This is a genomic window from Pseudoalteromonas sp. SR44-5, assembly GCF_014163675.1.
Taxonomy (GTDB): domain Bacteria; phylum Pseudomonadota; class Gammaproteobacteria; order Enterobacterales; family Alteromonadaceae; genus Pseudoalteromonas; species Pseudoalteromonas rhizosphaerae.
This window is the reverse complement of the sequence record NZ_JACJDT010000001.1, coordinates 67,345-125,015: the sequence shown is the minus strand read 5'-3', so window position 1 is coordinate 125,015 and position 57,671 is coordinate 67,345. Positions and strand designations below refer to the sequence as shown.

General features: G+C 40.4%; 40 protein-coding genes, 2 tRNA genes and 1 pseudogene (1 of these 43 running past the window's edge). 22 read left to right on the top strand and 21 right to left on the bottom strand.

Annotation, left to right across the window (positions count from 1 at the left end; genetic code table 11):
- The 4 genes from H5154_RS00545 to yghU all read left to right on the top strand — a co-directional run.
- Positions 1 to 256, top strand: partial view of a type 1 glutamine amidotransferase domain-containing protein gene (locus H5154_RS00545; protein WP_182717047.1) — the final stretch only. It extends 428 nt beyond the left edge of the window; only the last 256 of its 684 coding nucleotides appear in the window; the start codon falls outside the window, past its left edge; the stop codon is at positions 254 to 256.
- A 104-nt stretch (positions 257 to 360) separates the two neighbouring features.
- Complete coding sequence (locus H5154_RS00540; RefSeq protein WP_145237407.1) at positions 361 to 957, top strand: rhomboid family intramembrane serine protease; 597 nt, start codon at positions 361 to 363, stop codon at positions 955 to 957.
- A gap of 757 nt (positions 958 to 1,714) precedes the next feature.
- A complete protein-coding gene (locus H5154_RS00535) occupies positions 1,715 to 5,041 on the top strand; it encodes a ligand-binding sensor domain-containing diguanylate cyclase (RefSeq protein ID WP_182717046.1) in 3,327 nt (1,108 codons plus the stop codon).
- A 512-nt stretch (positions 5,042 to 5,553) separates the two neighbouring features.
- Positions 5,554 to 6,393: a glutathione-dependent disulfide-bond oxidoreductase gene (gene yghU, locus H5154_RS00530; protein WP_182717045.1), complete on the top strand. Its 840-nt coding sequence runs from the start codon at positions 5,554 to 5,556 to the stop codon at positions 6,391 to 6,393.
- A 44-nt stretch (positions 6,394 to 6,437) separates the two neighbouring features.
- Here the strand turns inward: yghU and H5154_RS00525 are convergent, their stop codons facing one another.
- Positions 6,438 to 6,941 carry a DUF6622 family protein gene (locus tag H5154_RS00525; protein WP_182717044.1) on the bottom strand — a complete coding sequence of 168 codons (504 nt, stop codon included), beginning with the start codon at positions 6,939 to 6,941 and terminating at the stop codon, positions 6,438 to 6,440.
- A 360-nt stretch (positions 6,942 to 7,301) separates the two neighbouring features.
- On the opposite strand from H5154_RS00525, the gene H5154_RS00520 reads away from it, so the two are divergent.
- Together H5154_RS00520 and H5154_RS00515 are read left to right on the top strand one after the other, a co-directional pair.
- Positions 7,302 to 7,901: an FMN-dependent NADH-azoreductase gene (locus H5154_RS00520; RefSeq protein WP_182717043.1), complete on the top strand. Its 600-nt coding sequence runs from the start codon at positions 7,302 to 7,304 to the stop codon at positions 7,899 to 7,901.
- A 219-nt stretch (positions 7,902 to 8,120) separates the two neighbouring features.
- Positions 8,121 to 8,549, top strand: a complete 429-nt coding sequence (locus H5154_RS00515; RefSeq protein WP_182717042.1) for an OsmC family protein — start codon at positions 8,121 to 8,123, stop codon at positions 8,547 to 8,549.
- 103 nt (positions 8,550 to 8,652) lie between these two features.
- On the opposite strand, the gene H5154_RS00510 is transcribed toward H5154_RS00515, so the two are convergent.
- On the bottom strand, positions 8,653 to 9,267 hold the full coding sequence (locus H5154_RS00510) for a flavin reductase family protein (protein WP_182717132.1): 615 nt from the start codon (positions 9,265 to 9,267) through the stop codon (positions 8,653 to 8,655).
- A 72-nt stretch (positions 9,268 to 9,339) separates the two neighbouring features.
- Between H5154_RS00510 and H5154_RS00505 the strand changes: the two genes are divergently transcribed.
- On the top strand, positions 9,340 to 10,674 hold the full coding sequence (locus tag H5154_RS00505; protein WP_220493340.1) for a DASH family cryptochrome: 1,335 nt from the start codon (positions 9,340 to 9,342) through the stop codon (positions 10,672 to 10,674).
- A gap of 80 nt (positions 10,675 to 10,754) precedes the next feature.
- On the opposite strand, the gene fucP is transcribed toward H5154_RS00505, so the two are convergent.
- The gene (gene fucP / locus H5154_RS00500; RefSeq protein WP_145237450.1) at positions 10,755 to 12,062 is read right to left on the bottom strand and encodes an L-fucose:H+ symporter permease; all 1,308 of its coding nucleotides are present in this window, start codon (positions 12,060 to 12,062) and stop codon (positions 10,755 to 10,757) included.
- 288 nt (positions 12,063 to 12,350) lie between these two features.
- On the opposite strand from fucP, the gene H5154_RS00495 reads away from it, so the two are divergent.
- From H5154_RS00495 to H5154_RS00470, 6 genes are all read left to right on the top strand, one after another.
- Positions 12,351 to 13,508, top strand: a complete 1,158-nt coding sequence (locus tag H5154_RS00495; protein ID WP_220491209.1) for an ROK family transcriptional regulator — start codon at positions 12,351 to 12,353, stop codon at positions 13,506 to 13,508.
- Positions 13,509 to 13,970: 462 nt separating this feature from the next.
- A complete protein-coding gene (locus H5154_RS00490) occupies positions 13,971 to 14,936 on the top strand; it encodes a carbohydrate kinase (protein WP_182717041.1) in 966 nt (321 codons plus the stop codon).
- Between the two features lie 169 nt (positions 14,937 to 15,105).
- The gene (locus H5154_RS00485; protein WP_182717040.1) at positions 15,106 to 16,620 is read left to right on the top strand and encodes a cryptochrome/deoxyribodipyrimidine photo-lyase family protein; all 1,515 of its coding nucleotides are present in this window, start codon (positions 15,106 to 15,108) and stop codon (positions 16,618 to 16,620) included.
- Entirely contained in the window at positions 16,610 to 16,762 is a 153-nt protein-coding gene (locus H5154_RS00480; protein ID WP_145237463.1) for a DUF2256 domain-containing protein, read from the top strand. Before H5154_RS00485 ends, H5154_RS00480 begins: the two co-directional genes overlap by 11 nt.
- A gap of 103 nt (positions 16,763 to 16,865) precedes the next feature.
- Complete coding sequence (locus tag H5154_RS00475; protein WP_182717039.1) at positions 16,866 to 17,420, top strand: zf-TFIIB domain-containing protein; 555 nt, start codon at positions 16,866 to 16,868, stop codon at positions 17,418 to 17,420.
- 376 nt (positions 17,421 to 17,796) lie between these two features.
- The gene (locus H5154_RS00470; protein WP_182717038.1) at positions 17,797 to 18,939 is read left to right on the top strand and encodes a N(5)-(carboxyethyl)ornithine synthase; all 1,143 of its coding nucleotides are present in this window, start codon (positions 17,797 to 17,799) and stop codon (positions 18,937 to 18,939) included.
- An 80-nt stretch (positions 18,940 to 19,019) separates the two neighbouring features.
- Here H5154_RS00470 and H5154_RS00465 read toward each other — a convergent pair whose 3' ends face one another.
- The 6 genes and pseudogenes from H5154_RS00465 to H5154_RS24010 all read right to left on the bottom strand — a co-directional run.
- A complete protein-coding gene (locus tag H5154_RS00465) occupies positions 19,020 to 19,283 on the bottom strand; it encodes a biotin/lipoyl-containing protein (RefSeq protein WP_149980857.1) in 264 nt (87 codons plus the stop codon).
- Positions 19,284 to 19,311: 28 nt separating this feature from the next.
- Positions 19,312 to 24,633: a DNA repair ATPase gene (locus tag H5154_RS00460; protein WP_182717037.1), complete on the bottom strand. Its 5,322-nt coding sequence runs from the start codon at positions 24,631 to 24,633 to the stop codon at positions 19,312 to 19,314.
- 81 nt (positions 24,634 to 24,714) lie between these two features.
- A complete protein-coding gene (locus tag H5154_RS00455) occupies positions 24,715 to 26,817 on the bottom strand; it encodes a flotillin family protein (RefSeq protein WP_145237480.1) in 2,103 nt (700 codons plus the stop codon).
- Between the two features lie 62 nt (positions 26,818 to 26,879).
- Complete coding sequence (locus H5154_RS00450) at positions 26,880 to 27,503, bottom strand: YqiJ family protein (protein ID WP_257325469.1); 624 nt, start codon at positions 27,501 to 27,503, stop codon at positions 26,880 to 26,882.
- A gap of 217 nt (positions 27,504 to 27,720) precedes the next feature.
- Positions 27,721 to 29,211 carry a dipeptidase gene (locus tag H5154_RS00445; protein ID WP_182717036.1) on the bottom strand — a complete coding sequence of 497 codons (1,491 nt, stop codon included), beginning with the start codon at positions 29,209 to 29,211 and terminating at the stop codon, positions 27,721 to 27,723.
- Between the two features lie 144 nt (positions 29,212 to 29,355).
- A pseudogene (locus tag H5154_RS24010) lies at positions 29,356 to 30,585 on the bottom strand (methyl-accepting chemotaxis protein); the annotation flags it as partial.
- A gap of 471 nt (positions 30,586 to 31,056) precedes the next feature.
- Here H5154_RS24010 and H5154_RS00435 point away from each other — a divergent pair.
- From H5154_RS00435 to H5154_RS00425, 3 genes are all read left to right on the top strand, one after another.
- Positions 31,057 to 31,227, top strand: coding sequence for a DUF2986 domain-containing protein (locus H5154_RS00435; protein ID WP_169020566.1), 171 nt, complete (start codon positions 31,057 to 31,059; stop codon positions 31,225 to 31,227).
- Positions 31,228 to 31,523: 296 nt separating this feature from the next.
- The gene (locus tag H5154_RS00430) at positions 31,524 to 32,924 is read left to right on the top strand and encodes a pre-peptidase C-terminal domain-containing protein (protein ID WP_182717034.1); all 1,401 of its coding nucleotides are present in this window, start codon (positions 31,524 to 31,526) and stop codon (positions 32,922 to 32,924) included.
- A gap of 128 nt (positions 32,925 to 33,052) precedes the next feature.
- Entirely contained in the window at positions 33,053 to 33,910 is an 858-nt protein-coding gene (locus tag H5154_RS00425; protein WP_182717033.1) for a GyrI-like domain-containing protein, read from the top strand.
- A gap of 64 nt (positions 33,911 to 33,974) precedes the next feature.
- On the opposite strand, the gene H5154_RS00420 is transcribed toward H5154_RS00425, so the two are convergent.
- The gene (locus H5154_RS00420) at positions 33,975 to 34,943 is read right to left on the bottom strand and encodes a TDT family transporter (protein ID WP_182717032.1); all 969 of its coding nucleotides are present in this window, start codon (positions 34,941 to 34,943) and stop codon (positions 33,975 to 33,977) included.
- 111 nt (positions 34,944 to 35,054) lie between these two features.
- Here H5154_RS00420 and H5154_RS00415 point away from each other — a divergent pair, with 111 nt between their 5' ends.
- Positions 35,055 to 35,933 carry a LysR family transcriptional regulator gene (locus H5154_RS00415; RefSeq protein WP_182717031.1) on the top strand — a complete coding sequence of 293 codons (879 nt, stop codon included), beginning with the start codon at positions 35,055 to 35,057 and terminating at the stop codon, positions 35,931 to 35,933.
- A gap of 42 nt (positions 35,934 to 35,975) precedes the next feature.
- Here the strand turns inward: H5154_RS00415 and H5154_RS00410 are convergent, their stop codons facing one another.
- Complete coding sequence (locus tag H5154_RS00410) at positions 35,976 to 38,126, bottom strand: TonB-dependent receptor (RefSeq protein WP_182717030.1); 2,151 nt, start codon at positions 38,124 to 38,126, stop codon at positions 35,976 to 35,978.
- A gap of 447 nt (positions 38,127 to 38,573) precedes the next feature.
- On the opposite strand from H5154_RS00410, the gene H5154_RS00405 reads away from it, so the two are divergent.
- Complete coding sequence (locus H5154_RS00405) at positions 38,574 to 39,776, top strand: MFS transporter (RefSeq protein ID WP_182717029.1); 1,203 nt, start codon at positions 38,574 to 38,576, stop codon at positions 39,774 to 39,776.
- A gap of 44 nt (positions 39,777 to 39,820) precedes the next feature.
- Here H5154_RS00405 and H5154_RS00400 read toward each other — a convergent pair whose 3' ends face one another.
- Positions 39,821 to 40,018 carry a helix-turn-helix transcriptional regulator gene (locus H5154_RS00400; RefSeq protein WP_145237509.1) on the bottom strand — a complete coding sequence of 66 codons (198 nt, stop codon included), beginning with the start codon at positions 40,016 to 40,018 and terminating at the stop codon, positions 39,821 to 39,823.
- Positions 40,015 to 40,449: a hypothetical protein gene (locus tag H5154_RS00395; RefSeq protein ID WP_182717028.1), complete on the bottom strand. Its 435-nt coding sequence runs from the start codon at positions 40,447 to 40,449 to the stop codon at positions 40,015 to 40,017. Before H5154_RS00395 ends, H5154_RS00400 begins: the two co-directional genes overlap by 4 nt.
- 232 nt (positions 40,450 to 40,681) lie before the next feature.
- Between H5154_RS00395 and H5154_RS00390 the strand changes: the two genes are divergently transcribed.
- From H5154_RS00390 to H5154_RS00375, 4 genes are all read left to right on the top strand, one after another.
- Positions 40,682 to 43,900 carry a winged helix-turn-helix domain-containing protein gene (locus tag H5154_RS00390; RefSeq protein WP_182717027.1) on the top strand — a complete coding sequence of 1,073 codons (3,219 nt, stop codon included), beginning with the start codon at positions 40,682 to 40,684 and terminating at the stop codon, positions 43,898 to 43,900.
- 23 nt (positions 43,901 to 43,923) lie between these two features.
- A complete protein-coding gene (locus H5154_RS00385) occupies positions 43,924 to 44,301 on the top strand; it encodes a DP-EP family protein (RefSeq protein WP_182717026.1) in 378 nt (125 codons plus the stop codon).
- A 182-nt stretch (positions 44,302 to 44,483) separates the two neighbouring features.
- On the top strand, positions 44,484 to 45,479 hold the full coding sequence (locus tag H5154_RS00380; RefSeq protein WP_182717025.1) for a sensor domain-containing diguanylate cyclase: 996 nt from the start codon (positions 44,484 to 44,486) through the stop codon (positions 45,477 to 45,479).
- Between the two features lie 225 nt (positions 45,480 to 45,704).
- A complete protein-coding gene (locus tag H5154_RS00375) occupies positions 45,705 to 48,227 on the top strand; it encodes a TonB-dependent siderophore receptor (RefSeq protein ID WP_182717024.1) in 2,523 nt (840 codons plus the stop codon).
- 65 nt (positions 48,228 to 48,292) lie between these two features.
- Here the strand turns inward: H5154_RS00375 and H5154_RS00370 are convergent, their stop codons facing one another.
- The 8 genes from H5154_RS00370 to H5154_RS00335 form a co-directional block, all read right to left on the bottom strand.
- A complete protein-coding gene (locus tag H5154_RS00370; protein WP_182717023.1) occupies positions 48,293 to 49,210 on the bottom strand; it encodes a tetratricopeptide repeat protein in 918 nt (305 codons plus the stop codon).
- Between the two features lie 239 nt (positions 49,211 to 49,449).
- Complete coding sequence (locus H5154_RS00365) at positions 49,450 to 49,587, bottom strand: hypothetical protein (RefSeq protein WP_169020715.1); 138 nt, start codon at positions 49,585 to 49,587, stop codon at positions 49,450 to 49,452.
- Positions 49,588 to 49,760: 173 nt separating this feature from the next.
- Positions 49,761 to 51,113 carry a magnesium transporter gene (locus tag H5154_RS00360; protein ID WP_182717022.1) on the bottom strand — a complete coding sequence of 451 codons (1,353 nt, stop codon included), beginning with the start codon at positions 51,111 to 51,113 and terminating at the stop codon, positions 49,761 to 49,763.
- A gap of 114 nt (positions 51,114 to 51,227) precedes the next feature.
- Positions 51,228 to 54,311, bottom strand: a complete 3,084-nt coding sequence (locus H5154_RS00355) for an efflux RND transporter permease subunit (protein WP_182717021.1) — start codon at positions 54,309 to 54,311, stop codon at positions 51,228 to 51,230.
- Positions 54,308 to 55,609 (bottom strand): efflux RND transporter periplasmic adaptor subunit, encoded by a 1,302-nt coding sequence (locus H5154_RS00350; protein WP_182717020.1) that lies wholly within the window; start codon positions 55,607 to 55,609, stop codon positions 54,308 to 54,310. The genes H5154_RS00355 and H5154_RS00350 overlap by 4 nt, the downstream gene beginning before the upstream one ends.
- A gap of 2 nt (positions 55,610 to 55,611) precedes the next feature.
- Positions 55,612 to 57,012, bottom strand: coding sequence for a TolC family protein (locus H5154_RS00345; protein ID WP_182717019.1), 1,401 nt, complete (start codon positions 57,010 to 57,012; stop codon positions 55,612 to 55,614).
- 434 nt (positions 57,013 to 57,446) lie between these two features.
- A tRNA-Phe gene (locus H5154_RS00340) sits at positions 57,447 to 57,522 on the bottom strand.
- Between the two features lie 48 nt (positions 57,523 to 57,570).
- Positions 57,571 to 57,646, bottom strand: a tRNA-Thr gene (locus H5154_RS00335).
- Positions 57,647 to 57,671: the final 25 nt, after the last annotated feature.

Genomic DNA, 57,671 nt, shown 5'->3' with positions numbered 1-57,671 from the left:
TGCTAAAAATTCAGATGGCAGTGCATTGGTTGCAGGTAAGAAAGTAACTGGCCTTAGCAACAGTGAAGAAGCCGCAGTGCAACTTACTGACATTGTTCCATTGTTGGTAGAAGATGAGCTAATCAAAAAAGGCGGTGATTACCAAAAAACGGATGATTGGGGTGTGCTCGCATTAGTCGATGGCTTATTGATCACCGGTCAAAATCCTGCCAGCTCTGAGCTTGCAGCGCAAAAACTGCTGACCCAATTAGGCTAATTCTTTAATATTGTAACTAAAGCCTTGCTTAACCCAGCAAGGCTTTTCAATTAAGCATCAGGATAGGTATACTCAGTCAAACATATTTAAAAATTAAGTGATGTATGGCAAACCCAAAAAGCTCTTTGAGCATTCCCCCTCTAGTCAGTAAACGCTTTACGCTTATTGGTATTATTTTATTGTGTGTTTTACTGCAAATTATTAATAGCTTACCAGGCGTTAACTTAAATGGATTAGGTATTTACCCTCGCAGTCTAAGTGGCTTAACGGGTATTTTTTTCGCGCCTTTTTTACATGGCGGCTGGGCACATTTGCTTAGTAACTTAATCCCATTTGCAGTGCTTGGCTGGCTAGTCTGCCAATATAGCGTCAAACGGTTTTGGGCTGTATTTATCTTTACTGCTGTGGTTGGAGGATTACTGGTTTGGCTATTTGGTCGCGCTAATATTCACGTTGGCCTGAGCGGTGTACTTTATGGCTTGTGGGGCTTTTTAATTTGCTACGGCATTATGCATCGGTCATTTAAGGCCATTGCTATTAGTGTCGCGGTGGTATTTTTATATAGTGGTTTAATTTGGGGTGTTTTGCCACAGCGTCCCCATGTGTCATTTGAAAGCCACCTGTTTGGCGCACTCGCTGGTATTCTTATTGGCTATTATTTAGCAAAACAAGATAAGAAAAGCGCAAGTTACAAGCTTTAAAGTTAGCAAGGTTAAAGATAAAATATTAACCGTCATTATCTCGGATTAATTCAATTTGCGCTTTCTCAATTTCGGTTAGCGCTTTATATCCAAAAGGATAAGGCCAACCATAACCCCATCTAAATGTTGTTGGAGAATATGGACTACCGCCAACACGCACACCGCGAGCATGAGTTGTGCTATTTACGCCTCGCTTACTTCAGCTACACATTCACGAAGTCCATTATCAACAATATGCCTTTGCTCATACGTACCATCTTGGCAATAACTATAATCGTGGGCGGTACAGCAAAATAACCATAATTATTGCTGAGCAGGTAACAAACTTCGAGTAAATTAGGGGCGATCAATCGATATGGAACCAACTTTAGCTGCAGGTTTGTTTTATCCAGAGTCTGAAACCGCAATCTTGTATTAGTGATTTCAGCATTTTGCTAGCTATTAATCAGATATTGATACTGCTAAATTATTATACTTTGCCAATAATGTTGAGCCTTTTTAATGATTAAGCTACTTAAATTTACTTAATAACTAACTACACTCGGTTATAGAACCTATAATTAAAGCAATACCTTAACAAGAAACTATTTCTTCGTGTATAACTCTCAAAGTATGATTATGAATCGAAGCTGCTATTTTCCTAGCGTAAACGATGGCTCAACAGGTAAATAACTACAATCAAGAGTAGCTATTAGCTGATTATTACTCTTTTTAAGAATTATTTAGCCATAAAACATAGTAGATCGGAGTCCTATTTTTGACAAAGATAATTAAACACCTGAGCATAGTTTTGTTAGCACTCATATTTGCAATGTCATTTGCTTTTGCTAACTCGCCATCAGTTCATTTTGAACGTCTATCTATCAAAGATGGCTTACCTCAAAGCAGCGCGAAAGCGGTGTTACAAGATCGTAAAGGGTTTTTATGGGTTGGTACTGAAGAAGGTTTGGCCCGTTATGATGGTTATGAGTTTAAAGTTTTCAAAAATAGTTTAGATAATCTCCACTCACTCTCAAATAATTATGTAACTGTTCTTTTTGAAGATCAACAGAGCGATCTTTGGATCGGCACCAGAGGTGGTGGCCTAAATCGCTTTAGCTCTACAACTGAACAATTTACGCATTATCGCCATCAAGCAACAAATCTAAACAGTTTAAGTAATGATACCGTGCATGCTGTTACGCAAGATAAACAGGGAAATATTTGGGTGGGGACAGACGGTGGAGGCCTTAACCGTTTTAATCCTGTCACCGAACAATTTACTCATTATCGTCATCAGCAAGCAAACTCTGCAAGCTTAAGTGATGATGCTGTTAGTGTTATTACTGAAGATCAACAAGGAAACCTATGGGTAGGCACGTGGAGTGGCGGCTTAAATCGTTTTAATCCTATCACTGAACAATTTACTCATTACAAACACCAAGCAACAAACCCTAATAGTATAAGTAATAATGCTGTCAGTGCCATTCTTGAAGATAAACAAGGTAACCTATGGGTAGGAACAAAGGGTGGCGGCCTTAATTATTTTAATATCACTTACGATAAATTTACTCGCTATATCCATAATGCAACTGTGCCCAAGAGTCTGAGCCATAATGAAATAGCAGCCATTACCGCAGATCAAGAAGGTAACCTTTGGTTAGGAACTTTAGGTGGTGGACTCAATTATCTCAACTTAAAAACCCAAAAATTTACCCACTATCGCAATCAGACAACAAACCTAAATAGTTTAAGTAATGACAATATTCGAGCCATCACTTATGACCAACAGGGTAATCTTTGGATAGGAACCGATGGCGGCGGACTTAATCGCTTAAACTCACTTACTAAACAATTTGCTCACTACCATCATCAAGCTAATAAACCCAACAGTTTAAGTAATAATATAATACGCGCTATTACCGAAGACAGTCGAGGCATACTGTGGGTAGGAACTTGGGGAGGCGGTTTGAATCGCTTTGATTCCGTCACCGAGCAGTTCTCTCATTACCGTTATAATGAAGATGATCCCAACAGTTTGAGCGACGATAAAGTCTATGCCATCACTGAAGATCGCCAAAATAATCTTTGGATAGGCACTGATGGTAATGCCCTTAATCGTTTTAATCCAATGACAGGGGAATTTACTCACTATCGTCATGATCCTAGCAATGCTAACAGCCTAAGTGATAATGCGGTTAGTGCCATTACTGAAGACCAGCATGGCGATCTTTGGTTTGCCACGTGGAAAGGTCTTAATCGCTTTAATCCAATTACGGAGCAATTTACTCATTATCGCTATCAAGCAGATAACCCTAATAGCATAAGTAATGACAGTATTCGGGTGATCACTGAAGATCAACAAGGTGATCTTTTGCTAGGGACTTGGAAGGGCCTTAATGTTTTTAATCCAAACACCGAAAAATTTATTAATTACAAACATCAGCCAACAGATCCTAGCAGCTTAAGTAATGACACTGTCTACGCGATTACCGAAGATCGAAAGGGAAATATTTGGATAGGTACCGCCAGTGGCCTTAACTTATTCAACAAAACTACCGGTAAATTCACTCGTTTTCTGAAAAAAGATGGCCTACCTAATAACGTTATTTATAGGATTGAAGAAGACAATAAAGGCAGTCTTTGGCTGAGCACAAATCTTGGTTTATCTAACTTTGATTTTAATACAAAAACATTTAAAAATTACAATATGGATGATGGATTACAAAGTAACGAGTTTAATGCTGATGCATCATTTAAAAATAAACGCGGTGAATTATTTTTTGGCGGGATCAATGGTTTTAATCGTTTTTTCCCCGATAAAATAATCAGTGATACCCAACAACCAAAGGTTGTTATTACTGATATGTTACTATCTAACCAATCCGTACCTATCAGCAATGTAGTGCCATTAGATAAAAAATCAGACATAATTAAAAACACGCCTAATAGTAGCTATTCTTTAGAAAAACCAATTCACTCCACTTCTGCAATCACCTTAACTCATCAACAAAACCTTGTAACATTTGAATTTAGTACACTGCATTTTTCCAATCCCAAAAAGAATCAATATGCCTATAAAATGGAAGGTTTTAATGAAAAGTGGATCACAACTACTTATAAAAACCGCCGCGCAACATATACCAATTTACCAACCGGCAATTATATTTTACGCGTTAAAGCCAGCAATCCATATGGCATTTGGAACGAAAAAGGAGTAGCCCTTAAAGTCACTGTATTACCACCGCCATGGCTATCATGGTGGGCATACTCATTTTATTGCACGTTACTCCTGTTCATTATTTGGTTATTTGTGCGCGCACAACGCAAAAAAGTCATATTTATAAAGAAGCTAAATGAGCAATTAGAAATTAAAGTGGCTGAACGGACACTAGGTTTACAAAAAGCGAATGACGAATTAGCTAAAATTACTGTAACCGACGAACTCACAGGATTAAATAACAGACGATTCGTCGCTAATAATTTGCAAACAGACATTGACTTAGTGCTACGAAAATATCGCACTCATGATCAAAATAATGATATTGAAAATCATAGTGAATCAGACTTAATCTTTTTTATAATCGACCTAGATCACTTTAAACAAATAAATGATCTTTATGGTCATGCCGCAGGTGATAGCGTATTAATGCAAATTAAACCTATTTTAAAACACGTTTTTAGAAATACCGACTATCTTGTGAGGTGGGGAGGTGAAGAGTTTTTAGTAGTTGCCCGCTTTACCGACCGAAAAAATGCACCGCTACTTGCGGAAAGATTAAGAGCATCGTTTGAAATGCATAATTTTGTCATAGATGACGGAACTATTATCAAAAAAACATGCTCAATTGGCTATGCTAGTTTTCCTTTTTCAATAAATAATCCCGAAAGTTTAAATTGGGAACGAGTTGTAGATATTGCCGATCACTGTTTGTATGCAGCGAAAGAATCAACAAGAAATGCTTGGGTAGGACTAAGCGACATTGATTGTTACGATGATAATTTATTTGTAGCCATCACTGAAAAAACGCAGCAATTGATCAACCTCGAGCAAATAAAAGTAGAGTCTTCAATTCTTAAACCGGATAAAATAAAGTGGCATTAATACACTTTTGTTTACTCCATTAAATAGAGTTAAGTAGTTGCAGGTTTATCTTCTAATTATACAAAAAACACTTAAAAAATAGCCGCGATGTAAACCAATAAACACACGATATGCTTATTACGTGGCGTGGCAGTTTATATTATACCTTATGATCTCAGCGTCATTGTCACTAATACAACGGCGTGATCAGTGCTTTGGTGGTCATGCTCAATCAAGGGATGGTCGTAGTTGTACGAATGAGCTCTGCAGCTCTGCTTAGCTCATATTTAATAACATTACTCATTGATATGTGGTAACGCAATTGTCGTTCAAATTCATAGAAAGTATTCAGTGGCTCAAAGATTAAATGTCGTAATTTAAAGCTGAGTAACGGAGACAACATAAACATTGCATCATCTAAATGATCTTCATATTACTCATGAAAGTTATCTTTGCTTCCCTTGCTCTAAATGATCAACTAGGATGGGTTGTTCGTAACCTTAATTAAAGTAACCAACGTTTAAGGAGTTTTGATGAGTAACAGCGAAAACTATATCCCGCCTAAAGTATGGCAGTGGGACGCGGAAAGTGGCGGTGACTGGGCAAAAATAAATCGACCAATTGCAGGCGCTACGCACCAGCAAGATTTACCCGTTGGTGAGCACCCTCTTCAGCTTTACTCACTGGCAACCCCTAATGGCCAAAAAGTCACCATCATGCTTGAAGAACTGTTAGAGCTTGGTATCACTGAAGCCGAATATGATGCGTTTTTAATTAAAATCGGCGATGGCGATCAATTTGGCTCAGGCTTTGTGGGTGTTAACCCTAATTCAAAAATTCCAGCGCTGATGGATCACAGTACGACCCCTATAACGCGAGTGTTTGAGTCAGGTGCTATTTTACAATACTTAGCAGAGAAGTTTGATGCGCTAGTGCCAAGCGACCACACCAGTAAAACCGAATGCCGTAACTGGTTATTTTGGCAAATGGGATCAGCACCTTATTTAGGCGGTGGTTTTGGTCATTTCTATGCCTATGCACCACACAAAATGCAATATCCTATTGACCGATTTACGATGGAAGTTAAACGCCAGCTAGATGTATTAAACCGCCATTTAAGTGATCATGATTACATGGCTGGTAGTGACTATTCAATCGCAGATATTGCTATTTGGCCATGGTATGGCTCGCTGGTATTGGGATATTTATACGACGCCGCCGAGTTTTTAGATGTTGAATCATATACCCACGTGATGCGCTGGGCAAAACAGATTGAACGCCGCCCTGCAGTAAAGCGTGGTCGCAGAGTTAACCGGACTTGGGGCCCAGAAGATGAGCAACTAGCCGAGCGCCACAGTAAAAGCGACTTTTAACGAAAACCTAACAGCGCGATTAGTATGACTAACCGCGCTGTTACTTATGCTGGCTGTAAATCTATTTGGTTATTTCGCGCCTGCAGGATCTGTAAGCCGCGAGCTAAGAATATGCCACTTAAAATACCGTAAATCGCGCTGACAATAACCATAAATTCTGTACTTTGCGTAACTGCTAGTTGTATTGCCAACATCACTCCAACACAATATTTAGTAAAGAAAATGGCCATTATTAGTATAAATGGTACTTTGCTACCAGGTATATGAAACACATGCTGCTCACTTATGTAGCGCACTCCCTTTGGCAAACCGAATTGACGAGCGACTGCCCAACCAAGTACTAAACACACAAACCAAACTGCTAATGCAATTACACCAGAAAATGCGGAGTACACCCCAAAAACTGACAGGCCAGCCATTGCGACAGGTAACACACAAACACTGCGTAACGTGACCTCTCTTGTTCGGGTTTGTTTGACACCAAGCACAATCAGGCCGGCAAATAACGCGAACACCCACAGCGGTGTATGTTTAATTATATCAATCACTAAACTTCCTTTTTATTGTTGTTATTGCTTATTGTATTAGTGCCTTGAGCTTAATCTTATTTAAATAATTAATAAAGTTACAATTACATTTTTTAACCTTTATATACGTAGCAAGCTTAATGCGCCATCTCGATGCTAACTTAGAGAATAGTAAAAGGCGACGACAAACAAATATCGCAGAGTGTAATCGCCATCATTTCAGTCGTAGCAAAACAACAGCGCAATTTGATAACCAAAAACCACTCAGCAGCAAACTAAAACATTCTCTTAAATCGAATGGTTAAGCCATTAAATTGCATTGTTAATTTGTAATATAAAAGGATATGCTCTTATTAGTAATTTACAATTAAAGGAACGGCTATGAAGAACGTATTATTAATCAACTCATCACTCAACGGTGAAAACGGTAATTCACATCAGCTTAGTGAACAGTTCATTGCTGAGCTTACACAAAAAACTGACATTGCAGTGACTCGTCGTGATGTTGCCGAAAACCCATTACCACACCTAACTCAAGCTGAAATGGGCGCATGGATGACAGAGCCTTCAGAGCGTAGCGATGAGCAAAACAAACTGGCTGCTATTTCTGATGAGTTGGTCACTGAGCTGCAAAATAATAAACTCATCGTGATGGGCATCCCTATGTATAACTTTGGTATTCCATCTACATTAAAAGCGTGGATCGATCGTGTTGCTCGCGCTGGCATTACGTTTAAATACACTGAAACAGGCCCAGTTGGGTTAGTTGAAAATACTAAAGTAGTTATTCTTGCTGCTCGTGGCGGTATGTACTTAGGTACTGATATGGACACGCAAACTAAGTATCTAAAAGACTTTTTTGCATTTTTAGGCATCAAAGATGTGGACTTTATTTATGCTGAAGGCCTAAATATGCCAGGTGGTGATGACAGCAAAAACGCCGCTAGTAAAGAAATTTCAGATTACGTATCGGCACTTTAATTTTTTGATAAACAAGCGGTCAGTAAGGACCGCTTTTTAGTTAGCCATGCTGATTTCATTTATTACACATTCTTATCGTCAGTGGATCCGTGTAACTCAACATTCAATACTTTTGTAAACTTGGTGCTTATGTTGCAACACTCTCTATAAACCGCCCATTTCGCTATGCAAAGGTGAAATCTTTTCACAGTTAGCGAAATTATTACAAAGGAGATGAGTATGACGATTAAGAAATCTGCACAATCACATTGGTCTGGCGATATTAAATCTGGTAAAGGTCAAATTAGCACCGAAAGCGGCGCTTTAAATAATCAGCCCTATGGTTTTAATACGCGCTTTGAAGATAAAGCGGGCACTAACCCAGAAGAACTAATAGCTGCGGCGCACAGTGCTTGCTTTAGTATGGCGCTATCACTTGCGTTAACTGAAGCAAATTACGTTGCTGATGATATCACCACCAGTGCAGTGGTTAGTTTAGATGAAGTGGAGGATGGCTTTGAGGTTAGTCATATAGCCTTAAGTGTAGAGGCAAAAATTGCCGGTATTGCTGAATCAGAATTTAAAAAACTGTGCGAGCAAACCAAACAAGGCTGCCCTATCTCAAAATTAATGAATGCTGAGATATCTCTCACTATGGCACTCAACTAAGCTAAAAAATTAACCGTATATAAGCCAAGTAATTATTACTTGGCTTTTTACTACACGTTTTTTACTATACGTAAAAGGTATAAACATAAAATAACGTAAAATTTCAGTTAATCTCTGGCCTAGCCAAGCTAAATAAATCATGCGTTGTCGTAAAGTAATCTCCGCCCATTTTACCAACGGTATTTAAAGCTCTTGGGTCAATATAGCCGTTAACAAGTACACTTTCATCAATATAAATACCAACTACATTTAATAACATCATTTGCCCGCCACCTGCTTGTTCAGAAATAGTGACCACGTCACGTAAGCTACATTCATAACGAACCTTAGCTGCCGCCGCCCCCAATGGAGTTACTGATTGACTTGCACATGATGCGATCCCCACAGCCGTAAATTCACTAGTTTGCGAAGAAAAATTACCGCAGCTTTGATTCATTTGCTCCACCAGATTATGACTGACCACATTGATAACGCACTCTTTTGTGGCCAGTAAATTGTTTAAGGTATCCTTGTTTTGATTCTCAGCTGGATTTACCTGAGTCACACTCAACACCGGTGGATTAACACTTGCCACGGTAAAAAATGAATACGGCGCAATATTCGCCACGCCATCACTACTTAACGTACTTATCCACGCGATAGGCCTTGGCGTGATCCCACCAACCAATTTACTGTATGCCCCTTTTTGCTCGTCAGGATCAGTTAAATCAAAATACATCATCACCTCATTAAATTTAAACTCATTAAACTAAACGCCTTTTCACTTTGTTACGTATTAAAGACAAAGTAAATGAAAAAACGCTTTATTACTATGACACACTCTTTGTACTGGTTTACTAACGATTTACGACTAAGCGATAACGCATTAATCTCTCTTGCTGCAAAGCAAGATACAGCACTTAGCTTTGTATATTGTATTGACCCTCAATGGTTTAAAAGCAATCACCATGATTGCCAATCAATGGGACAACATCGCTGGCAGTTTTTAGCGCAATCTTTACAACAGTTAAACAATACTCTGAAAGACTATGGGCAACATTTAGTGATCTACCATCAAGCTGCTCATGAGATGATTGAACATTATTATCACCATCACAACGTGCGTACTCTATATTGCAGTGAACAAATTGGTTACGATGAGCAGCAAACGCTACTCAATGTAGCGAAAAATCATGCTGATCTTGTTATTAAACAAGCTAATACATTTACCTTATATGGCAACCAGCAACTTCCTTTTAGTGTTAATGAACTGCCAGCAACATTTAGTCAATTCAGAAAGCTAATTGAGCAAACAACGCCCACTATAAATACACTTTTAGATCCTCCAGAGTACATAGCCAGACCTTTAATTGCTCCAATGCCTTGGCCAACTACATTGCCTAATGTCAGTAAAGAACGAGCGTTATTCGCAGGTGGTGAACAAAGTGCGACTGATCATCTAGCTGATTACTTTTCAAGTGCTAATCCATCTACCTACAAAGAAACTCGCAACGCTTTAGCTGGTATTGAAAACTCAACCAAGTTTTCTCCTTGGCTTGCTAATGGCTGCATTAGTGCTCGGCAAATAGTCAACGCTTTGCGTAATTATGAGCACATTCATGGCGCAAACGACTCAACTTACTGGATTTATTTTGAATTACTGTGGCGTGAATACTTTCAACTATACAGCCTGCGTTATGGCAATAAGTTATTTTCTTTTGCCGGAATTACAAAGCGTAAGCCACTAACCAGTTTTTACCCACAGCGATTTAAGCAATGGTGCACAGGCACAACACCGTATCCCATTGTCAATGCATGTATGAAACAGCTGAATAAAACCGGCTATATGTCAAATCGTGGCCGGCAATTAGTTGCAAGCTGCTTGGTAAACGAGCTCAAGCTAGATTGGCGCTTTGGCGCTGCTTATTTTGAACAACAACTGATTGATTACGACGTGGCATCTAATTGGGGAAATTGGCAATACCTTGCAGGTGTTGGCGCGGATCCTCGCTCGGGTAGGCATTTCAATTTAGTAAAGCAAACCCAAACCTACGATGCTAATAATCAATTTATTAATCACTGGCAAGGTGATGAGGTACACGCCATAGACTCGTTAGATGCCGCAGATTGGCCGTTAAGCAGTTAATAATGCTTAAAGAATAGCGGTGGTGAGAATAAAAGTTGTAGCACACAAAACCGAGCCTTTAAGACTCGGTTTTGTGCATTTTAGCAAGGTGCAACATTATTAAATGTTCTAATTTTTGTTTTTAAATCAAATGCTGCATAACCAGCCACAATAATAAAACAGCCTGCTGGCACAATATAAGAAAAAGCGACACTGAAGGTATCAATAAATACAGCCTGTACCACGGGTACTATTGCTCCACCTAAAATAGCCATTACTAATCCGGCAGCACCTAACTTTGCATCATCGCCTAAACCATGTAATGAAATTGCGTAAATAGTGGGAAACATTAACGATAAACAAGCCGATATACAAACTAAAGCCCAAACGCCACTTATAGTTGGCATTTGCACCATATATAAACATAGTAGCGTCGCAATTACAGAGGTTGCCATTAATAGTTTTGCTGGTCTAATAAATCCCATAAGCCATGTCATCACAAACCGAGAGAACAGAAAAGTGATCATACTGTATTGCAAAAACGTTCCACCGGTCACTTCGTTTGTATCAAGTGCTTCCATAACGTATTGAATGGTAAAGGTCCATACACAGGTTTGCGCTGCAACATTAAAAAACTGCGCAATAACGCCAAAGCGATAATGTGTATTTTTAAATAATCGTTTAAAGGTTGCACGAAAATCGACATGCTTAGATACCTTTTTTTGCTTGCAAAAGTTAGGTGTTTTAGTAAATGCAATTGCCAGCCAAATAAGCACAAGTACGCAAGCCATACCCACATAAGGCACCATAACCGCATCTAGTTCTGCTTTTATTACCTGAGTTAGTTGCTCAGCGCTCATAGCTGCACGCTCATCTGAGGAAGCTATATTTAGGCTAGGTAAAATAAGGGTTGCGGCTAAAAACACACCGATATTAGTACCAACAGGATTGAAAGATTGCGCTAAATTTAATCTACGGGTTGCACTTTGCTGATTTCCCATTCCCATCACATAGGGGTTTGCTGAAGTTTCTAAAATAGATAGACCACCAGCTAACACAAATAAAGCGGCTAAAAAAAAGCCGTAAGTCATTGCTTGGCTTGCGGGATAAAACATAAATGCCCCCATCGCAGCCATGCCTAAGCCTGTCAATACTCCCGTTTTGTAAGAAAAGCGTTTATTTATATAAGCGGCAGGAATGGCTAAGCAAAAGTAGGCGCCATAGTAGCTAAACTGTACAAGTGCCGATTGCACTGAAGACATAGTAAATATTTTACTAAATACTTTAACTAACGGATCAGTCATATTTGCTGCAGCACCCCATGCTGCAAAGCAAAGTACAAGCAAAATAAAGGGAACCACCATCTCCTTAGAGACAAGAGGTGTTTTTGTATGTGTGTGTGTGGTCATTGCCATGTCTCAGTTGTTAACTTTGAGTAAAGCATTTAAACAGGTAAATATCACCTCGTCAATAAATCAACTATAGTTATTTATTACATTTAACAATACTTAATTGTACTCTGTCGTTAATTTAATATTAAATGATCAGCACAGTAATAAAACCAATGCTGTCGCCAAGTATGTCCGCTCAGTGTACAATTAGTTAAGTTATTCAAGACAATAACAGATTAGACAGGAATCATTATCAAAGCTAAAAACCCTCGACTCGTCTCACAAGAAGGCCGAAGCCAATCTGGCTTGCGTGCTCACAATGAACGTCGAATTATGTCTTTAATTCGTCAACAAGGGAGTGCGCCAAAAGCCGAGATAGCACAAAAAACGGGTCTTTCTGCACAAGCCGTTACAGTTATTATCAATAGCTTGGAAGCCGAGTCGTTATTAATAAGAAAAGAGCCACAGCGTGGCCGTGTTGGCCAACCCACGATTCCGTTTGCCTTAAATCCTGATGGTGCTTTTGGCATCGGCTTAAAAGTTGGTCGCCGAAGTTATGATTTAACCTTAATTGACTTGGTCGGAAATATTCGCGCAACCTTAAATGAATACTGTGCCTACCCTACTGTAAATAGTCTGCTCACTTTTCTAGAAAAAGGTATCAGCGTACTTAAAATGAGCTTAAGTGACGAGTTAGCCGAGCGTATTCTAGGTATTGGTGTTGCAACTCCTTTTGAAATTTGGAATTGGACTGAAGAAGCTGGCGCACCAAAGAAAGTAATGAATGAGTGGAAGTCTTTCGATTTTAAACAAAGAATCAATCAGATCATCTCTCTTCCTGTCTATGTATGTAATGATGATACCGCAGCATGCTCAGCAGAGCTGAGCTTTGGCAACCCAGCTCGCTTTACCGATTTTTTATACATTTTTATTGGCACTTTTATTGGTGGTGGAGTCGTTATAAATGAAACCTTATTTACCGGTAAAAAAGGCAATGCGGGAGCTATTGGCTCATTACCAAGGCCTGTACTCAATAGTGAAGGCCAACTAACATCGCAACAGCTGATCATGCAGTCTTCGCTGTATATCCTTGAAAAAATGCTTAAAGATGATGGCTACAATACCGACATAGTGTGGAGTTCAAAAGAATATTGGGGAGATTTAGGCCCTGTTTTAGATAAATGGATAGATCAAGTTGCAGATGGCCTTGCCTATGCAGCACTGTGCTCACTGGCTATTTTTGATTTTGAAGCCATTGTGATTGATGGTGCAATCCCTATCAATGTAAGAGAGAAAATAGTATTAGCAACAAAGTCAAAATTAAGCCAAGCCGATCATCGTGGCATTTATCGCTGTGCCGTACAAAGCGGCTCTATTGGTGCTAAAGCTCAATCAATAGGTTGCGCTAACCTACCGTTAATTATAAACTTTTCTCAAGATAACGTCAGCCTTTCCCACAACTAGCTTCCAATAAATTTATCAAGCAGCCGGCGCTATTCGCCGGCGCTTTAATATCCTGGATTACCCGCAAATAAATTCAATTAAATAACTCCATAAACTTGTACAAAAAAATAAGTAATAATAGTTGATTTATTACTTTTAGTTCTCTACATTCTATTTACAAATTTGCCCAAACTGGTGAGGCGGGTTGATAAAACAGCAAGTTTTTAATCACACGCAACAAAAGCAAAAAATGGTTTAGGATTTGGGCACATAATCGTAACGGGTACATCTGGTCAAAAAAGAGTGAATCTATCAATGCCATTAACCCAGCTAAGTTAGCTGGCTTGATTCGAGAAGATACATAAAGCGACGTATTTTTTGACACCAAAATCAATAACTGTCTTGGTGGTCAAGGCTTAGATTTAACCAAAGGTATCGTTTAAAACGAGACGATACCCTGACAATTTTTATAGGAATAACGTAATGGAAGTAGTTGCAATTGGTGAAGCCTTAATTGATTTACTCTCAAATGATTGTATAGATAAAACAGTATTAAACAGCGAGCCAGGATTCACTCAATTTGCAGGAGGTGCGCCCGCAAATGTAGCTGTCGCCGTAGCAAAGTTAGGCGGTTTGAGCTCACTGCTTGGTAAGGTAGGCGATGATCCGTTTGGTCGTTTTTTAATAAAGGCACTCGATACACATAATGTTAAAACATCACATGTTAGCTTTTCTAAAAAGGGTAAAACTGCACTAGCCTTTGTCTCATTAGATGAAAGCGGTGAACGTACATTTGATTTTTACGATAAAGACGCCGCGCATTATGATTTGCAGATTTCCGATTTAACCCCCTCTTTATTTGCAGCCCCTAAAATAGTGAGCTTTTGCTCAGGCTCTTTAGCTAAGGCTCACATATTAAATACTACGTTAAATGCACTAAAACACTTTAAAGAAGCAGACTCGGTTACATGCTTTGATATTAATTTTCGACCTGCCTTTTGGGATGAACCACTTACAGCCCCATCCATTATTAATGATATAGCTAAAACGGTTGATGTTATTAAAGCAAGTAAAGATGAGCTGATAGCCCTGTATGGCATTGAGCATATTGAAACCACAATAAAAAGCTGGGTAGACAATGGCGTGTCATTGGTTTTAATGACTGATGGTGGCGAGCCAATTACATTTTCCTCATGCTCATTTAGTGGTACATATCCTTGTCCACTAGCGAATGTCGTAGATACCACAGCTGCCGGTGATGCTTTTGTAGGCGGTTTTTTATACCAAGTAGCTTCGCTAGTAAGTGATAAAAACGAATTTACTGATTGGGCCAATAATTTTGAAAACGTATTAAAAGCAATCAACTTTGCAACTAAGTGTGGCGCCTCAACTGTCGCAAAGTTTGGTGCATTCGACGCTTTACCAACGCAGCAAGACCTGTCTGCCTGAGCACTTACAATCAACCAGCCTATTTGTAACCTCTATACTAACGACTAAAACTCATATTTTTAGTTTTAGTCGTCTAACAAAATCGCTTTTAAACTACTTTTACATTTAATACGTATAAAACCATTTATGCCTAATTATTTATAAACGATACGGTTTTGATATCACCAGTATGAAAGAAAAAATAAACATAGTCTGGTTTAAACGTGACTTACGCCTAAGCGATCATCAGCCTTTAAAAAATGCGTTTAGTAATGGCCTGCCCACACTATTAATTTATAACTTTGAACCTTTACTGCTTGACGATGGGCATTACAACGAGCGGCATTGGCGCTTTGTCTATCAATCAATTGTTGATTTAAATACCCAACTAGCTCGCTTTAATAGCCGCGTGTATATATTTAATGAAGACATGCAAACCCTGCTTGAATCGCTTCACTCGCAGTTTGCAATCACAAACATGTTTAGCCATCAAGAAATAGGGCTAAACAACACTTTTGAACGTGATAAAACCATTAAAACATGGTGCCAACACCACCATATTAACTGGTTAGAGTCGCCAACCGGGGCTGTGATACGTGGCAAAAAAAATCGCCACAATTGGAACGAACGCTGGCAACAAACCATGCAAGCACCTATTGCTATACCTAATTGGAAGCAAATAAAGCCACTCACCCTTACTGACTATAAAACACCCAAGCTGCCTAGTGCCTATACGCAAGATAATGAATATTTTCAGCATGGGGGCCCACGACTTGCCCGTGAAGTAATGCAAAGTTTTTTTGCTGAACGCGGTAAGGGTTATCAAAAAGGAATATCTAGCCCTAGTTTAAGCCGTACTCATTGCTCTAGGCTATCGCCCTATTTAGCGTGGGGAAATATCAGCCTGAGGCAAGTGTATCAAATGGCGATTGACGCATACCATAGCACTCATGCTGATAAAAAAGGTTGGCAGCGCCCGCTTGCTGCATTTGTATCTCGCCTGCACTGGCATTGCCATTTTATGCAAAAGTTTGAAAGCGAATGCAGCATGGAATTTAAAGCATTAAATCCGGGGTACCATGCATTTCCATATCGTGATGACGCACAAGTTACTAGCGATATTGAACGCTGGGCACAGGGGCAAACCGGTATTCCTATTATTGATGCCTGTATGCGCTGTTTAAAAGCCACCGGTTATATTAATTTTAGAATGCGCGCTATGTTAGTTAGTTTTGTTACGCATCATTTAAACATCAGCTGGCAACATGCAAGCCTGCCGTTGGCTAACTATTTTTTAGACTTTGAACCGGGGATCCACTACCCGCAAATACAAATGCAAGCATCGGTTACGGGCATTAATACTATTAGACATTACAACCCGATTAAACAATCTGAGGATCAAGACCCGAGCGGTGAATTTATAAAAAAATGGTGCCCAGAGCTTGAAAAGCTGCCTGTAGAATACTTGCATGAACCTTGGGAGCAAACACCCATGGAAGCATTATTTAACGACTTTAAACTAGGTGACGATTACCCTGCACCGATGATTGATTTAACCAAAGCGTCTAAAGAAGCGAGAGAACGGCTTTGGCAATATCGCGAACGTATTGAGGTTAAGCGCGCTATTCCTGCGATTTTAAAAAAGCATGTAAGCATCGTCCCTAGAACAAAAAGTACCAAGACAAACCATCACAATGGCTCATAAAAAACTAACTTTACCGCAAAAAACCTGCCCCACTTGCAAACGTGATTTTGCTTGGCGTAAAAAATGGCAGCGCGACTGGGATAACGTTATTTACTGCTCGCAGCGTTGCAAACGCAATAAAAACGAAGAGTCAACGCGCTAGCTAAAATTTGCAGTTAAACAGAACAAAGCTTTGTTATTGATTCTAAAAATACGGTAACATCATTGTTATTATTAATAATAAATAGCAATAATTAAGGGATACTATGAATTGTACAAGTTGTGGTAAAGGGTTACTTAAACCGAGTTTTATTGAAGGTCAATTTCGTTCGCACACATGCACGCACTGTAATGGCCACTGGATACTAATCGAAGACTTTGCAGCTTGGAAAGAGCGTAACCCAAACTTTGCATTTGCTGACAATATCTCATTCGAAGCCGACGCTAAAGACACTAAAAAAGCGTTAATTTGCCCAGTATCGGGAGTCATTATGCGTAAGTTTCGTATTTCATCAGCAACTGACCACCGTATTGATTACAGCGCACCAGTAGGTGGGATCTGGTTAGATGCAGGTGAATGGGAATTACTAAAAGAAGAAGGCTTAGCTGGTACATTGAATGCAGTAGTAACACAGCAATGGCAAAACCAAATTAGAGAGCAAAGTACCAAGCAAAACTTTAGTGACATATATGCTGATAAATTCGGCGCAGACACTTATACAAAAGTGAAAGAACTCAGAACATGGCTTAATGCACAACCGCAAAAAGCAGATTTGAGAGCCTACCTAATGGCTGAAGACCCATATTCTGCAGAAAAGTAAGCTGCTAGAAAAAGTAGGACTCGCTGTATCGAGTCCTTTCATCACAAAATACACCACAGTCATTGTACTTGTTTAATTTTCTTATTGCTGTGTTAACCGCATGCGCCACTGTTTTACTGTTATACTCAAATGCTAATACGCAGAAGCCAATCGCGGCTATGTCATATTTACTTCCGACTTGTCATTCTATGCAAGTTAACCACCTGATTTAAAACCGCTTTATATTAAAAATACTAATTTAGTAAATAACAAAACCCTTTACTGAGACCATTGTTTACAGTCAAGTGTTTCGCTTGCCTGTAAAACAGCCCACAGTTTGTTGGCGAAGTAGCATCATTCGTTTATGAACTCAGCATACTTTAAACAAGGCGATAGCATGAGTGAATTAACTATTGGCGTAATTGGTACGTCACGCAAGACAGATGAACGACGTTACCCTATCCACCCAGACCACCTTAAGCGCATTCCAGAACAACTTAGAAAACAACTGATCTTTGAACAAGGCTACGGCGAAGCTTTTAATGTGAGCGATGCGCAAATAGCCGCATTAACCGGTGGTGTTGCAAGTCGCAGTGATATTTTAACCAAAATAGGCACCGTGATCATCGCCAAACCGGTGCTTGCTGATTTACAGGAGTTACGTGAAGGTGGAACCCTTTGGGGCTACGTACATTGCGTACAACAACGCGAAATAACCCAAGCTGCACTTGATAGAAAACTCACTCTCATTGCGTTTGAAGATATGTTTGTATGGTCGCCGCAAGGCAATGTTGGTCGTCATACTTTTTATAAAAATAACGAAATGGCCGGCTACTGTGCGGTGTTACACGCACTGCAGCTCAAAGGTATTGATGGACATTATGGTGATCAGCGTAAAACCATCATCTTTAGTTTTGGTGCTGTTAGTCGCGGTGCAATTTATGCACTCAAAGCCCATGGTTTTAGAGATATTACGATTTGCATCCAGCGCCCCGATCACGAAGTACGCGAAGAGATCCTCGACTGCCATTACGTTAAAGTTCGCCAAGGCCAACACGATGAAGCACGGATGATGGTGGTTGAACACGATGGTACGCAACGGCCACTAACGGAGCTCATTAGCGAAGCCGATATTATCGTCAATGGCACTTTTCAAGAAACTGCAAACCCAGTTAATTTTGTTATTGAATCTGAAGCGGACTGCCTAAAAGCAAATAGTTTAATTATAGATGTAAGCTGTGACGAAGGTATGGGGTTCTTTTTTGCTAAACCTACCACATTTGCAAATCCGATGTTTCGCTATAAAACCGTTGATTATTACGCGGTTGATCATACACCTAGTTATTTATGGGAAAGCGCAACACGTTCAATCTCAGCCGCCATGATTGTATACTTACCTACAGTATTAGCAGGCAAGGCACAATGGCAAAAAGATGAAACCATCCGTCGCGCGATTAATATTGAAGACGGTATAATCAAAAATACTGCGATTCTAGCGTTTCAAAAGCGCCAATTAAACCCGCCTTATAATGCACTTTAGTTAATAAACATAATTAGTTTTTCAAACATCAATAAACACGCCGAGCAGTTAATCCTGCTCGACGAGTTCAACTGTAAGAGTCATTGTTCTGATGTTGTTTGCTCACCAGCGACTTTTTCTCTCAGTTGCATCACCACTTGATCTGATATAGCTAAATCTCCTTGCTTGGCACTAAAGCTATGAACAACCCCGGCAGTGGTAGCAACCACTTCCAACACCACTTTATCAAAATCAACATCAAATAAAGTTTGGTCTCGTACTACGGCATCCCCCTCATTAACGTAAATTGCCGAAATCGTAGCCTTACCCATCATTCCTTGTAGTTCAGGTACTTTGATATCCATATTGCTTCCTTAGTAGTTAATTTAAATGCTATTTCGCGCCCCATGCAGCAATCAATTTTTCAAACTGAGCCTGCACATTGTTATTATTGATACCTTGAGTTTGTTGGTTAATTGCATTAACAAGCTCAGTAAATGACGTTTGGTTATTGTTACTGGTAACCGCTGCAGTTAGCGCATTCACAGCCTCTTTATTATCAAGGGCTGCAAGTTGCTCAATTAACGCCTGCAAGTGTGGCTGACAGTTATTACCAGCTATAGCACGGCTTAATTGCTCTAAACTTGCCATATAAGGCGTTTGCACAAAACCATTATCAAGCGATTGCGCTATGCTACTAATTGCTTGTTTATTATCTAAACCTTGAATATTCACACCAACACTTTGTAATAACTGGCTGTAATCGTGGCTTAGGTTGTTTTTACTGAGTTTACCGGCAATCTCTTCCAGTGATTGATGCAAATAGCCCATTTGCTCCACCGCCATCATCACCGGGCTGCCTGCGCCATCAAGTTTATTTAAACGTACAAAGTCACCTTTAATTTGACTAAAGCGCTGCTGCTGCTCTGCGCTTAAGGTGCCACGCAGTTCACCGAGTTTAAGTAAGTTCTCTTCAGAGCCTTTACTGAGTGTTTGCGCTTCACCACGATAATGGTCACAAATCAAGTTTTCTAGCTCTTCGTCATTCATGGCAGCAACGACTTTTTCTGCCATTTTATTCATATTACGGTAGCTGCCTTGCAATTTAAATGGCGGCTCTGTGCGATAATTATTATCTTGCGCGGCTGAGGCAATATACTGGGCGTTCACTTTTAGTACGGTATTACGAATAGTGATTAATCGGCTGAGTACCGCTTTAATTTCGTTAACTTCCGCTTGTGAATAGCCGTGTTCAAGCTCATTTAATGAAATATCTTCGCCTTGACACATCCGCACTAACTTATATAAATCTTCCATGTTACGGTTAGCCAATGGCGCTAATACTGCATTAGATGTTAGCGCATTTTCTATAAAGCTCATGGCAAACTCTTGCTCACACCCGGCTAAGGTATCGCCAAGATTATAAATATCGGCGCGATTTGCCAACATATCAGGAATTTTAAAGCTCTCACCAGATTCTGTATACGGGTTACCTGCCATCACTACGGCAAACTTTTTACCGCGTAAATCATAGGTTTTACTTTTACCGTTCCACACCCCGTCAATACGTCTTGAGCCATCACACAAAGAAATAAACTTTTGTAAAAACTCAGGGTTAGTATGCTGAATATCATCTAAATACAGCATCACGTTATTGCCCATTTCAAAGCTCTGATTGATTTTTGCAATCTCTTTTTCAGCAGTAGCATTAATGGCTTGAGCAGGATCGAGTGACACCTGATCGTGCCCTATCGACGGGCAATTTACTTTTACAAAAGTCAGCCCTAAACGGTTAGCAACGTATTCAACTAAGGTAGTTTTACCGTAACCTGGCGGCGAGATAAGTAATAGCATGCCCATTAAATCAGTGCGTTTGTTTTTACCTGCTGAGCCAATTTGTTTTGCTAAGTTATCACCAATAATTGGGAAGTACACTTTATTGATCAGCTGATTACGTACAAACGAGCTAAGTGGCCTGGCTTTAAATTCCTCAAGTTGCAGACGTTCTTTTTGCGCCGCTAAAATATCACTGCGCAGTGCATGATACTGCTCAAAAGCCGGTACTTGCTCAGTGATGTATTTACGAGTTCTGGCATAAAACTCTGCATAATCAACATGTAAAGTTTGCTCTTGCACTCGTTTATGCTGCCCCATTAAACGCTCAACTTGGGTGTTTGGGGTGACGTCCAACACAGTGTATTTTAATGTTGTGGTGGCACTGAGGTGCAAGTAGTTAGCCGCTTCCGCTTGCACCATTGCCGATACTTTAGGATTTTGCATGCAGTACGCATTAAGCCAACTTAAAAATAATAATGCCCGCTCATCAGTTTGCTTTACGTTTTCACAGGCCTGAGCAAGCTCGTTGCTATAACCTTTGGCTTTAGCGTCACTGCTAAACTGTTCAGCTAAATTTTTAGCTTGCTGAGAAACGATAAATAGCTGTTGCTCTGCCGTTTTTTGTTGCGCTAATTGTTGCACTAAATAAGCTGCGGCCAAGTCAGTGGATAAATCAGCAAAACGTGCAGATAATTTGCTAACTTGAGTTAAAAAGGCATTGATCTGTTCACTTAACTGCGCAGTTAACGTGCCGATAAAACTGGTCGCAGCAAAGTGTTTATCCATCAAAATAGCATTGCTCGCTTGATGGAAATATTCGTTCAGTTGTGCAGATGACAATTGCGCACTAAATAACTGCGCAATAATACGACAACTAGCCGGATAAATAAGTAAGTCCAGACTATTTTTTTGCGTCAATAAGGTGTCAATAATTGCCCATGCATCGTGGTCATGAATGCCTTTTTCATAGCCTTCTTGATAGCGCGGTTCAGCAAATTTTTGCACCAGCTGCAATAATTGTTTATCTCGCTGTGCCTGCTCTAATTGTGCAAAAGTCAGCGAATGCTCACTGTTTTCACAAGCGAGTAATATTTGCGCAGCTAAATACTCACCACGATAAACCACCTCACTTTCCGAAACTAATGTTTGTTGCCACAAATGACGGCTTTGCTGTAACGTTTGTAAGCTTTTCTCATCTGTTATTGGCTCAAAATAATCAGTACCCGTTAAGTGCAGCATCAGCTGCTCGTCACGCGGCAATAAGGTTAAATCGAGTAATTGCTTATTAACACTAAAAGCGTGCTTACCAATACTGACTGTATTGCCGCCGTCAGTGAAAATATCTTGTTTATCACGTAACGAACGTATGCCCTGATCTTTACTGGCTTTTAGCTTTGATTGGATATCATCGGCACGAATTTCATCGCCTAACTCTTTAAGCTCACTAGTCAATGCACGAAGCTTGCTGATCATAGGATCGGCGGCAAAATAAGTATTTAATGCATCAAGCTCAGTAAAGCTTTGCGCACGGCGGTTAACGCCTTGCAATATACGCTCGGCGGCATTGGCTAAATTCAATGCGCGGCGCTGACGGGTATCAATTAAGCTTTGTTTATGCGCTTCAAAGCTTTCGTATACGTCATCACGTTTGGCAATGATCTCTGTCAGATATTCGTCAAAATCACTAAATTGCGATTCCAGCTCCTCAAGCTGAATAAGCAAACGTGAAAGTTGCTCGTCACACGCCTCTGGGGTTTTAGCATTATTTAGTGCGTTGGTAATACTTTGCGAAAAAAGCTTAAAGCGTGCGGCAAATTCAGCTTTAGCTTCAACACTGCCAAGGCTCTTTTGACGGATTTCAATGCTCGCTTTAGCACGATTAACCAACGCATAAACAGCACTGATATCTTCGAGGATTTGCGTGCGCACACGGCTGTCGTCGATGTCTAAATCAAGCATAGTGTGGTTAAGTAAATCCAGCTCTACACTTTGCGCATCTAACTGTGCGATATAGGTCTTCAGCTCGCTAACGCTTTCGCTTTTACTGCTTAGCTCTTCAAGCTCTTTAAGTTTTTCGTGGTACGGCGCCAGCGCGCTGTCTTGTTGTAAAAACGCGGCAGTTGCTTGGCTTACTTCAACCAGCCGTGTATCAATTTCACTTTGTAAGTTATTCAGTGCAGCAATATCTATATATTTAATATCTTCAAGGCTTATTACTTGCCCTTTGAGCATTTTTAATGCATCAATACCTTGCACAAATTGCGGTGCTACTTTAAAGCTATCAGGACGTACTTCTCGGGTTACATCAGTGTATTGCTTATTAATATCCACCAAGGCTTGCTTGGCTTTGTTTTGAATCTCGGTGACTTTTTCAAACTCATCAAGCACTTGCTCAGCGGTTTCATTGATGCTGTGTAGGTTTTGTGCGATTTTCGCAAATTCGCTTTCGTTAAGCCAATGGTAACGGTCAAAGATATTCCGGCTAAGGGCAATTAAATCTTCGTAATGAAATAAAGTCGGGCTTTGCTCGCTAATGGCTTTACAGACACTGTATAAATCAGAAATACCGCGAACTAAATCGGGGTTACCTATTTTACCAAAAAAGCTAGTAAGTGGCGGCGCATTGGCTGCAAATTCAGCCGATACAAACGGGCTTTGCCAAATTTGAATCGGATGTACTCGCTCCGCTTGGTCTTTATCGGCTTTAAAAGTCAGCGTTATACCATCGTTGTAAATAGCATAACCGTGACAATAAATTGGATTTTGCAGGTTTTTATCAATAATATTATAGGCAAATAGCGCGTAACGGCCTTCACTTGGCTCGTAAAACACGTATAAAACATCTTCGCCGTTTGGTGACTTTATATGTCGGTGAAATTCTAAATCTTCTATTTGCTCTTCAAACGAGCGTGCTTGCCCTGATTGTAAGTAGTAACCGCCAGGGAAAATAATGCCGTGATCTTCAGGTAAAGTAACACATGCACTGCCGATTGCATCTTGGCGCATGACCTGCTGAGTGCGGGTGTTATAAATAAAGTAACGCCATGTTTTTTCACGGTATGGGAGAATTTTTAGCAGCACTAAGTCGCCTACCAGCGCGTACTCAACTTCGCTGTCAGCAAGGGATTGGTTTTTATCATCAACAGCTTCTTGATAAATCCCTTCACCGGTGTCAGTGCTGTTTTCTATTTTAATGGTCAGTGAACCGCCAATGGTTTCAACAAACACTTGGTCCGCGATGTTGATATGAGCGTGGCGCCCTTCTATGTGGTTACTTCGGTCAGTTTTGAGCCATTCAAAATCATAGTCATGTGCGTGTTGAATATCACGCTCACCTCGGTTATCGATATAATTAATGGTGTTGTCTGGGTGAATTTCCCAGCGAAAAACCCGCACATCCGATAACTTGTCACCGATTTGGAATAGAGCAAATAGCTTGCCATTTTGTTGATATAAATGCTGTAGGCTGGTTTGTTTGTAGTAGGTATACAGTTCTTCAAAATCACGAATAAAACGACTATCGGTTAAAAAACGCGTTGTCTCTGGGTAAGGCTCAATTTCGTAATGGTCGTCTTGCTCCACCAACTTTTGTACACTAAATACATCACTGATTGCGGTTTCTTTTTTTAATCCCAAAAATACGTTGTAAGCAAAGATAACTTTATCGCCAATAATCACGATATCGCGCGGGGTACAATTTTGCTCCGTACGAACGCGAACACGCCCTTTTACTTGTAGATCAGTGCTACCAAACTCGTTAATACGCTGTGTATTTACATCATCTATTTGCGTTTTTAAACTAGCACCAAAATTATTTAAGCGGCGTTTAATTAAATCGTACGAGCCTTGTTCTAGCGCTTGTTGAGTTGCGTCCGTCATGAAACCTATCCTGAAATTTAATAGAAGTTAGCCGCAATAGTTAAACTATTGCGGCTACAACGAGAGAACTTAGAAATTAAGCTAGTCTTTTGGATCTAGTTTAATTTTCTCATCTAACCCACCACCTAAGTTACCGCCTAACATGCTTAGTAATTGGCTTTTTTCAGCCGCAGAGGTATTACTTAACTGCTTTAATAACTTACTCATGTTGAAGTTTTTAAGTGTTTCGGCTGAGCCATTCGCCCCAGCTAACACCCCTTTTAGGTCTTCAATTAAATTACGATCACCATTTAAGTGATCTTTAAATACGGTTTGTACGGTTTTACTTTCATCAACTAAGCCATCAATTGATTTACCTAAACTAATTGCACTCATAAATTGATTAAAGAACTGACCATCGCCGCCCATAATATTAATATCAGCATTACCTAAGGCTTTCGCCATAATATGTGCTTGGTGCTCAGCAATGTCTTTGCTGGCCGAAATTTTTGCCAATACGAGCTCTTTTTGCTGGTTAAGCTGCAGCGTAAAGCTTTCGTAATCGCGAGCATCTTGATCCATTGCGTTCAAGGCTTGTAGCTTCTCTTCAAGGCCTTTTGCTTCGGCGCGCATCTTACGCTCTAGGTTAATCGCTTCCACTTCACCTTGTTTCTCATTCGCATCAGCCATGGCTGTTTGTACTTGCGCCTGAGATAAACCAATTTCACGATTACCTTGTGCTTCAGCTTCAAGTTTTTGACGCATTACTTTAGCATCAGTTTCACCTTGAATTGCATTTGCTTCGGCCTTCGCTTTAATAACATCCGCTTCAGCAAGCCCTTTAGCAGCTGTTTCAACTTGTTGCGCATGCGCCAAAATCTTTTTCGACTCAGCTTGTTGATTAGCAATTCTAAGCTCTGCATTGGCCATTGTTTCAAGCTCACGAGCTTTATATTCTGCGGCTTGCTCTTGCGCTTTTGCAGCTTCGATATCTTTTACTAATGACTGTTCGGCTTCGGCTTTGGCACGAATGATCATCGCACTCTTCTCGCGCTCTGCACCTGCGAGTACTTTCACATCTTTAATGCGCTCTTCTTCTTCAGCCACTGATTTTTCAACAATCACGCGATCACGCACTACATCGGCAATTTCTTTACGTTCTACTTCCAGTGCTTTTTCTTTATTGATGCGCAGGATTTCGGTTTCTCTTTCACGTTCGATCACTTCAATTTCACGTGAACGAGCAACTTTCTCTTCTTCAATACCCAAAACGCGTAATCGGTTTTGTTCGGCAATATCAAGCTCACGTTGCTTATTTTGCTCGCTAATGCCAATCGCTTCTTCTGTTTGAATGCGGGCTTGCTCTGATTTTAAGCGCTCTTCTTGGCGTACTTTTTCAGCTTCGGCATATTCGCGGGCTTTCACGGTTTCAATTTCGCGCACTTGACGTGACATTGCATCTTGCTTTTGACGCTCAATTTCCAGTGACTTTTCGGTGGCTTCTTGATTTTGGATCTCAATTTTAGCGCGTTCATCACACTTCAATTGATTGGTAGATACATTTTGTACTGCTGTCATTTCAGTGATGCGGCGAATACCTTCGGCATCGAGAATATTTTGCGGATCGAGCTTATCAATTGACGTTTGTTCAAGGTAATCAATAGCAACATCTTCAAGTGAATAACCCGATAAATCTTGGCCAATCACTTCTTTAATATTATCGCGAAATTCATTTCGGTGAGTAAATAACTCAACAAAATCCATTCGCTTACCAACAGTTTTAAGTGCTTCTGAGAATTTCGCTTCAAACAATTCTTGCAATGTGGCGTGCTCTGATGCACGGGCGCAACCGACTTGCTTAGCAACGCGTAAAATATCTTCTTTGTTTTCGTTAACACGAATATAAAAAGTAATGGCGATATCGGCGCGAATATTATCTTTACAGATCAAACCGCCTTTATCTTTACGCTCAAGCACCATGCGCTTGGTTGAAATGTCCATCACTTCCATTTTATGGATCACAGGATAAACAATTCCGCCCGTAGTGGTGACATCGGGCTCGTTCTTCATTTTATTAATGATCAGTGCTTGGCCTTGCTCTACCTTGCGATAAAACTTGCCGATAATTAGCAAAATAGCAAAAATAACAGCGATTGCTATACCTACAAATGTCAATATAGGTATGAGATTATCTAAAAATTCCATGTTATGTCCTAACGTGATTATCGATTTATTATGTGTTACTTACCCCTAAATAAACTAGGGTATTACCAAGGTTTGGCGGTAATAATGTAACAGTGTTGCTCTTTGAGGTGTTCAAGCAACACCGCTGTGTCACCTGATGTAAATTGCTCGTCATTTTCAGCTCTAACTTCAAGTAACTGCTCAGTACCTTGAAATTTAACCCGTGCTTGGCCAAATGTATTTGTTACTTTGCCAGTAACAACAACACATTCTAAACCCAGTAAATCTGAACTTTGCGAGGTTTGTGCGCTGCTAAAAAAGCGCTGTAATGGCCGAGAAATAATGGCCGCAATTGGCATAGCAATCAGCAAACAAACGCCCAGCATTAGCACGCCAAAAATATAAAACCACATACCATCGCCTAACAGGTAGGCAAAAAACTTATGGGCATAGATGCTGATCAACCAGCTACTCATCACTACGAGACTAATAGATACAGTAATTGGTATGCCACCAAACCCCATGCTAAACCATGAACTCAAGCCTGAGCTTTGCGACGCATCGGCTTCAATTTCTAGATCTGATTCAAACATGTCAATATCAGCAAAGCCAATAAGGGTTATTAGCCAAAACAACATCACAACTAACAACAGGGCTGAAAAAATAACGGTGGGGAAAGTAAGCGCTAAGTTTAAAAATTCCATCATTACAACTATCCATTTATTTTAAACGCAGTAGGCGATAAAACTTTTTATCATTTAGTCGCGTAAATGTTAAGTGTTTTATGGAAAATCAACGTTGTTAATATAAAAAATTGTAAATGAACGACTACTTTGAAACGTTAACTTAGCTTAATTAACGACTTAGAAGTAAAAAAACGCCGCAATTTAGCGGCGTTTTACTTTGTGTGTATGACGACCTAAGTTACATATTACCCAGCTTTATCATCATTGCTGTATACATTTTAAGGTTTAACTTAAGTTGCTCTAAGGTAATAAACTCATGCTCTGAGTGACCGGTGTAGCGCTTGCCTGGCATTGATGGCCCAAACGATACTGCATTATCAAATAACTTTGCATTGGTACCGCCACCAATAGATACAAATCCAGCCTCTTGATCACCGGTAAAGTGTTTAAAAATATCTAATAATGCTTGTGCATGAGGTGCGCTGTCGAGCAACATTGGCGTGCCAATCACCACATCAACACCAGATAACTTTACGTTATTTCTCACTTGCCAATTACTCAGTGCGGTATCAATTTGCGTACGTAATACCGCTTCATCTTTACCCATTGGACGACGTAAATTCACAGCGAGTGTGAGTTCATTACCATCACGTTCAATAAGCGTTGGTGCTACTGTCATAGGTCCCATAAAGTCATGTTTATAAGCAATATCACCAAACTGTTTGCCATGTATATCAAGACCAATTAGCTGATTAATAAACGCAATTGCTTGACCATCACTGTTATTCTCAAGCTCAATACCTTTAAAAGCTTCCGCTAAGTAAGCAATGGCGTTAACCCCAGATTCTGGCTCTGATGAATGAGCAGACAACCCTTTTACGCTGATAACAACACCATCAGCTTGCTCGCTAAAGTTAAATTCCACAGCGTTAAGCGCACTCGCTGCATGTTTAAGTTTGCTGACTAACGCAGTATCGGCGTTATGTAACACCACACTCGCATCTTCTGGTATTTGGCTTTTAAAAGCGCCGCCAGTAAGTTCACTTACATACACTCCTGTTTGTGCTGAGGTAGCATTAAACGTTGGTGCAATTAAGCTCCAACCTTTTTCCGCGACAACCACCGGGTATGACGCATCAATAGTAACCGCATATTTAGGCTGCTGATAGCTTTTCATAAACTCTTCAAGCGGACCCCAATCAGATTCTTCAGCTAAGTAAATCATCAACTCAATACGATTATTAAGTGTGATCTGTTGATCTTTTATAGCTTTCATTGCATATAAAGCGGTCGCGATAGCACCTTTATCATCTTCTGTTCCACGCGCAATTAATTTACCTGGCTCTGAGGTACTATCTATTTCAAACGGGCTTTTTTTCCACTTACTTGCGTTGGCAGGTTGCACATCGCCATGGGTTACTATGGTTACCTTTTCAGTTTGTTGCCCCATACCAATAAGTACGGTGTAACCTAAATCTTGGTAATCAAAACCAAGTTCAGCAGCTTTCATTTTTAACAAAGCTTTAAAGCCAATAAAGTCGGGATTATCAGGAGTATTGATGCCGTCTTTATTAACCGTCGGGAATGATACTAAATTAGCTAAGGTATGAATTTGCGCACTTTGGTAGGTATTTACAGCATAATCAGCAACGCTGTCATTAATCTTATTTAATTTTGCATGTGCGTTAAAGGCCAATAAAGCGATACTAGCTAAAGCTAATTTTTTCAAAACAAGTCCCATTCAATTAACAACTAAGAATCACAATTATAACGCTCTGGCTTAATAACGAACAATGCTTTGCGATAGACCGACAACTTATTATTAATAAAACATAGAGCAAAGCAGCTAGGTAAATAATAGGCTGTAAGAAACTTAAGGTTTCATCTGATCAACCATTTCAACAAAACGTTTAACCCCTTGCGTAATTTCACTTAACCCTTGAGATACTTCTAAAATACTTTCTTGCCCTTCGTTTGCAATACCAGCGACAGATCCTAATAGTTCATCCATTTGACTTATCAACGCTTGAGTTTGCTCAACGACACGGCCTATCTCTGCGGTCGATTCTGCGGTATTACTTGCAAGTGTGCGCACCTCATCAGCAACGACAGCAAAGCCACGTCCAGCTTCACCAGCTCGAGCAGCTTCAATTGCAGCATTAAGTGCAAGTAAGTTTGTTTGATCTGCAATAGATCGAATAGTAACCACAATATCAACTATACTTTTAGACTGTATTTTAAGCTCTTTCCCTGTTGCCGTTGCATTATTAACTCGTTCAGCAATGTTTTTTGATGTTTCAACAGCTAAGCCTAAAATATTTACTGCATTGGAAGTTACTTGACTGGTTTCCTCTGAAATAGTCGCAGCTTGATCAATCGTGTTAAATGCTAAGTTAACGCGCTCTGTTATGTCTGATGCAAACTTAATAACTTTATATACCTTACCGTTTTCATCAAAGATTGGATTGTAAGTTGCCTCAAGCCACAAAATGCGACCATCTTTGCTAAATCTCTTAAAACGACCTGAATTAAATCGTCCCTTACTAAGGCTCTGCCAAAACTCTGGATTTTTAAGATAAAACTCTTTATCACAAAATATTTTATGATGTTTTCCTTTTACTTCTTCAAGTGAATAATGAACGGTTGATAAAAAGTTTTCATTAGCATCTAAAATATTTCCTTGTGTATCAAACTCAATGACTGCTAACGATAGATCTAGCGCATTAAGAATTGCATCTTTGTTCTTCAACACATTATTTATAGTCGTGATGTCATTGGCAATTTTAATAACTTTACTTACGCTGCCATCATCTTCTACAACTGGAAAATAATTTGCTTCTAAATAAATAGGAACCTTAGTTTTTGTAAAACGTAAAAAAGTACCACCAAATGATTTTCCCGCACTTAAATCTTGCCAGAAATGGCGATAGTCCTCAGAATTTACATAGTCTGAATCACAAAATATTTTATGATGTTGGCCAACAATCTCACTAAGCTTAAACCCCATTACATCTAAAAAATGTTTATTAGCATCAACAATGATGCCATCCACTGTAAAACTAATAAAAGCTATATTAGATTTAATTGCATTTAGCTCTTTTTGAGCCTGAGAGGTCATTGGGTCAGTTTGTTTATGTTTATCTAAAACAGCATTCTTTGACTTAAAAAACATCATTTTATCCTTTGACTGTATCATTCTTATTAGCTATTTAAATCATAGAATTAACAACACTACTCTTTAACAGCCACACTTTAATTGTGACTACTATTCACTACCATTTAGTAACAAAACTCAATAATATCTAATAGTTGAGAATTTTAAAAAGAGCAAGATTAGTCATCAAATTAGTAAGGGGTATTACAGAAAACGCAGGAGATATAAACGATAATATTATAGGGATAGTTGAGTTTCTAAAATAAATGAGCTATCAGTAAATCTTGTTACTTTTGAGCAACTAAATTTTTAATGTGTTAGAGCATTTAAAATGCCCACATAACAAACATTTTATAAATTTATTAGTCATATTTGCATACAACGAAGTATAATGCGCATCTTAAAATTATGGGGTCAATCATGAATCGCAGAAAGAAAATCGTTACAAAGTTTAATAACAAAGATAAGCGCGCAAATGCAAAATTACATAAAAGTAATAAGCCTGCTTATGTGTCTAAAGCTGAACGTGAAAGATTGGCACTACTCGCTCAAGAACAGCAAATAGACACTTTAAACGATGAAGCGTGTTGATAAATCAATAAAAACAAAAACTTGAGACGAAGTGAAATAAAGGTTAATAAATAGTTGCAAATTGCACATCCAACTGTAATATTGAATATTCAGCAACAATGCTGAAACACACCAATAATCACTTAGGAGGCATAAATGAACAAACTATTTATTATCGCTCCTAGTGCTCCTCAAGAATGTTCTGTCAACTATCATTTAAGTGAATGGTTCGACGAATAAAAAAACCTGAATAATTTAAAAGCAATAATGCCTCGCAGTAGGAAGGCTTCTATGTAATTAAAATTCAGGTAACAATAATGAAAAGAAAACTCTCAATTCTTAATGGATCACTAGCCGCGTGCATGTTTTTTTCGTTTGCAAGTAATGCTTGTTTAACAAACGAAGTTGAATCAAACGACACTGAAAGCAATGCAAATTCCCCACTTTGTAGTAATACCACCGTTGCAGGCTCGTTGAGCCGCAATGATACTGATTGGTTTAGCTTTGAAGTAACTCAAGTCGGGCCTATTGAGGTCAGCCTTGAGCACAACACTAACGATGATTTTGACTGGGCATTATACCAAGAAATAGGATCTGCTGTTGCCGAAGGGGCGACCAGTAATGTTCCAGAAACAGGCAGTTATAACGCACAATCAACGGGTACTTATTATGTAAAAGTAACGCGTTACTCCGGTACAGGTTGGTACGATTTAACGGTCAATTTTGGTGAAGGTAGTAACACCGGTGGCGGAAGTGGCAGCGGTGATTGTGGCTATAGCTCTCGCCCTGCAAAGCCAAGTTCATTACAAGCATATTTACAAGGTGGCAGTGCTGATTCATGCAGCACATTAACAGCTGATCAAGGTGCTGTATTACTGATGGGTGGTGGCAGCGATGTTGATCAAGCATTTAGTAATCGCGTTGCTAACCATGTTGGCAGCGGTGCCGATGTTGTTGTGCTTAGAACCTCAGGTACTGACGCCTACAACGATTATTTACTGAACTTAATGAATGCCGACTCAGTAGAAACACTGATCATTGATACTCGCAACAAAGCGAATGATGACTATGTTGACTGGGCTATCCGCAGCGCCGAATTTGTATGGATTGCAGGCGGTGACCAATCAGATTATCTTAATCAATGGCAAGGTACAAAAGTACAAACCGCTGTGCAACACGTTTTTGATAAAGGCGGTGTCGTTGGCGGAACGTCTGCAGGCATGGCGTTAATGGCAAACAGCGTGTACGACCCAGATGGCGTTGCTGGCGCAGTATCAGATGAAGTAGTCACTGACTTTTGCCACGAAACACTTAACTTCAGCAGTCGATTTATTGATGTGCCTGTATTAAACAACAGCTTAACCGATACGCACTTCCAAGAACGTGACAGAATGGGGCGTGCCATCGTGTCTTTAGGCCATCACAGCAATCAGTATTTTTCTATTGCAGCCAGTGAGGCAACCTCACTGTTCATCGATGCCTCTGGTACAGGTGTTGTTGACGGCAGCAATGAAGTTTACATCTTTAAAGAAACGGCTAATACGCAAAGAGTGACATTGCAATGTGGGAGCCCAGTAAACTATCAAAATATTAATAGAGTAAAGCTACTACCTGGTGATAATTACAATGTGGTTAGCCACGCTCATAATGGTATGCAACTAGACGTGAGCATTAATGGTAATAACAATAACTTCTACTCCCCTATCAATCCTTATTAATTCCCCCAGTTAAGAGCCCTTTGGGCTCTTTTTTATTTAAAAAGCAACTTGAGCAATTTCAATCAGGCAGGCATTCTCTTACTTTGTCACACTGACGCCACTTCTGAATAAAAGTATAACGAGTAACTATGAAAAACACGCACCTACAGCGCATCCATCATGTCTGTGATTATATAAACCACCATATTGATGAGCCACTTACATTAGATAGTTTAAGTGCCGTTGCCTATTGTTCTAAATTTCATTTTCATCGTTTATTTATCTCAATAATGGGGGTAAGCGTTACTAAGTACACGCAATTTGCTCGCTTAAAGCGCGCCTCTTATCGGCTTGCTTTTGAGCATCACAAACGCATTATTGATATTGCATTAGAGGCAAGTTTTGAAAGTCCTGAAGCTTTTAGTCGTGCTTTCAAACGTGTTTTTGCTCAATCCCCAACTCAATTCAGAAGCACACCAAACTGGCCACATTGGCAAGCGCAGTTTGACTTTAAAATACCTGAATTAAAGGTTAGTAATATGAAAGTAGAAATTGTTCACTTTGCACCGCAAGCTGTTGCGTTGCTTACCCACAACGGTTCGGCCACTAAGCTTATGGAAACAGCCGCACAGTTTATTAAATGGCGAAAAGAGTCAGGCTTATCACCGGTAAAAACCAGTGATACTTATGGCATCCCTTATAGCGATCCTGCGGTGACTGACGACAACGATTTTCGCTTTGACTTCGCCGGCAGCGTCAAGCAACCAATTAGCGATAATCAATATGGCGTAAGAAATGGTGAGATCCCGGCAGGTCGCTGCGCTTTAGTCAAGCACTTTGGCAGTCATGACACTATCAGCGACACTGTTTATTATCTATATCGTCAATGGTTACCAAACAGCACTGAAGAAGTTAGAGATTTTCCGTGCTTCTTTCATTACTTAAATCTCATTCATGAAGTAGATGAGTGTGATTTAATAACTGATATTTACTTGCCGCTAAAATAATAATTAACCGCAGAGGCAAAATCTCATTATTGCCTCTTCGTTCTGTATTCATACTATTACAATTTCACACCTTCAAGCCGTTTAAAGCCAAGGAACTAAAATAATGCGTATAACGGATCGCTACATAGCCAACCACAGCGCTTGCTACTAGCAATTCAACTACCGCTAAATGATGTATTTGGTTTATAAACTGTACATCAACATTCATAGTTAGCATCCAATCCGCGAGTTTAAATAACGCCGTAGCACCAATGACCATGGGAAAGGTAAATGCAGCAAACCCAGGGCAAAACCTGCGGCGTAGTAATTTAAAAAATGCCGTATAAATAATGAGTGTCATTAGTATGGCAATACCAAATAACCCCCCAATTATCACTGGCGACGGCTGGGTCACTACAGTGAAATACCCCGCCAACGATAAGCTTGCCGGCGCAGCTAATATAGCTAATGTGGGCTGTGCAGCATCAGGAATTTGCTCAGCAAATATTATCCGGTAAATCATTAACGGCAACATAACTGCGTACATTAACATGCCAAAATAAAGTGCTGCTTGTGCTAAAAACAACAGTGCTGGGTTACCCGAGAACGCGACATCGGCAACAATAATACCCACCGGTGGTACAAACCAACTTGGCACCATGTGCTCAATTTTAAACTCACGAACACGATGAATAATAAAGCTCAATAAAAATCCCAAGTGCAATAAAAATGCGCCTACCCAAAGCACATCCCCTGCTAATGGATTAACGTGCCCTAACGAATTAGATACCACCAACGTTGCCATAGCAAAAGTAGGCACAACGCTACCTACAACAGGGTGCGCTAAATCGGCCTTTAATAAGTGTGGGTACAGTAAAAATTTTAAGCCAAGTATTAATAATAATGCGCTCGCAATTGCCGCCCCAGTGTATTGCGCTGCGCCATTTACATTAAACATATTTTCCCAAGCCCAACCAAGGCTGGCTATGCCTAATGCTAATCCACCCATTGGGGTAGGTGCGGTTATTACTTTGGCTTTTATATAATTAAACATGTTTATACTCCACACTCACTGTTTATCTTATAAAGAAGTTTAACCTTGCATTTTGTTTAGTTAAATCTAATTATATAGAACACATGTTCATAAAAATTAAACACCAAGCTCATGAATATTTCTCTTAAACAACTTAAAGTGTTTGTAGGTATTACTCAGCATGCAACACTTACCGCAGCCTCTGAGCGGCTTTACTTGTCTAAAGCGGCGGTGAGCATGGCGCTTAGCGAGCTTGAAAAGCAGTTAGGTCACCCACTGTTTGACCGAGTAAATCATCGCTTAATTTTAAATCAAGAAGGGCAAAAATTACTGCCCTTGGCCGATGAATTACTGCACAGAGCAAATGATATTAATACGCTTTTTTCGTCCCACGCAAAAGCCAGCGGCACCTTAAAAATAGGTGCCAGCGATACCATTGGTAATCATGTGTTACCCTCTATACTTAGTGGATTTCGCCAACAACAGCTGCATTATTCACAGCAAGTTTTTATTTCAAATTCTGAGCTTATTTGTCAAAAACTGCGCGATTTTGAACTCGACATTGCACTAATAGAGGGCCAAGCCCAGCAAAGCGACTTAGTCTCAACCGTGTTTAGTAAAGACACTATGTGTATTATTGCGCCGCTGTCCCACCCTTTAGCTAAAAAACCACAGCTTAGTTTTAATGACTTAGCAAACAGCGAATGGGTATTAAGGGAAGCCGGCTCTGGTTCACGCTCATTCTTTTTACAAAACCTCGCTACACATATCGATAATTGGAGCCAAAGTTTTGAGCTCAATACCACAGAGGCATTGATCAACAGCGTTGCTGAAGGGTTAGGGCTGGGATGTTTATCGTCACTCGCGGCACAATACGCTTTACAAGATGGCCGCGTTACAAAACTTAATTTAAACCACCCTATGCAAAGGCAATTTTGGTTAGTAATGCATAAAGACAAATATAAAAACCCGTTGCTAACGCAGTTTATAGATTTTTGTGATCAGCTATAATGTAGCCATGCTAAACATCATGGCTACATTTAGGTAGTTTACTTAAAATGCGTAGCTGATACCGGCATTAACCGAGCGACCTTGTCCTGCTAATTGGTTAAAGCCTTGGCCTTGATCCACATTAAACTGGGCAATACTGACTCCGCCTAAAGGCTGCTGGTAGTATTCGTCAAGTAAATTAGTAATTGCCAACTTAACTGTTAGCTTATCCCATGTCGCCTTGGTTGCTAAATTCACTAAGCTATAGTTGGCTGATAGATTTTCAATACGACGTGGATCTACACGCGTTTTGCTATCTACCCACTCCCAGCTCAATGAGTTTTGCCATTTACCGAGTTGTTGCTCAAGGGCTATTTTGCTATGCAGTGGCATTATTTGATATAACGGCTCATCACTGTCATCACGCTCGCCATGGGTGCTAGTAAGCGCGGCGGTTAAATCCCATGTGCCTGCATTTTTACTATCAACAACACGGATAATACCTTCAAGCTTAGTGCCATAAAGTGTGGCGTCTAAATTGGTAAATTGCAGGGTATTACGCTCAGTTAATGCCTTATCTGTGCGGTTAGTACTGCCAACAACAGTAACATCAATATAATCATTTACTTGGGTATACCAAGCGTTAGCTGTTATTTGCCACTGACCATCTTCTGCCGATTTAGTGTAACTGGTGCTGATGGTATGCGCGGTTTCGGCTACTAAGTCTGGGTTACCAATATAACCATTACCATCACCAAACCAACCAATCATACTGGTCGACATTGTGCTGACACCCCAGCTATAACGTTCATATAAATTAGGCGCACGATTTTTACGTGCTAAGCCAAATTGTAGTTCATCTTCATTCGTAATTTGGTAGCGTAACAATAGGCTGGCATCCACAAGCGTGTCACTGCGCGCGCGATCCATGGCATTAAACTCTTTTGCAGCATCTTTATTTGGATCTGCCATATTCATTGCTGGCATACTTCCCATACCTGACATTCCATTCATGCCATCACCCATGTCTGAATATGGCTGCACTTCACCGGTATCCGTTTGCACATATTCAATACGCGTACCAGCAGAGACCCACCACTTGTTATTTAGCTGCTTTTGCAGCTCAGCAAAACCGGTGTAGCGGTCACGTTCACCGTCATTAATATTTACATAGTCGTTAGGCCCCATCATCATTGAGCCTTCAATCGCAGGCCACCAATCATCAATGCGGTAACCATAGTATTCTTGGCCGAGCAGTAATACAGTGTCAGCATCAAAGTCTAAACGCCAATTAAGTTGATAACTGATATCTTGCGCGTCGGTATTCATCGGCATCATGCCGGTTTTTTCAGCGCTGAAAAAACCCATTTCGTGCTTTACATCATTAAAGTTTATTTGCGCTCGAAACTCACCACTTTCAAGCTGGCGTTTATACTGAGTGACTATGCCATAACTGGTGTTATCCGTCATATCCATATATTGATTAGCAAAGCCCTGAAAGGGTATTTTTTGATGCGTTAATTTAACCACTAGCTGTTGTTTTTCATCTCGCAGCGCTGCGGTTAATGCATGATTTTGCACGCGATATAGAGTATCTAATACTAAATCACCATTACCATCGTCATAACTATCAGCGTCTTCAAAGGCACCTTGATAATTTAAACTAAAGCTGTCACTGGCAAGTCGTGCGCCAACACCAACCGCTTGCGCATTATTTACACTGCGATACTGCGCCGACACATAACCTGAATGCCACACTAACATATCACTCTCACCATATTGCGGAGCAATGGTGTTTACTACAATAACGCCGGCAATGTTATCGCCACCAGCGCTTACTGGCGAAATACCTGCAATCACTTGATAAGACGATAGCTGATTAGCCGAAATATAAGATAATGGTGGGTTCATCTGATTGCCACAGGCCGCAGTAATATCTGCGCCATCGACCAGTACTTTAACTCTATCGCCCATCATGCCATTTAATATAGGTAAACTAGAAATGCCACCTGCCGCAGAGAAATCCACCCCCAACTCAGTTAAAAGCTGTTCAGCAGAACCTAAATTTGCATGGCTGTTAACGTTTTGGCCCTGTACTTCAATCACTTCAATTGAATCATCAGCCAGTACATAAGGAGAGACTAAACTCGCAATGCAAAGTGCTAACGGAGAAAGTGCATAACGTGAATTGATAGGTGGATTGTGGTTGCTCATTTTATTCTTTAATTACAGCAGGTTTAAGATAAGCAAAGTATATAACTTGACGACAACACTGAACACGCGACAAATTGTCGCACCCCAAGCTCTGACTCGATGTTTATTGTTCTTATTTTAAACACGCTTATAACTTTTAAAAGGCTGTTTAAACACTAAAAGCATAAAATAGCCACGACCACTGAAAATTTATTTTTCATCAGCATACCGCTTAATAACCAAGGTTAATATATCAAGTCATTGAAAATTAGAACGTTCCTATTCAGCCAAAAACGCTGCAATCTAAAATCGTATTTTCTGCTCTAAATACACTGTTTTTAGTGCAAGACGCTGACTTATTTTTATCATACAATCGCGGTTTAATTGGTTCTTCAAAATTGCAGTTTCCTGCTTTTTATTAAATAAATCATTCATATTTTGTCGTCAGTCTTTTTACAAGGGTTATCTATGTCACCTGAACCTAGCGTCGTGAACAATACGCTAAGCACTACCGCTATTTTGTTAGTACTTGCACTGGGTACTTTTATTTTAGGATTATCGGAATTTTCGATGATGCCGATGCTGCCATTGTTCAGCGAAACATTTGCCTCAACACCAGCACAAAGCGGTTATACCATTAGCGCCTATGCGATTGGCGTAGTGATCGGCGCACCGTTTTTTATGATCACCACAACAAACATGCGCAAGCGTAATGCTTTGCTATTATTTGTGTCGATGATGTTTATATTTAACGGCTTAAGCGCATTTGCTAATTCGTTAGAGCAGCTTATATTATTTCGCTTTTTAAGTGGTTTACCCCACGGAGCTTATTTTGCTGTTGCCATTTTATTAGCCGCAGATATAGCACCTGCCAATAAACGCGCCAGCTTTATGTCTAAAGTATTTATGGGCCTTACCATAGCAACGATTGTTGGCGTGCCTATGGTTACTTTAGTCGGTCAAAATTTTAGTTGGCGTTATTGTTTAGCGGGCACCGCAGTGCTGGCACTTGTTGCGTTAATTCTAATTGTAAAGTTCATACCAAACACAAAAAATTCAGCCCCTTCGTCGTTATTAAGCGAGTTGAGCGTACTGAAAAATAAGCTGGTTTGGTCAATTTTAGGGATCATTATTGTTGGCTTTGGCGGGGTGTTTTGCATTTATACTTATATTGCCGATACAATTTTAGTGGTCACCCACACACCAGCCTACACTATATCAATTGCAATGGTTATGTTCGGTATTGGTTGTACGCTGGGAAACTATATTTTAGGTAAAGCGGCGGATCATTCGCCCCTTAAAACCACTGGTATAGCACTTGTTGGCGCAATCGTTTTTGCTACAACTTATGTAATGGCAAGCCATAACATTTGGTTACTTTATGCAGTTATATTTTTTATTGGTTTTAGTGTCGGACTTGGCACAGTTATCCAAACTATGTTGATGGATGTATCTCCGCATGGGCACGCAATGATTGGCGCACTTGTACAATGCGCATTCAATACTGCAAATGCAATTGGTCCTTGGGTTGGCGGCTTAGCAATTGCACAAGGCGCGCAACCTAATCAAACCGGCTATGTCGCCGCAGTGTTATTTGCTGGTGGATTTATCATGTGGTTACTGAGTGCATTGCAAATGGGTAAACAAAAACCGCAATTAGTTGCCCCATAAACAGCACTACACTCTGCGTACTTTAAGCACGCAGAGTGTAGAATTTATACCTCTTCATCTTGAAAGATATCTTCAATTTTTAATTTAAATAAACGAGCTGCTTTAAACGCTAATGGTAAACTAGGATCGAACTTGCCTTTTTCGATAGCATTCACCGTTTGCCTTGATACATCAAGTAGCTCTGCTAATTTTGCCTGAGTAAGGTCATGCTCTGCGCGCAATACTTTAAGGCGGTTTTTCATTCTTCGTCCTCAGCGCCAAGTTGTTTATTCATCACTACGACAGACACTAAATAAGTTATCCCCATAAACATCACTAAATGGGAAATCCCTTGTCGAAACGAAATTACCCCGCTCGTTTGTAATACCGAGTATGCTAAACCAAATACTAAACTCCCTCCTAAGGTAATCGCCATCGCATTTAAATGTAACCGTTGCTGCAATTCATCTAAGCCAGCTAAATGGCGTTTATTTGCCATAATCATCATAATACCTGCGAAAACATTAACCATAATTGCCACTATACTAAGTAGCGTGTTCTGCTCGCCCCACAGCAACAATGGCCCGAATGACGCAAGCGCCAAAGTTAAAACCCACGCCAGAGTCCACTTTGCTAAATAAACAGCGTTTAGTTTGTTGCGTTGTTTGAATGTTAATCCTGTTTGTTGTTTCATGCTCTCGCCTTTTTAGTCAAGTAAACTTGACTAAGTATTGTTGAGGTTCACAGAAAAGTCAAGCAAGCTTTACATAAAGTAATGTATAGCAGACATAGCTTGTACCGTGACTGTTTAATAAAGCTTTTTAACGTTTAACTCAGAATATTGTATTAACTTATTGCTTGCAGTAGGATAAAACAAAGCTGTTTAAAGCAACCTCAATTTTAACAATAACAATGATGAGCCCTGCATGCGTAAATCTGTTTTCTTTGTCGGTGAATGGCAAGTAACACCTGCCACCAATAGCTTACGACGAGGTGCGCAAGTCAAACAACTTGAGCCCAAAGCGATGGATGTTTTATTGTTATTATGCGAAAAACAAGGAGAATTAGTTAGCAGTGACGAGATCATTAACCATTGTTGGCGCACTGTTGCGGTGGGCGATAATCCATTGCACAAAGTTATCACGCAATTACGTAAAGCATTTGACGACAAAGCCAGTGATCCGCAATACATAGAGACAATCCGCAAGCGCGGCTACCGCGTTATCGCCAAAATAGAGCTCCCTCTCGATGAAGAACAAAAAGCCAGCCATAGTAAATGGCAAGGCAGCTCACCCTTTGTTGGCTTAAGCGCGTTTACTCCCAATGAAGCCGATGTTTTTTTTGGCCGCAGCAAACAAATAAATACACTATTACAACGGGTATCGGCACAAATAAGTTTTGGCCGTGCTTTTAGCTTATTGCTCGGCTCTAGTGGCTCAGGTAAATCATCTTTAGTCAATGCAGGTATATTACCGGCATTAATGAGTGAATCAGGCTTTGATGGCTTTCGGGTTGAGTCATACTGCCAACTTGATTTTGCTGATATAACTAAAGATCGGTTATTTCTCGATTTAGCCTCTACCCTACTTGATTTAGAAATCAACGACGCCCCGGTGCTTAGTGATATGAGTGCCGACACTTTGAGCGAGTTATTACAAAACGCGCCCGAGCAAGTTATTGAGGGTTGCCAAATGGCTGTAAAGCAAAGCCAAACAGCCCATATAAAACCGTATTTATTTTTATTTATCGACCGCCTTGAAGTATTACTGTCGTCGCCAGTATTTAGCGAGCAAGAGCGCAGCCAGTTTTTAACAATTATAGAGTTACTGGCCACCAGTAACTGCATGATTATATTTAGCGCCTGTCGAAATGACTTTTATCCGCAAGTGGTTAATCAACCTAGCTTAATGGCGGGCAAAGCCAATGGCGCCCATTTTGACTTACTGCCGCCCACTCGCACTGAATTAAAACAGATGATCCGCCTGCCAGCTTTAGCCGCAGGGCTTAGTTGGCAGCTTGACCCTGAGCACCAAACCCCACTGGATGAAATACTCTGTAACGAAACCGCCAATAACCCCGACGCCCTGCCAATGCTGCAATACACTTTGCAACAACTGTACTTACAGCGCAGCGAAAACGATGAGCTATTAGTCTCACAATACCAAGCATTGGGCGGTATTGAAGGCGCGATTGGCCAAAAAGCTGAGCACGTTTTTACACAACTGCCCAAGCAACAACAATCCCAGCTGAGCTTGGTATTATCAAAACTAATTACCCTGCACGCCGATGGCGAAACCCTCACCAGCCGCGCAGCCCGTTGGGATGAACTCACCACCCCGGCACAAACACAACTTGCACAAGCGATGGTCGATAGCCGCTTATTTGTATCGCACCTTAAAAACGAGCAAGCCTGTTTTAGTTTGGCACACGAAGCGCTACTACGTCAGTGGCAACGTGCCATAGACTGGATAAACCACCACCAACAAAGCTTAGCCATTAAAAGTCGCTTGCAAATCGCCACCGAGCGTTGGTTAAACGAGCAAAAACATGCCGACTTTTTATTAGCCCAGGGCAAGCCGTTACAAGAAGCACAAAGCCTGATAAATAACGCTATGTTTACCCTCAGCGCTGCTGAACTGAGCTTAATTAAAGCATCAAACCGCAGGGCAAAACGTAAAAAAACAGTGTTACAAGCCACCGCGGTTGCACTTATTTTACTCAGTTTTATAGCCACCTTTATGAGCGTACGCAGCTACCACGCCGAGCAAGTTGCGCAGCAAAAACGCTTAGAAGCCGAAAGCCTACTTGGTTTTATGGTGGGTGAATTTGCCGATAAACTGCGTAGCGTTAAACGTATGGATTTGCTCGATGGTATTAGCAATAAAGCGCTGGAGTATTTTACTAATCAAGCTGATGAGGACAACTCTCTCTTTCGCTTTACAGACCAAAAAACCGAATTTAACAACCGCTTTCAATATGCACAAACCCTTGAGGCAATGGGAGAAGTAGCCTATTCCCGCGGTAAAACCATTGAGGCCTATACCGCGTTTGAGAGCGCCCGCACCCGACTTGAGGCATTATTAAAAACCCAACCTAGCAACTTAGAGTTACTTACGCTTGCGGGTGCCAATGCCTTTTGGTTAGGGCAGCTTCATTATGATAAAAGTGATTACGCTGCCACAGAGCCAATGTTTAAAAAATACCAAGCCTATAGTGAAACAATGTACTCCCTAGCACCCAATGACTTTAACTCCATTATGGAGTTGTCTTATTCACATAACTCTCTCGGCTCGTTATATTTAAAACAATTCAACTATGCTGCTGCAAAACAAAGCTTCACAGAGTCGCTAAATCTTAAAAACAAAGCACTCGAGCTTAAACCCAACAATAAAAACTTATTACGTGATAAAACAGATACAATTAGCTGGCTTGCCAGTACAGAAGAAAATTTGGGTAATTTTAATACGGCATTAACAATGTTAGAAAATGCATCTAATGAATTGAATAATATTTTGGCACAATACCCCAATGATGCCAGTTTATTCAACAGTCTTGCTAACACTTATATACAACAGAGTTACTTGCTCAGCTATTTTCCTAATAAGCTACGTGCCTATATAAAGGCAAAACAAGCCACAGAGGTAATAAATAAAGCCCGGCTTCAGGATCCAAAAAATAATAAGTTTCAACGTATGTATCATCAATTTTTAGCGCATCAATTGTTACTATCTGATGATGTAAACATAGACATGCGGATTGAAGGCATTATTAACTTTATTAAGGAAAAAAGCTTGTCTGATAAAAAGATTGTAAATACACAGATTAGCCTTATTCACTATTTCATAAAAATAAAATCATGGCAAAAAGCACAAGAATTATTAGAAAAAATTGAAGGAAAAGTTGAAAATAAAATAGTTATAATAAATATAAGCTTAATAAAAGCAAAATTAGCTGTTAATAAAAATGCACAAGTAAAATTGTGTGAACAAGCTATTACCATCATGTCCGAAATTACAAAAACAACCCAAAGCGTAAAAATCACTTACCCGCTTGTACAAGCATATACATGCTTAAACAAAGAAAACGAAATTTCAGAAATAAAAGCAAGCCTAGTAAACTTAGGCATTAACAATTTTCAACTATGAACATTAATAAAAAAGGAAATAATATGAATAACAATCAAGAGCTAATTCACTTTACAGTAAAAATTGAACTAGACAGTAACGACAGTGCCAATTTCACATACTTTAGAGATGGGAAAGAAGTATCTGGCGGTGGAGTTGTAAGAACTGAGACTGCAGGTATTTACACATTAGAACCAACGACTATTACTAGCGGCTTTTTATTTACCGGAGCCACTATCACCAATAAAAAAGGTGATTGTGCCGGCGACTTTAGCTATAAAGTGAGTGATGACAGCCAATCAATCGTCATTATAGACAGCAATGAAAATAATGGCACAGTGTGCTTAATTTTTAACGTTGAGTGTAATGGCAAAGCGTACGAAAGCGCTGACCCTCAAGTTGAAAATGAAGATATATTTTAATTAACAACACCTAAACAATTACTACAATATACTTCGCAGACTCTTAAACTAGAGTCTGTGAATAAATAAAAACAATAAAAATCAACACCTTAACAACCAGAAGATTACCAGAAGGTTTGTTTGCACTTTTTTAAGTAAATTTATAGACACCAAAAACGTATAGCAAAGCGTAAGGATCAAACGTGTCTAAGCAAACAAATAATAATAACCAAGCACTTAATGCAAATAAGCAATCAACCGCTGCCGGTAAAACTCTGTCGACCTGCCTGTCACACATACAGTTTGGCGCATTAATAGAGCTATTTAATGGCACTGCTGAAGGCATTTTTGTTATTGATGAACAAGGCACGTTTGAGTTTGTTAACCCGATGGCGGCGCAGCTTTTAGGCGACTCACAACAATCGTTAATTGGCCAAAGCTTACTGCCGTTTTTGCACGAAACAGATCGTGACAAATACATGTATACGCTATTAAACTGGCTTGATATAAAAGACACTCGCCTTAACTTTGGCCCAAATGAAGTTAAAATAAATAAACTCGATGGCAGTATAATCGAAGCCGATTTATCTATTTCTAACATGCCACAAAGCATTGCCTGTGCACAAAAGCTATACGTTTGTATATTACATGATTTAAGCGCGCATAAAGCGATATTTAATCGATTAAAAATACAAGCCTCGACTGATCACTTAACCGGCCTTGCTAACCGTTTTACGCTTGATGAGTCATTAAATAAATTTTGGGCAGAGAGTATTCAAAGCCATCAGCCTTTAAGCACAATACTGATTGATGTCGATCATTTTAAGAGGTTCAACGATACCTACGGCCATATTAAAGGCGATAAGTGCTTACAAAAAATAGCCAAGGTTATTTTGCAATGTATACCATCAAGAGATTGTTTAGCCGCTCGCTATGGCGGTGAAGAATTTGCTGTTATTCTGCCACGTTGCAACCGTGATAGTGTCGCCGTTGTTGCCAGACACATTCAACAACAGATTAATGCGATGTCATTTACTGACATTGGCCTACCGCCAGAAGTTAAAGTAAGTGTGAGCCAAGGTATTGCCTGCGAATTTGATAACCAATACCGCACCTGCGAAGCACTAATATGTGCCGCTGATACGGCTTTATATAGAGCAAAATCTGACGGCAGAAATAAAATTAGTATTAGTGCTTAATACGCTATAACGGTAAATAATTTGTCTATCAGTTACAGCTCGCTATTACTTTTTGCAGACAGAACTGCAACTTGTAAATAAAACACACTAACAGTTACATAAGACGCAAAATATTAACAATTAAGGTGCATTGCTACTATGGTATTCTGATCTATTCTTTGTTGAGTAAACATTTTATTAGTAAAATGTTGTTGGTTAAAATCAACATACTCAAGGGATTACTATATGGCTAACTTAAAAAAACTGCCCCTACATTTAGCAATATGCAGTACATTTGCTTTTCAAGTAAGTGCCATTGCAGCAGAGCAACCAACTAGCGAAAACGAAGTAAAAGATATTGAAGTTATTTCGGTCACCGGCACACGTCGTAGTTTACGCAGCCTGTCGGAAAGTACAGTTCCTGTAGACTTGCTAACCAGTCGTGATCTGGCAACCACAGGCCAACTAGAAATAAGCCAAGTGCTTGCAGCCCAATTACCTAGCTTTAACTACCCAAGTGCAACCCTCGCTGATGGTACTGACCATGCAAAACCTGCAGTATTAAGAGGCCTAGCTCCCGATCACACCTTAGTACTTGTCAATGGTAAACGCCGTCACTCAGGTGCTTTATTGAATTTAGGTGGCACAGTTGGCCGCGGCTCTACGGCTGTTGATTTAAATAATATTCCAACCTCTGCGATTAAGCGCGTCGAAGTACTGCGTGATGGTGCAGCGGCTCAATATGGCTCAGATGCCATTGCTGGTGTGATCAATATTGTACTCAAAGATGCCGATGAAGGCGGTAGTGTAAGCTACACCTATGGTGAGTACGACACACAAATGGCGGGCTCTCCTCAGTTACTCAGCACCAGTGCTGATGCGCAAGGTAATTTAAGCTTTGCCAAAGGCGAAGACCGTAAAGTAAACGATGGTATTACCCGAACTGCAAGTGCCAATGCGGGCTTTTCGCTAAGCGAGAATGGCTTTATCAATATCTCAATTGAAACCCGTAACAACGAGCCAACTAACCGCTCAGGTATTGATGAGCGAGAACAATATAATCGTGATGAAAACGGCGCGCTTGATCCAAAAGAGCTGACGTTTGACCGTTATAATCACCGCTTTGGTAAAGCCGATGTTGAAGATATCGCGCTATTTTATAATCTTGGCTACGACTTTAGTGATGACTTATCACTTTACTCTTTTGCCAGTTATTCAAATCGTAAAGGTAACTCAGGCGGTTTCTATCGTCGTGCCAAAGACAACCGTAATTTGCCAAGCGTTTATCCAGATGGGTTTTTACCAAACATTGACACTGATGTTGACGACTATTCGTTTGCTATCGGTTTAAATGGGGTTAGTAATGATTGGACATGGGATATCAGCACTAATTATGGTCGCAATGATTTTGCCTTAGGTGTTAGCAATAGCATCAATACCTCTATGGGTGCTAACAGTCCGACAGAGTTTGATAATGGCGCATTAGTGTATGAACAATTCCTTGTTAACATGGATGCCAGCAATAGCTTTGACTTAGGCTTACCTGATGACGTGTTTGTTACCATTGGTACTGAATATCGCCATGAAAACTACCAAATCAAAGCCGGTGAACAAGCTTCGTATTTAACGGTACTTGATGCACAAGGCGTACCTGTTGCCGCTGGTGGTGCACAAGTTTTATCAGGTTTTTCACCGGATAGTGCAACTGATAAAAGCCGCCATAACATTGCTCTATTTGCTGAATTTGATACCTACCTCACTGAAAATTGGAATGCTGTGCTAGCAGGTCGATTTGAAGACTATAGTGACTTTGGCAGTACTTTTACAGCGAAACTTGCCAGCCGCTATAGCATTACTCCTTCATTATCGTTACGTGGTGCTATCAGTAGTGGTTTTAGAGCACCGTCTCTTGCACAAACGTCTTATAAATCAGTCAGCACTGTATTTGAAAATGGCGTACCTAGAGAAGTCGGATTATTTCCAAGTAGTGAGCCTGCTGCCAAAGCGCTTGGCGCAAAAGATTTAGACGCTGAAGAGTCTGTCAATATGACCGCTGGTTTTATCTTCACAGAAGGTAATTTTAGCTTCACGCTTGATGCTTATCGTATCGATATTGATGATCGCATTGTGCTTTCTGAAAACTTAGAAGGCCCTGCTGTTGAAGCTATTTTACAACAAGCCGCTGAGCTTAATACCCAAAGTGTGCGCTACTTTACCAATGCTATCGATTCGCGTACTCAAGGGGTAGATATTGTTGCCACCTATTTACTTGGTTTAGCTGACTATGGTGACTTACGCTTAAGTGCCGCTGTAAACTTTAACGATACAGAAGTTACTCATGTGAAAGACAATCCACCGGAACTGGAAGCGTTAGGTGATGAATATCAATACTTTGCACGACGTGAAATTTCTCGATTCGAAAAAGGCACACCAGCAGATAAATGGAACCTGTCTGCAACATGGGATTATGAAAATATTCAAACCACGCTTCGTGCAACACGCTATGGTGAAGTAGTTGATACCTCAAGTAGTGCTGAGGGTGATGAGCTTCTAAAAGCAAAGTGGCTCACCGATATTGAAGTGGCATATCGTCCAACTGAGCAATGGAAACTTGCTTTAGGTGCTAATAATCTATTTGATCAGTACCCGCAAGATACGGTAAGTAATATTGGTTATAGTGATTTTAACCAAATTTTCACTTACAGCGGGTTCACGCCATATAGTTTAGATGGCCGCTTTGTTTATGCGAATGTAGCGTTTAGCTTTTAATTAAACAAATAACTACGGCCCATATAAATATGGGCCGTCTTATCGAGGGTGCATAGTTACAATCGCTACAAAGTTAAGGCTTTAGCTAATTGTTCATAGACTATTTTATGGTTACGATTTAAGTCACTCACTTTAACCGCTTTAAACCACTTAATGGCCTGCTGATTATCTTTTGCTTGCCAGCATATTTCTGCCAGCCTTAATGTATGCGAAGCTTTGGTAATATCATCGCTGCCATCGACCATATAACTTAACGAGTCAACATAATACTTAATGGCAAGGTCATACTGTCCGAGCAATTGATATGTACGCGCTAAATTCCCTTGTGCAACAATAATTTTGCCTTGATGCTGAGTTGGAAGTATCCAATCGAGTGCTTTTTTTCTACTATCTCTGGCATTTTCTAAATCGCCAAAAGCATGATAAATATTTGCTTTATTGGAATGTAATTCAAAATTAAAAATTGGGTCTTTACTCTTGCCAAACTTTCGTTCGGTTTTGAGTAGCATTTGAAAAGCGGATTCTTTATTACCAAAAACATACTGCAAATTGGCTAACTCAAGCATTCGCATTGGATCTGCAAACGCGTCGTACATCAACTGTATATCTGTAAGAGCCTTATTAGCATAGATTTCTGCAAGCTCATCATCCTCAGAGTAACGTAAGGCTTTGGCGTAATAAAAGTAAGCTTGGACTTTAAATACTTCAGGTAGATCATCTCGTTCTGCGAATGGCTCAACAATGATTTTTAAGGTTTCATAATCACTTTTATCGTAATAATAATCAAATAAGTAAGACTTGGCTTTATACCACCGAGTTGAATGTAGCTCTGATTGCTCTATACGTTCATTGATATAAACTAAGCAGTCTTTCTCTGGCTGCTGTAAGCAGAATTGTTCGTGATCACTAAAGTGTTCAGACGCATTAGCTAGCGTAGAGAAAATAAAGATAAAAATAGCGATTATTAAGTGATTTTTTATCATAAAATTTAAGCAAACGCTTAATGCTGTAAAGGATATACATAGATTAAAACATATTTGCATAAAATTATTAACAAATATTACGCACTAGCAGAGCATGATGAACAAAAAGTGGGATAAAAAACTGGCTTGGCAATTACAAAAATATTTTATAATTGCCTAAGTATTTGAAAAGTATATTTATATACCTTTACTGATGGCACTAAATAACTAGCCGCACAGCAGTGTTTTTGTATGCTAAATTAAGCTGCTTTTTTCAGCGCTTTTTTAAGCTTACCTATTTTGGCTTTTTGTTTTGCGACTTTATCTTTACGAGCGCTGATTTCTTTTTTAATCGATTTTACTTCTTTACTGATTGCTTTAGCTGGTTTCTTTGACATTGAGTATTTCCTTTTTAATTATGTAGCTCGCTACTGCGAGAGTTGTACTTTATGATAAAAAAGAACCAGATGATACGCGCCAACCAGTTCTTCACTAAAGATTCACACAACAGAAATAAAACTGAAATTAATCAAATACCTGTAAAAGTTATCATACTGCGTACACTAAAATACTAAAGTAGTAATAAACTACCTAACCCTAAGAAAGTGACAAAGCCAACGATATCGGTCACTGTTGTCAAGATTACTGAACCTGACAGTGCCGGGTCGATTTTCATTTTATCTAAAATCGAAGGGATCACCACGCCAGACAAAGAGGCTGCAATTAAATTAAGCAAAATAGCCACTGTAATAGTGATACTGAGCATCACATCACTAAACCAGAAATAGGTAAGCACACCAATTACCATAGCCCACACACAGCCATTTACAGCCCCTACCCTAAGCTCTTTTTTAAGTAACGCCTTACGGTTTGAGTCGGTTACCTGACCAAGCGCTAAACCGCGGACGATTACGGTAAGTGTTTGACTACCGGCAATACCGCCCATTGATGCAACTACCGGCATTAATACTGCCAATGCAACTACTTGCTCAATGGTTGCGCCAAATAAGCCAATAAACCAGGATGCTAAAAATGCGGTTGCTAAATTAATGCCTAACCAAATACCACGGTTTTTCGCACTTTTTCGTACGCTGGCAAATAGATCTTCGTCTTCACGTAAACCACCCGCTTTTGCCGCTGCTTCATCGGTGACCTCTTGGCGTAATTCATAAGCTGAGGTAACTTTTAATCGCCCCAGTAACTTGTTATCGACATTGACAACGGGCATTGCCATTTTTTCACTGTGGATCACCACTTCCGCGGCTTCGTATAGGTCATCGTCAGCATGCAGTGAGGTGATATCGTGATCAGCAAAACTTAATAAGGTATCTGAATCCTTAGCTTTAAATAACGTGTTAACCGATACCTCACCAATTAGCGTGCCTTTGCGGCTTACTAAATAAATAACCTCGGTATATTGCGGTAAGCCTTTTTGCAGGATTTTTCGTGCGCCACCGACCGTAAGTTTGTCTGAAACCTTAAGTGAATCAAAATCAAGCCAGTGACCAAGTTGCTCTGGCAGATACTGCTGCGCTAATTCATATTGCTTGGTTTGTACTTCATCAAGTTGACGGCGAGCGTATTCAACAAAGCGCTCAGGGATCACTTCTTCAAGTTCAAGTAACTCAGCAACGCTTACTTCATCAAGTAATTTAAAACCGGCATCTTCATCGAGTGTTTGTAATAACCAACGACAGCTATCGGCGCCTAAATTAATGAATATTTCGTGCTGGGTGTCTTCATCTAATAATTGCCAAATATCAATACGCTGATCTTTTGGTAAGGCTTCAAATAATAACGATAAATGTTCTGTCGAGAGTATTTCTTTGGCGTCAGCTAACAGCTTATTTTTACGTTCTGTGGTATCACATTGTAAAAGCTCGTCAATAAGCTGTGGGAGTTGATCAATCGGGTATTCAATCATGTTGAAGCCTTTGAATTTAACTACTTTGTGTTTAGTTTACCTCAGCTTGAAAAAATAGTTTGAGAAATTTTGCATCGTATTCCCCACAGCCTAATTAGCTGTGGGGAAAGTTGTTTATTTAAACCAGCCTTGTACGCGCTCTACCAACATATAATTAACGGGCACCAGTAACAAGGTAATAAAGGTTGCAAAAATAATCCCAAAGCCAAGGCTCACCGCCATCGGGATCAAAAATTGCGCTTGTGTCGCCTTCTCAAACAGCAGCGGCATTAAGCCTATAAAGGTGGTTAAGCTGGTTAGCATTACAGGGCGAAAACGTGATGCGCCCGCCATTTTTACCGCCTCCAGTAAATCACCACCTTCACTGCGTTTTTTATTTATAAAATCAACCAATACCAGTGAATCATTCACCACTACGCCAATCAGCGCTAGCATGCCGAGTAAGCTCATAATGGTCAGTTCCATGCCCATGATCCAATGTCCAATAACTGCGCCTATCATGCCAAATGGGATCACACTCATAACGATTAATGGCTGCAAGTAAGATTTAAATGGAATTGCTAATAAGCCATAAATAATGAAAAACACAAAGACCAATGCCCACGCGAGTGAACCAAATGATTCCCGCTGCTCTTTAGCTTCACCCTCAAGTGAGTGGCTTACTCCTGGGTATTGCTGTACAAGTTCATCTAAATACTCTTTTAAATCAGCTTGTAGCACCGTCATATTGGTGTTTTGTTTTTCAATATCAGCAGTCACATTTAAAGTACGGTAGCGATCAATGCGATTAATCGACGAAGGGCTTTGTCCCGGCACCAGCTTAGCTACATGCGATAAAGGCACTGTGCCGCCATCGGGTAGATTAATTAAAATATCTTTTAGATCCGCCACTGAGCGGCGTTCTTCAATTGGTAAACGCACCATTACTCGCACATCATCGCGACCACGTTGAATGCGCTGTGCTTGTGCACCAAAAAATGAATTACGCACTTGTTGCGATACATCAACACGATTCAACCCCAGTGCTAGGCCTTGCTCTGTTAGCTCTATTTGTAGCTCTTCTTTGCCATCGGACATACTATCAGCAATATCAAATACCGTTGGGTATGTCGCTAACCGCGCTTTGACATGATCAGCCACTTCTTGCAATGTGGTGAGTGAGGTTGCACTCAGTTGTACGTCAATCGGATCTGAACTGCGGCCAATTTCGGCTCTAAAGGTTAAGCTCTCTGCACCCGGTATTATACCAATTAAATCGCGCCATTCACTGGCAAGCTCGCGCGAGCCAATATCAGAGTCGCGGCTTTCAGCGGGTGTTATTTCAAAACGAACACTGCCGGAATTAGACGCACCACCGCGCCCGCCTGTGGTGGCGAGTATATTTAAAATAACACTTTCACCTGTATCTTCATCGCGGTACTTATCTTGTAATTGGCGTGCTTTATCCGACATATCAATGACATATTTATTAGTCACTTCAAACGGTGTGCCCGTTGGCAAGGTTAAGTTAACTCGAACCGTTTCACTTGGAATACGTGGGAAGAAAATAAACTTAGTCCAACCACTGGTGATCATGGTTAAAATGATCAAGAAAATACCAACAAACAAGCTCACCGTTGCTAGTTTATGCCGTAAAGCGAGGTTTAAAATGGGCTGATAGTATTTTAAGATTGCATGCTCAAAACCATCAGCAAAACGTTGTTGGAACTTATCAAATTTTGAGGGCTCGCCTTTTTGATGACGTAATTTGATGTACTTTAAATGCGCTGGTAACACGAACTTAGACTCAATTAACGAGAATAATAGCACGGGGATCACCACCACTGGAATTTGCGCAAATAACGCGCCACGCCCACCTTCAATAAACGCCAAAGGTAAAAAGGCCGCGACTGTGGTTAAAACCCCAAACGTTACCGGCGTTGCCACTTCTTGGGTACCACGAATAGCCGCTTGTTCACCTGATTCAGCCGTTTTTAAATGAGTATAAACATTTTCACCAGTAACAATGGCATCATCAACAACAATTCCCAGTACTAAAATAAAACCAAATAAGCTCATAATGTTCAGTGTTACACCAAACAATGGCATCGCTAAAAAAGCCCCCATAAACGATACTGGAATACCAATGAACACCCAGAATGCGATGGCCGGTCGTAAAAATAACGTCAGTAAAGCCAACACTAAAATGCCGCCTTGTAAGGCATTAGTGGTAAGCGTGGCAATACGACTTTTAACCAGTTCTGAATCATCATCCCAGTAACTCAGCTCAAACCCCATCGGCAGATTTGTTTGCTGGTTTTCAATGAATTCTTTAACCTCATCCGCCACGGTAATAGCACTTTGCGGGCCGATTCGGTACACATCAATAAACGCGGCTTGTTTACCATTAAAGCGGGTGCGCACTGGGGTTTCTTCAAAGTCATCGCTAATTTTAGCAATATCTCCAAGGCGAATTATGGTGCCATCGCTTTGGTGTTTTACTACAACTTGGGCAAATTCGTCTTTACGGTAAGCTTGGCCTTTAGAGCGAATGAGTACGTCGCCGCCTTCGGTTTTTAAATTCCCCGCAGAAATGTCTGAGCTCGAATTGCTAATGGCCCGTGAAATATCACTTAAACTTAAACTATATTGGCGTAATGTATCTTGACTGACTTCAATGGCTAACTCGTAATCGCGCACGCCACTTAGTTCAACCTGCGTCACGCTCGGTAAACGTAGTAATTGATCTCGTACTTGCTCGGCGTATTCGCGGGTTTCTTTTTCGCCGTAATCGCTGGCAACGGTGACTGCAATGACTTCGCGCTTGCGCTCTGCAAGAGCTACAACGGGCTTTTCGGCATCAACAGGAAAGGTATTGATCGCATCAACCCGGCTTTTTATATCGGCTAATAACTCCCGCGGATCATAACCGCTTTCAACTTCGATGCTAACCGAGGCAGAGCCTTCTGAGGAGCGACTTGAGATCTGCTTGATCCCTTCTAAATCTTGCACTGACTCTTCAATTCGAATCGTCACCCCTTGCTCTACATCTTCTGGCGTTGAGCCACGTAATGATACGCTAACGCTAATGCGATCGGTTTCAAATGAAGGAAATACTTCAAGCGGTATTTGCGTAGTTAAACTAAATAGACCCGCAAATACAATGCTGATCAGCAATAAATTAGCTGCAACATGATTTTTGGTAAACCAAGCTATCATGGTTTATCTCCTTGCGATCTTGCTGCGCGGCGTTTTTCAACTAACTGCTCAACAGTAATACCCTGTTTCTTAGCCATCTCTTCTAGCTGCTCACGACTTGGGCGCTGTTTTTTCACAGGTTCTGTCGAGGTTGCGGGTTCACCCATTACTTTAACTCGCGTACCCGAGCTCACCTGACCAAGCGGTGTGAGTACCAACTGTTCACCAGCCGTTAAACCACTGGCAATAATTCCTTGCGTGGCGTTTTGCCATGCTAAGCTAATCTCTTTACGCTTAAGTACGCCTTGCTCAACAACATACACATAGCTGCCTTGATAAATGGTGCTGTTAGGAATAACCAATACATCGTTTACCTGTTTACCGCTGATCTGCGCTTTAATATATTGCCCTATCTTAATTGGGTATTGGTTTTGCGCTGTTGCTTTGTATGGATCATTAATTTGTGCCACCACGTACAGTTGTTGGGCGCTTTCATCAATAGCTCCTTCGGTACGCGAAATTTGCCCAAGCCAACTTTGCTTGCCGACTAAGTCTGAAGTGAAATGCACCGCTGATCCAAGTGCATTTTTTTGCCCATCACGATATTGCTCTGGTAAGTTTATAAATGGCAAATCTTTATTTTTGATTGGCAGACGAATTTCGACACTATCAATGGCATAAATCGTTGCAAGCTGAGTATTATTAGACACCACTTGGCCTAGATCAACACTGCGACTGAGTACACGACCGGCATAAGGAGCTGTAATTTTAGTACGCTCTAAATCAAGTTCAGCTTTTTCAAGTTGCGCTTGAGCTGACAACACTTGTGCTTGCGCTGCGGCTAATTGTGGTTCGCGCAACACTAAGTTACTCGCTTGTGCACCATTACCTAAACGCTGCCAGTCAACCAAAGCTTGACGTCCACGCGCTTGCTCTTCTTGTAAGCCCTGTTGCGCAGTTAATAAGTTTGCTTGTGCGGCTTTTACTTCAGCGCGGTGATCCCTATCATCAAGTTGCAGTAACACATCCCCTTTTTCAAAAAAGCCCCCTTCGCGAAACTGCTCACTAACCGCAATGATTTGCCCCGATGCTTGAGCAACTAAGCCACTTTGCGTACGTGGTTTTACGGTGCCAAAACTATCAATCATCACTTGGTATGATTGCGGTGTTAGTAACTGCACTGCCACACTAATTTGTGCTTTAGGTGGCGCTGCAAAACGATTAGCTTGCGGCGGGTTACCTTGAATGAACATAACGATTGCTGCGGTTGCTGCAATCACTACGGCTGGGATCAATATTTTTCTGGTTTTTAAGTTCATAGTTATTGCTCTGTTGATGCGTTGGTTGGCTGTGAAAAATCGCCACCAAGGGCAATATGAAGATTTATACGGTTAATAATAAGTTGGTTTTTAATTTCGATGACTGAGCTTTGTGCATCAAAAGAGCGGTCTTGTGCATCTAATACGGTGGTGTAAGTGACTAAACCACTTTGATATTGCTCAAATGATAATTGCTCTGCTGCAATAGCATTTTCTTGCGCTTTAAGCGTAGCCTGGTAGCGCTGTTGTAATGACTGCTCTTGCGAAATAGCTTGTTCAACATCATTAAATGCATCATACAAACTCGCTAAATAATTTTGCTCTTGGCTTAGCACTGCTAACCGCGCAGCTTCCTCGTTTGCTTTTAGTCTACCTGCATCAAACAGCGGCATAGAAATGCTACCAACCAACGACCATGCCAGGCTCGACGGAGAAAACAAGTCGCTTACTCGGTCTGTGCTATCACCTAACGTTGCTGATAAATCTAAGCTGGGAAAACGTTGTTTATGGGCATAGGCCAAATTAGCATCGGTACTTAACAGTTGATACCAACTGGCCATTAAACTTGGTTTACGGGTGATCAATTCTGACGGTAAACCTAATGGAATAGGTTTATCTAATAATGGTAGCTCGGCCTCGACAGTTAAGGCGCCTTTTGGATAATCTCCAGTTAGCCGTTCAAGTGTTCGAATAGCTTGATTTAATGTCGCTTTTTGCCCGGCAATTCGCGAGCGTTCAGTATTTAGTTCATTACGCGTTAAATACACATCTAACGCATCATTTAAACCTTGGCGATAACCCGATTCAATAATTGCCAAATTTTGCTCAGCGTTTTTTTCACGCTGTTGATACAGTGCCAATAGCTTTTGCGCACTGATGACATTAAACCAGCCGCTGACTACATCGCCTACTAAGCGCTGCTTACTTTGCTCAAAATTGGCTTGCTCTGCTAAAAATTCAAGGTTAGCTTGACGCTGCGCATCAGATAGCTTGCCCCATAGATCAATTTCGTAGCTGAGGGTTAAATTTGCCGAACTGGCATTATTGTAGCTAACAGGGCGATTATCTTTGCTGCGATTCGTCCGCGAAGATAAATCCAAGCTCGGCCACAACGCGGCGCCTGTGGCAATTAGCTGCTGCTGTTTAATAGCAACATCATAACCGGACTGCAAAATTTGCTGGTTATTTGCTAATGCCTGTTCAACTAGAAAAAAAACTTGTGGGTTTTCTAGCTGCTGCAGCCAATTATCTTCAACCTTTAATGCAGACGTAGTCGCTTGTTGCCAAAGCTCTGGGGTATTTGCGATATCTTGCGCACGTTCAGTAGGATTGAGCTGATTGCTGCATGCACTGAGCAGCAACACACTCACCGCCACTAAACTCGGCTTAAGTTGCCAAATCATATAAAAACCTGAATTACTGCTATTTATGAGTGTAATTCAAGCACCAGTGCAGCAATAGCTCAACTGACTTTACATAACATTACACATGCTTAAAGGAAACAGCGGTGAAGCGCAGGTTTTGTGGGATTAAAGGTGAAAGGTGAAAGGTGAAAGGTGAAAGGTGAATTAGAAAACTCAACCGAGTACTTGGCAAACTTTACTTGTGCTAATTTTCTCTAAAAAAAAAGCCCCGCATTTTCATGCAGGGCTTTAATATAAATGGTGCACTGAGGCGGCAAAAAATTGTCTGGAACAATTTTTAACGTCCGAAGGATGGCCCGTAGGGCAAAATACAGGGAAGCATTTTGTAATCGAACGTAGTTCGAGGCCGCTTATGTTTTAACTTAAATAAAAACAAAAAAGCCCCGCATTTTCATGCAGGGCTTTAGTATAAATGGTGCCTCGACGCGGAATCGAACCACGGACACGAGGATTTTCAATCCTCTGCTCTACCGACTGAGCTATCGAGGCACTTAAACAGTGCTAATTAAATGTTTTAAAACATTTAATTTAAATAAATGGTGCCGACTAACCGAGTCGAACGGTTGACCTACTGATTACAAGTCAGTTGCTCTACCAGCTGAGCTAAGTCGGCACACTAAACTGTGTGCTAAGGCACG

What these genes read in the sequence shown, in the direction of transcription:
- H5154_RS00390 (WP_182717027.1), top strand. Translation starts at nt 40,682, where the DNA reads ATGCGTAAATCTGTTTTCTTTGTCGGTGAATGGCAAGTAACACCTGCC.
- H5154_RS00360 (WP_182717022.1), bottom strand. Translation starts at nt 51,113, where the DNA reads ATGATTGAATACCCGATTGATCAACTCCCACAGCTTATTGACGAGCTT.
- H5154_RS00365 (WP_169020715.1), bottom strand. Translation starts at nt 49,587, where the DNA reads ATGTCAAAGAAACCAGCTAAAGCAATCAGTAAAGAAGTAAAATCGATT.
- H5154_RS00480 (WP_145237463.1), top strand. Translation starts at nt 16,610, where the DNA reads ATGGCTCATAAAAAACTAACTTTACCGCAAAAAACCTGCCCCACTTGC.
- H5154_RS00510 (WP_182717132.1), bottom strand. Translation starts at nt 9,267, where the DNA reads ATGTATTTTGATTTAACTGATCCTGACGAGCAAAAAGGGGCATACAGT.
- H5154_RS00515 (WP_182717042.1), top strand. Translation starts at nt 8,121, where the DNA reads ATGACGATTAAGAAATCTGCACAATCACATTGGTCTGGCGATATTAAA.
- yghU (WP_182717045.1), top strand. Translation starts at nt 5,554, where the DNA reads ATGAGTAACAGCGAAAACTATATCCCGCCTAAAGTATGGCAGTGGGAC.
- H5154_RS00425 (WP_182717033.1), top strand. Translation starts at nt 33,053, where the DNA reads ATGAAAAACACGCACCTACAGCGCATCCATCATGTCTGTGATTATATA.
- H5154_RS00540 (WP_145237407.1), top strand. Translation starts at nt 361, where the DNA reads ATGGCAAACCCAAAAAGCTCTTTGAGCATTCCCCCTCTAGTCAGTAAA.
- H5154_RS00475 (WP_182717039.1), top strand. Translation starts at nt 16,866, where the DNA reads ATGAATTGTACAAGTTGTGGTAAAGGGTTACTTAAACCGAGTTTTATT.
- H5154_RS00430 (WP_182717034.1), top strand. Translation starts at nt 31,524, where the DNA reads ATGAAAAGAAAACTCTCAATTCTTAATGGATCACTAGCCGCGTGCATG.
- H5154_RS00400 (WP_145237509.1), bottom strand. Translation starts at nt 40,018, where the DNA reads ATGAAAAACCGCCTTAAAGTATTGCGCGCAGAGCATGACCTTACTCAG.
- H5154_RS00520 (WP_182717043.1), top strand. Translation starts at nt 7,302, where the DNA reads ATGAAGAACGTATTATTAATCAACTCATCACTCAACGGTGAAAACGGT.
- H5154_RS00450 (WP_257325469.1), bottom strand. Translation starts at nt 27,503, where the DNA reads ATGATGGAATTTTTAAACTTAGCGCTTACTTTCCCCACCGTTATTTTT.
- H5154_RS00460 (WP_182717037.1), bottom strand. Translation starts at nt 24,633, where the DNA reads ATGACGGACGCAACTCAACAAGCGCTAGAACAAGGCTCGTACGATTTA.
- H5154_RS00375 (WP_182717024.1), top strand. Translation starts at nt 45,705, where the DNA reads ATGGCTAACTTAAAAAAACTGCCCCTACATTTAGCAATATGCAGTACA.
- H5154_RS00355 (WP_182717021.1), bottom strand. Translation starts at nt 54,311, where the DNA reads ATGATAGCTTGGTTTACCAAAAATCATGTTGCAGCTAATTTATTGCTG.
- H5154_RS00350 (WP_182717020.1), bottom strand. Translation starts at nt 55,609, where the DNA reads ATGAACTTAAAAACCAGAAAAATATTGATCCCAGCCGTAGTGATTGCA.
- H5154_RS00455 (WP_145237480.1), bottom strand. Translation starts at nt 26,817, where the DNA reads ATGGAATTTTTAGATAATCTCATACCTATATTGACATTTGTAGGTATA.
- H5154_RS00420 (WP_182717032.1), bottom strand. Translation starts at nt 34,943, where the DNA reads ATGTTTAATTATATAAAAGCCAAAGTAATAACCGCACCTACCCCAATG.
- H5154_RS00345 (WP_182717019.1), bottom strand. Translation starts at nt 57,012, where the DNA reads ATGATTTGGCAACTTAAGCCGAGTTTAGTGGCGGTGAGTGTGTTGCTG.
- H5154_RS00415 (WP_182717031.1), top strand. Translation starts at nt 35,055, where the DNA reads ATGAATATTTCTCTTAAACAACTTAAAGTGTTTGTAGGTATTACTCAG.
- H5154_RS00505 (WP_220493340.1), top strand. Translation starts at nt 9,340, where the DNA reads ATGAAAAAACGCTTTATTACTATGACACACTCTTTGTACTGGTTTACT.
- H5154_RS00435 (WP_169020566.1), top strand. Translation starts at nt 31,057, where the DNA reads ATGAATCGCAGAAAGAAAATCGTTACAAAGTTTAATAACAAAGATAAG.
- H5154_RS00395 (WP_182717028.1), bottom strand. Translation starts at nt 40,449, where the DNA reads ATGAAACAACAAACAGGATTAACATTCAAACAACGCAACAAACTAAAC.
- fucP (WP_145237450.1), bottom strand. Translation starts at nt 12,062, where the DNA reads ATGACCACACACACACATACAAAAACACCTCTTGTCTCTAAGGAGATG.
- H5154_RS00370 (WP_182717023.1), bottom strand. Translation starts at nt 49,210, where the DNA reads ATGATAAAAAATCACTTAATAATCGCTATTTTTATCTTTATTTTCTCT.
- H5154_RS00485 (WP_182717040.1), top strand. Translation starts at nt 15,106, where the DNA reads ATGAAAGAAAAAATAAACATAGTCTGGTTTAAACGTGACTTACGCCTA.
- H5154_RS00405 (WP_182717029.1), top strand. Translation starts at nt 38,574, where the DNA reads ATGTCACCTGAACCTAGCGTCGTGAACAATACGCTAAGCACTACCGCT.
- H5154_RS00490 (WP_182717041.1), top strand. Translation starts at nt 13,971, where the DNA reads ATGGAAGTAGTTGCAATTGGTGAAGCCTTAATTGATTTACTCTCAAAT.
- H5154_RS00465 (WP_149980857.1), bottom strand. Translation starts at nt 19,283, where the DNA reads ATGGATATCAAAGTACCTGAACTACAAGGAATGATGGGTAAGGCTACG.
- H5154_RS00410 (WP_182717030.1), bottom strand. Translation starts at nt 38,126, where the DNA reads ATGAGCAACCACAATCCACCTATCAATTCACGTTATGCACTTTCTCCG.
- H5154_RS00385 (WP_182717026.1), top strand. Translation starts at nt 43,924, where the DNA reads ATGAATAACAATCAAGAGCTAATTCACTTTACAGTAAAAATTGAACTA.
- H5154_RS00470 (WP_182717038.1), top strand. Translation starts at nt 17,797, where the DNA reads ATGAGTGAATTAACTATTGGCGTAATTGGTACGTCACGCAAGACAGAT.